This is a genomic window from Azospirillum oleiclasticum, from assembly GCF_013423485.1.
GTDB lineage: Bacteria > Pseudomonadota > Alphaproteobacteria > Azospirillales > Azospirillaceae > Azospirillum > Azospirillum oleiclasticum.
The window spans coordinates 56,422-110,911 of record NZ_JABFFR010000014.1; the positions used below are offsets into that span (position 1 = coordinate 56,422).

Consider the following 54,490-nt stretch of genomic DNA (forward strand, 5'->3'; position numbering starts at 1 on the left):
GGTGTGTCAAGCGTCTTTCAGTTTGGACCGTAGTTCGCCAAGCACTTCGATCAATATATCGAGTTGCTCTTTGTTGTTTGCCATTGGATATCCCGCAATATGCGACCGCAGAATATCGTGATGATCTACATAAAGCATATGGTTTGATACATAGTGCCTATATTCTTCCGGATTCATCTGGTCCATTCCGCGAATATCAGCGGACTCTATTTCAACCGATGTCTTGAACATTTTCTGCATCGCCGTACTCCTTCATCGCTGATAGACAGAAAACCGCAAAGGTCAACTTACTCTGCGCTGGCACTTGGTAGGTAGCCACGTTCAATCAGCCACGCCTTCAAGATCCGCTCTACCAGCGACGATACCGAGCGGTCATCGTCCTTCGCGGCTCGGGCCAGCGCGTCTTTGATTTGCGGATCAAGCCGCATGCTTGTCGGTGGATGGGTGGCCATTGCGCTACCTTGTAATACAAACCCATTGACGGGCGGTTTTGGTAGTGCGATTGTAATACCTATGCGCTACATGCGCAAGCGGCCGAATCGAGTGTAGCGAGCACTCGGTTCGGCCTGACCACAACCGACCTGAATAGGAGATCGGATCATGGCTGATTCCGAACATAGCACGACTCTGCCTGTGTCCCGCCGCCACCTGCTGGCCGGCGCCTGTGCTCTGGCCGTCACCGCGCCTGCTGTGGCGAGCGGGCTGCCGGTCACCGCTGGTGCCGCTGCCGCCGAAGTCCCGCCCGTCGTCGCGCTCTGCGGCGCCGCGTGGGAGAAGGAGTGGTTGGCGGAGCACGACCCGCAGGTGCGTGAGTTCATCGAACTGATGTGCGAGCTGAAGCACCGCCTACCGTCCGACGAATACGACGAAGCCCGCAACAGCATCTACGGCCGAATCCGGGAAGCCCGAGACACCGAAGCCGCGGGGGAGGACATCGGTGACCAGCTTCCGCCGGCCGACCTGCTGACCTTCCAAGGAACGTTCGACATGGTGGCGGAGACCATCGGCGACATTCCGCCGGATCGGGCGCTCACCATCTCCATCAATGCGATGCGCGCGGCCCGCGGCCGGTGGGGCAAGGACCAGTTCGCCAACGCCAACATGAACGCGCTGATGATCGCCCACGCCTACACGGGATTGATGCTCACCAGCCTGGGGCACCCCGACTTCTTGACCGAAGAAGAACGAGCGGCCCAAGAGGCAGCCTGAACCTGGGGGGGCCGGTTCCGCCGGCCCCTTTCGCATATCCTCTGGCTGCCCCGGAAAACAATTCGACGAATTGCTATTGAAATCCCATTCGTTGAATGGTATCTCTGGTCCGAAAGTGAGGACCAGATGACCAAGCGACCCTATCCACCCGAACTGAAGGCCAACATCGAAGCCCTGTTGGCAGCCGCTGAGGAAGCCAAACAGAAGGGTATGGCCGACTTCACCGAGCCGCGCTTCACGTTGGCGGCAATCACCGCCGGTCTTGGCATCCCCGAAGCGACAGTGCGCAACTGGCTCACCCGGAACCAGATCGACCTGGGGGCTTCGGAGGGGCGCCAGCGCGGAAAGTGGCGGTTGTTCTCGACCCGCGACGTGCTGGTAATCGCGACTTGCTACCACCTGAGCCGCCTGGGCGTACCGGTCTCCGTATTCTCCATGGTCTACAGCAAGGTTGTCGGACTCGCCCGAATGTATTTCTCCGGCCCGGTCGGCATGGTCCAGCACCCGATTGGACTGCTCTACAACGATGGCGAGTGGCGCCTTGAGCGGACCTTCGACAGCGGCCCAATGCGTGTGACCGACGGAACGTCGCCGCCGATCTGCATCATGATCGACTTCGAGAAGATCATCCTTTCGACGCTGAACAGCCTGGGACTGAACGTCGGGTTTGTTCGTGCCTCCGATGTGGTTGGTGAAGGCGGTAGGGACGGCAACGATGCTTCTATCTGAGCGGTACACAGATAGGCGTTGCCACCCCCTTCTATCGGTGCTATGGTCCGATAGAAGCAAGGAGGTTCGCAATGGCTCTGGTGAGTGATTTGGTGGAGGCTATCGCGGCGGTTGAGGATTTGCCTCTGCCCACAGTGCAGATGGTCGCTCGGCACCTTCGTGAAGCAGGTTTGCTTTCAACGGGTGCGCGTGGTCGAAACGCACCAGCTGCCACCGTGACCGACGCAGCAAATCTGCTGATCGCGGTCAACGCCAACGGCTGCATCGTGAAGGACGCGCCGACCACGGTCCTGGAGTATAGGGGGCTTATGCTGCACGTGTCCGATGGACCGCTCCTGTACCGGTGGAAGGCCGAAGGGAACATGCAGACGCGGGTTGATGCAGAGTTCGAAGCCGTTGGTTTCTTGCGCGAAATAAACCTTCCCTTCGGGGCCGCTCTCGAAAGCATCGTTGAAGGCTTCGTGAACAGCGAAGTCCCCGACCTCTTCAACTGGCTGGCACATGATCTGTGGGAAAAGCCATTCAGGGAGCGTGCTGTCGAGCAATTCGGCGACGACGAAGAGAAGATCGCCCAATGGGTTGCCAATGCCTGCAAATCCTATATCGGTGACGTGCTTGGGCTGAGATTGGAGTTCTTCCGGCCGCGGCAGAACGTCATGTTGAAGATCGAATATAACGACGCTGGAAACCAAAAGACCTTGATGGAAGCGCGGTTCATCCAGAACGTGAACCGCTCCATGGAAGGACATTACCGGCAATCCTCTGGCGACCGGTATGAACAGACGACGATTGGTTACAAGACTCTGCTGAAGATCGGTGAAGTCCTGAAATCCTAGTTACGGAGTTCTAAAGATGACGACCCTGAACGGGCGGCCGGGGAACACCCCTCGGCCGCAAACACCCCCGGCTTGCCTGGACTCCGCCGCTGGCACCACGCGCCAGAAGAGCAAGGCCACCGACACCAGCCGCATCACCAAGGCCGGCTATTCGGTCCCGGAGTTCTGCTACGGGGCCGGCATCGGCCGCAGCAAGGCTTATGAGCTGATGACCGCCGGCCTGATCCGGTTCGTCACGGTTGGCCGCCGCCGCATCATCACCGACTCGCCCGCCGACTTCCTGGGGCGTCTGGCCGGCAACGGGGAGGGCTGAGCCGATGCGCGATACCGCCCGCCTTGCTGCCATGGACCTGCCCGACGCCAACCCGCACTTCCGCCGGGGCTGGTCTTGGGACATTCCCGACCGTCTGCCGCACCAGCGGCCCCGCCGCCGCCCGGCCCGCTCCCTCGACCACTTGGCGGCCGAGATCGCGGCCGACCATCGCCGCGCCGCTCGCGCGAGGGCCTGACCATGCCGCCGGCCCGCCTCGACTTCGACGGAATCAACCGTGCTGCTCTTGCCGCTCTGCCGGCCCTGCTGGCGCGCTGGCTCCCGGATGGCAAGCGGGTAGGGCATGAGTTCGTCGCGCGAAACCCGCGCCGCGCCGACCATCGGCCCGGCTCCTTCTCGATCAACCTGACCAATGGTCGATGGGGCGACTTCGCTACCGGCGACGCTGGAGGCGATGTGGTGTCCCTGGCCGCCTACCTCGCCGGCATCTCTCAGGCCGATGCCGCGCGCAACCTTGCCGATATGCTTGGAATGAAGTGATGCCCGACGACACGTCCAAAATGTTCGCGCCGCTGTCCGCCGACGAACTGACCGCAGCGACCGCATCGGGCACCGTAGCCAAGGGGAACGGCAAGGTCCCGATCATCCCGGTTCCCCCGGGTGCCCCACCGTTGCAGTTCAAGCATCCGAAGTATGGCGAGCCGTCGCGGACGTGGCCCTACCACGATGCGGATGGCTGCCTCTTGGGCTATGCGGCCCGCTTCGACTTCACCGCCGACGACGGCACGCCCGACAAGGACGTGATGCCGCTCACCTTCTGCGACTTGGGCGACGGCCGGCGCGGCTGGCGCTCGAAGGCGCTTCCGTCGCCGCGTCCGCTCTACCGCCTGCCCGAGCTGCTGGCGCTGCCCGACGCGCTGGTGATCGTGGTGGAAGGCGAGAAGAAAGCCGACCGGGTGCCGGAACTCTTCCCCGGCTGTGTCGGCACCTGCACGGCTGGCGGTGCCAAGGCCGCGAAGCTGAGCGACCTGTCGGCGCTGGGCAGCCGGCGGGTGGTGATCTGGCCGGACCAAGACGCGGCCGGCGCCGTCTTTGCCGACGACGTGGCGCGGCTGGCGACCGAGGCGGGGGCCGCCAGCGTGGCCGTGGTTCAGGTGCCCGCCGACTGGCCAGTGTCCTGGGATATCGCCGACGAACCGCCGCCGGGTGTCACGGTGGACATGTTGCGCGCCATGATCGACGGCGCGGTGCCCTGGCAGCCGCCGGCCGACAACCCGCAGGATGCCGCGGACGTTGCCCGCGACTGGCCGTTCCGCATGGTTCCGGCCGGAGTGGAGAAGCGCATCGAACGCACCGACCGGGACACCGGGGATATCCGCGTCGAGTGGAAATGGTTCTGCTCACCGCTGGAAATCGCCGCCGACACCCGAGACACGGACGGCGAAGCCTGGGGCCGCCTCCTGCGCGTGACCGACCGCGACGGGCGCATAAAGGAATGGGCCATGCCCATGGCGATGTTGGCCGGCGACGGCACCGCCTATCGCGAACGGCTCCTGTCGCTGGGCTTGATCCTGTCGCCCGGCCGCTTCGCCCGCGATGCCCTGCACGAATACATCTCAACCGCCCGACCGGGTGACAAGGCGCGTTGCGTCCATCGGATCGGCTGGAAGTCGAAAGACTTCGTTCTCACCAACAACACCTTCGGAGACGAAAGCCATGGGTGAGCGCGTCATTTTGCAGACGGACGGACGCTTTGACTATGCCCTGCGGGAAGCCGGGACGCTGGAAGGCTGGCAAGAGCACGTCGCCGCGCTGGCCGTGGGGAACAGCCGCCTCGCCCTGTCCATCTCCGCCGCCTTCGCGGCGCCGCTGCTGTACCCGACCGGCTCCGAGTCCGGCGGCTTTCACCTGCGCGGCGCCAGCTCGACCGGCAAGAGCACCGCCCTGGTGGTGGCCGGATCGGTGTGGGGCGGTGGTGGCATCCGGGGGTACGTGCGGACGTGGCGGAGCACGGCGAACGGCCTGGAGGCGATGGCCGAAGGGCATTGCGACACGCTGCTGTGCCTGGACGAGCTGGGGCAGGTGGACCCGCGGGAAGCCGGGCAGATCGCCTACATGCTCGCCAACGGCTCCGGGAAGATCCGCGCCGGCCGCGACGGCGGTGCGCGGCGCGTGGCGGAATGGCGGCTGCTGTTCCTGTCGAGCGGCGAAATCAGCCTCGCCGACAAGATCGCCGAGGACGGCAGGGGACGGCGGGTTGCCGCCGGGCAGGAAGTCCGCATCGTGGACGTGGCGGCCGATGCTGGGGCGGGCCTGGGGCTGTTCGAGAACCTGCACGGCTTCCCCACCGCCGACGCCTTCGCCCGTCACCTGAAGATGAAGGCGGGCGAGTTCTACGGCACCGCCTGCCGCGCCTATCTGCGCTTCCTCGCCAAGCGGTTCGATGACATCGCGCCGACCGTGAAGGGCTTTGCCGACGAGTTCATGCGGGAGTCGGTGCCCGCCGGGGCGGATGGGCAGGTGAGCCGCGTTGCCGGCCGGTTCGCGCTGGTGGCCGCCGGGGGCGAGATGGCAACAGCCTATGGCGTGCTGCCCTGGCAGCCGGGCGAGGCGACGAACGCGGCGTCCCGGTGCTTTCGCGACTGGTTGGCCGCCCGCGGCGGATTGGAGCCGGCGGAGGAACGGGAAGCCATTGCGGCGGTTCGGCGCTTCATCGAGATGCACGGCACGTCGCGGTTCGAGCCGATGGGGGAGAGCGGCGAGGGCGAGAGTGTCGTGCGCACCGTCAACCGCGTCGGCTTCCGCCGGGCCGATGCTGCCGGCGGCACCGACTATTTCGTGCTGCCCGAGGCGTGGCGGACGGAGGTGTGCCCCGGTCTCGATCCCGTGACCGTGGCAAAGGCCCTGCTGAAGCGCGGCTTCCTGATCGGGAAGGACGGCAAGTTGCAGGACCAGAAGCGGCTTCCGGGCTTTGCGAAGCCGGTGCGCTGCTATCACGTCGCATCCGCCATTCTGAGCGATGGGGGCGACCATGCCTGACCTGTCGCGGTTCGCCGCGCTGGCCGCCAAGGCGGGCGCTTCGCCTGTACCACCTGTACCACCTGCCGTTCATGGCGGTGGTACAGCGGGCTTCGGCGGAAAGATCAAGCGTTATCAACGCATTGCCGACCCTGTACCACCTGTACCACCTGTACCACCGCGGGAAATCAATGCCCCGCATCATGCGGACCTGATGGACGCCTACGAAGAGCGGGCCGCCATCCTGGAATTCGACGCCCACCTGTCGCGCGCTGAAGCTGAGCGCATCGCCTGGAATGAGGTATTCGGGAACCATTCTCAGTATCCGTAGATCAAGTCTTGTGCGCACAGAGACAAACACGAACGAACGCCAGCGGACATAAGCGGACAATTTTCCTATTATCTTTGATTTATTACCGCAATTGCTGTAGAATAAGCCCGGATTTTCAAGCGGTACGGGCCTTTCGATGCTGCATCGGCTCAAGTCAATATTCGGTCTAGAGACCAAGGCGACCTCGACCTTTTCGGAGTTCGAGGCGCTTCTGTCTTCCCGCCGTCCGACCGCGGCCGGTGTGTCGGTCGGGCCGGAAGCGGCGATGCGCTGTTCCCCCGCCTTCGCCTGCATCCGCATCATCGGCGAAACCGTCGAACAGGTGCCGCTCCACCTTTACCGCAAGCTCCCGGACGGGGGGCGCGAGCGTGTCACCGATCACCCGGCCGCGCGGCTGCTGAAGGCCCCCAACGAGTTCACGACGGCGGGCGAGTTCAAGCTGTTGCTGGGCACCCACCTTGCCGCCTACGGCAACGCCTACGCCTGGACCGGGCGGGATGATGCCGGCAACCCGGTGGAGGCAATCCCGCTCGATCCGCGCCGGGTGTCGGTCAAGCCCGACTATCTGACCATGGCGCCGCAGTACACCGTCACCGCCGGCAACGGCACGCAGCGCACTTACAGCCGCGCCGACGTGCTCCACGTCCGCGGCCCCGGCCTGGACGTGTACCGCGGCACCGCCCCGGTGGAGCTGGCGCGCGAGGCCATCGGGCTTTCCCTCACCCTGGAGAGCCATTGCGGTTCGCTGTTCGGCCGTGGCGCCAAGCCGTCCGGTGTGCTGAAGGTGAAGGGCAAGAAGTCCCCGGAAGCACTCGCCCGCATCCGCGCCCTGTTCTCGCAGTTCTACGGCGGTGCGGACGCCGAACACCGCACGATGCTGCTGGACGAGGACACCGACTTCACGCAGGTGCAGTTGAACAGCGTGGACGCGCAAACGCTGGAGATGCGCCGGTTCCAGGTAGCGGAAATCTCCCGCTACTGGCGCATTCCGCTGTCCCTGCTGAACGACCTGGAAAGGGTGACGCATGCCAACGCCGAGTCGCTGGCGATGCAGTTCGTCCAGTTCACCATGCTCCCGGTGTTCCGCAGCATTTCGGACGCGCTGGCGCTGACCCTGCTGCGCCCGGAAGAGCGGGACGACCTCTTCTTCGATTGGGTGGTGGACGACTTCGTGCGCGCCGATCTGGCGACGCGGATGCAGGCATACGCCACCGGCATTTCGCATTCGATCCTGTCCCCGGACGAGGCGCGGCAGATGGAGAACCGGGGCCGCATCCCGGACGGCTCGGGCGCCACCTTCACCCGGCCGGTGAACGTCGGGGTGCAGCCGCCGGCCGGGGCCGCAGCCGCCCGCACAGAGGACACCGCCGATGCTTGAGGTGAAGGTCTCCCCCGAGGGCGAAGTGATCGGGTACGCCTCCCTTTGGGGCGGCCCTGCCGACGCGGTGAACGACATCGTGCAGCCGGGCGCCTATCGCAACAGCCTCTCCGCCGGCCTGCCGCTCATGCTGCGCGAGCACAAAGGCGCTCCTATCGGACAGTGGACCGACGCAACGGAAGACGACATCGGGCTGAAGGTCCGAGGGGTTGTCACCGATGCGGCGACGCTGGCCGACCTGCGCACCGGGCGCCTGGACGGCCTGTCCATCGGCTTCATCGCCACCAAGGCCCACCGCGACACCGCCGGCCGGCGGGTGCTCGACGAGATGGACCTACGCGAAATCAGCATCGTGAAGCGCCCTGCGTCCAGCCGGGCGCGGGTGCTGTCCGTGAAGAGTTTCCCCCCGGCCGCTGGCGCGGCCCCCAACAGCGAGAGCATGACCATGGAAGACCAGACCACGGCCGCGCCCGACACCGGTACGACCGAGACCACTGAGACGAAGGGCGTGGACATCACCGCGGCTGTCACCGCCGCCCTGGCGCCCGTCACCACCCGCCTGGAGACCGTCGAACGGATGCTCCGCCGTCCCGGCGGTGGCACGACGACCGAGACGAAGAGCGGCCCCGCGCCCGAGGTGAAGGCGTTCAGCGAGTATCTGCGCTACGGCACCGCCGGCCTGGACGCCGTGGAGGTGAAGGCGCTCCGCCTGTCCGACGACGAGTCCGGCGGCTACCTCGCCCCGCCGGAGTTCGTGGCGGAGATCGACAAGAACCTCGTCCAGTTCTCGCCCATCCGCGGCATCGCCACCGTGCGCAACACCGCCCGCTCGGAAGCGCAGGTGCCGCGCCGCACGGGCGCCCCCACCGCGCATTGGGTGGAGGAAGACGACGACCGGCCGGAGACCGAGACGAAGTACGGCCTGGGCCGCTACCCGGTGAAGGAGATCGCCTGTTACATCGACGTGCCGCTCGCCCTGCTGGAGGACGCGGGCGTTGACGTGTCCGCCGAGCTGGGGATGGACCTTGCCGAAGAGTTCGGCCGGGCGGAAGGCGAAGCGTTCGTCACCGGCTCGGGCGTGGGCCGCCCCTTCGGCTTCATGAACGATGCCGACATCGGCTTCGTGAAGTCCGGGCACGCCTCGCAGGTGACGGCGGATGGCCTGATCGACCTGTTCCACGCCGTCCCGACCTTCTACCGCACCAACGGGGTGTGGGTGCTGAACTCCGCCACGCTGGGCGTGGTGCGCAAGCTGAAGGACGGCACCACGGGGCAATACCTGCTGATGACGCAGGGCATCGGCAACACCCCTGTCACGACGCTGCTGGGCCGCCCGGTGATCGAGGCTCCCGACATGCCGGACGTGGCGGGCAACGCCTTCCCAATCGTCTTCGGCGACTTCGGGCAGGGATACCGGGTGTTCGACCGCATCGGCACCTCGATCCTGCGCGACGACCTCACCCAGCGCACCAAGGGCAAGGTGCGGTTCCACGCGCGCAAGCGGGTGGCTGGCGGTGTGCGCAAGGCCGAAGCCCTGAAGAAGCTGAAGATCGCGGCGTAAGGAGGACCAGACCATGCGCGACCTGCACCACAACATCGGCACCGTCACCGCCATCCTGCCGCAGACGGTCACCACGGCCGGCGGCGCCGTCAACTCGGGGAACCTTGACCTGCTGGGGTTCGAGTCGGCGGAGTTCGTCGTCAGCGTCGGCACCAGCGGCGACACCCTGTCCGGCACGAACAAGCTGTCGGTCAAGATCGAGCACGCGCCCGACGACGACGGTTCGCCCGGCACCTATGCGCCCGTCGCCACGGTCAACGTCCTGGGCGCCACGCCCGACGTGAACGGGGTGGTGCTGGTGGTGGACGATCCGGCCGAAGACGCGGTGACGCTCCGCTTCGGCTATGTCGGCTCCGGCCGGTTCCTGAAGCTGACCGTCACCCCGGCCGGCACCCACACCAACGGCACGCCCGTGTCGGCGGTGCTGGTGAAGGGCAACCCGCTCAAGGCGCCCGTGGCTTGAGGCCCGCCATGCTGACCGTCATCACCCCTGCCGCCTCGCATGACCTGACCACCGTCGCCGCGGTGAAGGCCGAGCTTGCGGTGTCCGGCTCGGGTGATGACGCTTGGCTGGCAGACACCATCACCCGCACCAGCGTCACCGTCCGGCGCTGGTGCAACCGGGTGTTCGCCGCGGAGACGGTGCGGGAGACCTATCGCCTCGCCCGGCCGGTGCCCGAGTTGCTGTTGTCCCGGCTCCCCGTCGTCACCATCGCCAGCGTCACCGTGGACGGGAGCACGCTCGCCTCGACCGAATACGAGGCCGACACCGATAAGGGCGTGCTCTACCACCTGGACAGCCGCCGCCGCTTCCTGTGCTGGTCCGCCGACGTGATCGAGGTGGAGTACACTGCGGGTTTCACCCTGCCCGGTGCTGTCGGTCGGACCCTGCCCGAGGATGTGGAGAAGGCCGCCATTGCCCTGGTGAAGGCTGCCTACTTCGCCCGCACCCGTGACCCGCTGGTGAAGTCCGAGAGCGTCGAAGGGGTGGGCTCAACGGCCTATTGGGTTGGCGATGCCATGCCGCCGGACATTGCCGGGTGGCTGTCCGGCTACTGCCTGTCGGCCCTGGAGTGATCCCATGCAGCCGGAACGCCTTGCCCTGGAGCGAACCTTGCGGATCGGGGAGACGGTGACGCTCCGCCGCCGCATCGGCACCAGTTCCACCTTCGTGGACGTGGCCTGCCGCGCGGTGGTGCGCGGCTACAATCCGCGGGAGCTGATCGGGGGGATAGCGCAGAAGGACAGCAAAGTGATCATCTCGCCCGCGGAGATCGAGGCTTCCGGCTGGCCGGGCGCGGCGGGTGGCATCACCACCCCGCGCAAGGGCGACTTCGTTGTGATCCAGGGCACGTCCCGCGCCGTCGAAGTCGTCGGCCCGATCTACGTCCGCGGCGAGCTGGTGCGCATCGAAATGCGCGTAATCGGGTGACGCCATGCCCTACGCCCCGCCCCGCCTGTGCCCCCGCCACGGCCCGTTCACCGGCTCCCGCTGCCCCGCCTGCTCCAAGATGGAGGATCGGGCGCGGGGCAGCCGGCACGTCCGTGGCTATGACGCCGAGTGGGTGAAGCTGCGGGCCGCCCACCTTGCCAAACACCCGGCCTGTGCGGTGTGCGGCACCACGGCGGGGGTGGACGTGGATCATGTGCAGTCCATCCGGGAAGCGCCGCACCGCCGGCTCGACCCGATGAACCTACGGACGCTGTGTCGCCTGCATCACAACCGGAAGACCCACGGCGGACGCCATACCCCATAGGGGACCTGGAGTTTCCCGGCCTGGGGGCGGGGACCGGACAGGGGTCTCGCTCCCGACAGAACCGAATTGAGCAAATCGAGGTGTGGAATGCGTGGACGGAAACCGGAACTGAAGGCCATCGAGGGCGGGTTGTCCCGCCTGCCGCCCGCGCCGTCCTGGCTGCCGAAGGAGGGTAAGGACGAGTGGCGCCGCGTGGTGCCCGCGCTGAAGGAGCGGCGGACGATCACCAAGGCCGACCTCCCCATGCTGGAGGCGTACTGCCTCGCCGCCGGCACGGTGCGGCGGGCGCAGATCACCATTGCCACCGAAGGCGACTACATCGCGACCGACAAGGGCGACAAGCGCCGGCACCCGGCCTTTCAGACGATGTTTCAGGCGCTCACCGAGTCCCGCCGGCTGGCCGCTGAACTCGGGTTGACGCCTGCCAGCCGGAACAAGGCGGCAGCGACGGAAACCGACGACGACCTTGCGGACCTGGACCTCTGACCATGGCGACCAGCACCTATCCCGAGTGGCTGTTCGACGGCAGCGACATCCCCGACCCGATGGGCCACGGGGAGCGGGCCGTTTCGTTCCTGCGCCGTTTGCGGCACCCGAAATCGACGCTGCCCGGCCGGCAATTCCAGCTCTATGACTTCCAAGAGCGGTTGGTGCGGCGCATCTACGGCCCGCGCCACCCGGACGGACGGCGGATCGTGCGCAACGTCGTCATGCTGCTGCCGCGCGGTGGGCGGAAAACCAGCTTGGGCGCTGGGCTGGGGCTGCTGCACACCATCGGCCCGGAGCGGGTGCCCGGCGGGCTGGCGCTGTTCGCCGCGTCGGATCGGGAACAGGCGCGCATCGGGTTCGAGGAAGCCGCCGGCATCTGCCGGGAGGATGGGCGGATCGCCGACAAGCTGCGCTTCATCGACTACCGGCACCGGATCGAGCATCCGAAGAGCGGGTGCAGCCTGCGCGCCATCTCGTGCGACGCGGCCCGCAGCCATGGCACCACCCCGACATTCGCCCTGGTGGACGAGCTGCACGCATGGCCCAAGCGCGACCTGTGGGACGTGATCCGCACCGGCTTGGTGAAGGTGCCCGGCTCCCTGTCCGTCGTCATCACCACCGCCGGGCGCGGGCAACAGAACGTCGCCCACGACATCGTGGATTATGCCCGCCGGGTGGCGCGCGGCGAGGTGGACGATCCCGGCACGCTCCCGGTGCTGTTCGAGACCGCAGCCGATGCGGAATGGCGCGACGAACGGGTGTGGTTCCGGGCCAACCCCGGCTTGGTCCACGGCTTCCCCGACCTGGAGGGGCTACGCCAGCTTGCGCGCGAGGCGGAGAACCGGCCGGCGGATCGGGAAGCCTTCCGGCAACTGCACCTGAACGTGTGGCTCGACCACTCCACCGACCCGTTCGTTGACATGGCGGTGTACGACGCGGGCGCCGCGCCGCTCGACCTGGACGACTTGGCGCACGCCCCCTGCTGGTTGGGCGTGGACCTGTCCAGCAACAGCGACCTGACGGTGGTGGTAGCGTGCTGGCGGGTGGGCGACGGCTATGTGGTGCTGCCGCACTTCTTCTGCCCGAAGGACAACCTGCGCGGCCGACAGGACCGGGACGGCGTGCCCTACGTCCGATGGGCCGAAGAGGGGCTGATCGAGCCGACGCCGGGCAACGTGGTGGATTTCCGGGCGGTGGAGGACTGCATCCGCGACCTGTGTGACCGCTTCGACGTGCAGTCCATCGGCCTGGACCCGCACCTTGCCCGCTCGACCATCAACAACCTGACCGACGACGGCTTGCCGGCGGTGGAGGTGCGCCAAGGGTGGGTGACGATGGCCCCCGCCATCAAGGATCTGGAGCGCGCCATCATCGGGCGCCAGTTCCAGCACGGCGGGCATGAGGTGCTGCGCTGGTGCTTCGACAACATCCAGGTGGAGACCGACCGCGCCGGCAACCGGCTGTTCAGCAAGGGCAAGGCGCGCGAGCGGATCGACGGCGCCGTGGCGTGCGCCATTGCCGTGTCGCTGGCGATGCATGGCGAGGGCGTGGGCGGCTCGATTTACGACCTCGACGTGCCCGACGAAGCCTTCTTCGTGTGATCCCCAACAGACAGGAATCCCCCTGGACGTGGCCGCCGGAGAGCCAAACGATAGCCGCTTTCCCGTCCGCGAACGTCCGCCAACAGCGGCGCCAATCCGCCGCGAAGTGTGGGGTGAATTGTGGGGGAGAGGGGTGCGCCGGAGCGGATTTCCCTATGAAATCAACGCTCTAGCGCGAAAAACTGGCGGACGGGGTGGGATTCGAACCCACGGTGGGCGTGAACCCACGGCGGTTTTCAAGACCGCTGCCTTAAACCGCTCGGCCACCCGTCCGGTACGTCCGCGGATATAGGAAAGGGGGGCGGCGGTCAACAGGCGGGTTGCAGGTGGGGGTCACGAGCGCACGGGGCGGGCCAGGTTGCGCAGGCGGCGCACCGGCTTGGGCGGCGATGGCTCGTCGGAGAAGTCGGGTAGGGCGGGGGCGCGGGCGCAGATGCGCTGGATGATCCCGGCGGTGGCGTCGAGGTCCTCCAGCACCGCCGGTGCCACCTTGTCGGCGTATTGCGGGCGGGAGAGCTTCAGCCGCATCTCCTCGATGATGCGCAGCTCGGGCTCGAACAGCTCGCGGGCGCCGATGGGCAGGATCTGGTCGTCGCGCATGCTGGCGAAGTAGCGGCGCGTGGCGTTGGCCAGCAGGCGGATCAGGAACAGGTCCATCTTCTCGAACTGTGCCCGCAGGTCGTCCACGCGGGTCTCAGACAGGCTCTGCAGACGGTCCTCGGTCAGGGTGGCGAGCGCGCGGGCCTCCTCCACCTTCTTGCGGAAATCGAGGTAGGAGGCGAACCGGTCGCCACCCATGTCGCGCTGGGCGCGCTCGCCGAGCGCGACGGCCTCCCGCGCCTGCCGCTCGATGGCGTCGATCAGGCCGCGGATCTCGTCCCGCCCCGCCGAATCCCGCTTCCACGCCATGATCGCCGCCGCTGCTCCCCTCACCATGCACCGCAGCACCAGCATGGCGGGGAAGGCGTTAACAAACTCCGATTGAATTCGATTGAAATGCAAACGAACGATCGGTCAGTCCATCAGTTCCACGATGACCGGCGTGTGGTCCGATGCCTTCTCCAGCCCACGCGGCCCGCGGTCGATGGTGCAGGCGGCCAATCGGTCGGCGGCCTGCGGCGACAGCAGGAAATGGTCGATGCGCAAGCCCTTGTCGCGCGGCCAGCAGCCGGCCTGATAATCCCAGAAGCTGTAGGCATGGTCGTCGTCGTGCAGCGCGCGGTAGGCCTCGGTCAGGCCGAGATTGACGAGGGCACGGAATTTCGCCCGCGACTCCGGCCGGAACAGCGCGTCGTTGGCGAAGGCCTTCGGGTCGAACACGTCGCGCGGCTCGGGGATGATGTTGTAGTCGCCGCCGAGCACGAAGGGCACCTCTTCCGCCAGCAGGCGGGCGGCGTGGGCGTACAGCCGGTCCATCCAGCGCAGCTTGTAGGCGAACTTTTCCGTATCGACCGGATTGCCGTTGGGCAGGTAGAGCGAGGCGATGCGCAGGCCGTTCATGTCGACCTCCACATAGCGGGCCTGCGTGTCCTCCTCCTCGCCCGGCAGGCGGGTCAGCACCACTTCGTGCGGCTTCTTCGACAGGAAGGCGACGCCGTTGTAGCTCTTCTGCCCGACCGCGGTGACGTGGTAGCCGAGATCCTCGAAGACGGCGGCGGGGAAAGCCGCGGTTTCGCACTTGATCTCCTGCAACAGCGCGACGTCCGGCGCGGCGCTGCGCAGCCACTCGGTGACGATGGGCAGCCGCGCCTTCGCCGAGTTCACGTTCCAGGTGGCGATCCGCAAGATCCGGCGCTCACACCGCGAAGGAATTGCCGCAACCGCAGGAGGCGGTCGCGTTGGGGTTCTTGATCTGGAAGGCGGCGCCCATCAGGTCCTCCACGAAATCGAGCGTGGAGCCGTTGAGAAGATCGAGCGAGCAGTCGTCGGTGACCACCTTGGTGCCGGCGTTCTCGAACACATGGTCGTCCTCGTTGACCGCGTCGTCGAAGTTGAAGCCGTACTGGAAGCCGGAGCAGCCGCCGCCGGACACGGTCAACCGCAGCATCAGCCCCGGCCGGTCTTCCTGCGCGATCAGGAAGGCGACGCGCCGGGCGGCGCTGTCGGAAATGGTGAGCACGCGGGTCTCGGCAGGCAGGGCGGTGTCGGGCATGGCGTTATGTCCTCAGCCGGGCAGGGGATGTCCGGTCATTGAATGTAAGCGTGGCGGGGGCGTTCGTCAAAGCTCCGTCCCGCGCCGGCCACGGGCCGCGGGCTCACCGGCTGCGCAGTGACGCGTAGAGCCCCGCCAGACTCTGCGCCAGATGGTCCTTCTCGATATCCAGCGCCTTGCGTCCGGGAGCGGTCGCGTCGAGCGCGGCCAGTTCGGTTTCGACCGCCTTCAGCCGCTGCTTCTCCGTTTCGATCCGGGCAGCGATCCGGGCGAACTGCTCGTCGGCGGCTTCCACAGCGGCGCGCTGCTGGTTGCCCGTCCGATCGGCCAGCAGTTTGGTGACCGCCGGTGATGCCGCGTCGGTGAAGAACTTCGCGACGCCGGCCCGCGTGGTGCCGATGGCGCCGATGTCCACCGATGGCAGTTGTAGGTCGCGGAAGAAAGTCTCCTCCTCCTCGGCCATGGCGGCTCGCGCGGTGGCCACGGCCGCCCGCATGTCGCTGCGCAGCTCCGCGGCCAGGGCGATCCGCGTGCCGGTGGTCGCGACCCGCTCCGGATCGGCCTGCCAGCGTGTGATCAAGCCCGCGTAGGTGGAGGAGATCTTCGACCTGGCGGTCCAGAACGCGGCGAAGCGGAAGCGCCGTCCGAAGGCGTCGCGCAGGATGCCCTGCGTCGCCGCGAACCCGGCGATCAGCGCGATCAATACCTCCGACAACGAGGTTCCAGCGCTGGCCGACGACGACAGGAGGACCGGGACCAGTCCGATTGCCATGGCGATGAACGGCATGCCGAGTGTGATGGCGAGCGCCGCCAGCAGGCCTCTCTGGTAGGCGCGCCTGCCCTCGTCGATCTTGTCCCCGTACCACGCGACGGCGAGCACCGTTTCTGTCATCAGCTCGACGATCTGGCGCTGATCTTCGGGAATGAAGTCCGTCAGCTTGGCGTCAACGCCGATCGCTTCGAGAAACACGGGAGCGGTCGCAACCGCATTCTCCGCCGAGCGGACGGAGCCCTTGCCGCCGCTGGCGGGAAACCCGGTACCGACGGCGGCCTTCAACACCGGCGGCCGGCCGGCTGGCGGCGCGCCGGTGGGATTGTCCTGACCGTCGGCGGGAAGCGGAGGGCAATCAAGGGTTGTGGTGGTGTCGGCGGCCACAGAGAACGGTCCTCCAAAAAGCACGCACTAGGAGTATGACAAGATAGCTATCGACCGTAAACTATGTCTCACTGGAATTTATATCGACTGGCGATCCACATGACTGCGCCCTGTGCCCGTTGAACGGCTGTGCGGGGCACGTGCGGTCCTGTTACGGGGTCCGGCCATCGGCTCGTTCCCCCGTCGTTCCCCCGCCTTCCCGGTTGCGCCGCACCCCGGCCCCGGCTAGGGTCCGGGCCATGACGGCGGACAGCTTCCATGGATGGCTGGCACCCTACGCCACGTCGCCCGCGGCCAGCCGCGGCCGGCTGGTGGGGGAGCCGGAGAGCCCGACGCGCTCGTGCTTCCAGCGCGACCGCGACCGCATCGTGCATTCCGGGGCCTTCCGCAAGCTCAAGCACAAGACCCAGGTGTTCGTGTACCACGAGGGCGATTATTACCGCACCCGGCTGACCCACAGCCTGGAGGTGGCGCAGATCGCCCGCTCCATCTCGCGCGCGTTGCGGCTGAACGAGGATCTGGCGGAGGCGGTGGCGCTGGCCCACGACCTCGGCCACACCCCCTTCGGCCATGCCGGCGAGGCGGCGCTGGACGACTGCATGAAGCCCTTCGGCGGCTTCTCGCACAACGATCAGTCGCTGCGCATCCTGACGCGGCTGGAGCGGCGCTACGCCGCCTTCGACGGGCTGAACCTGACCTGGGAGACGCTGGAGGGGGTGGTCAAGCACAACGGACCGCTGCTGCCGCTGCCGGCCGGGGCGGTGCTGCCGGTGACCATCCGCGCCTTCCAGACCGTCTGCGACCTGGATCTCGACACCAACCCGGGGCTGGAGGCGCAGGTCGCGGCGTTGGCCGACGACATCGCCTACAACAACCACGACATCGACGACGGTCTGCGCGCCGGCTTCTTCACGCTGGAGGAGATCGCCGAGCTGCCGTTGCTGGGCCCGATCATCGGCGACCTGCGCCGCCAATGGCCGGGGCTGGAGCAGCCGCGGCTGGTGCACGAGACGATCCGCTGCATGATCGACCGCATGGTCTCCGACCTTCTGGCCGAGACCGGCCGGCGCATCGCCGCGGCCGATCCCGGCGGCGTGGAGGAGGTGCGCCGGGCGCCGCGGGCGCTGGTCGCCTTCTCCGCCGGGATGGACGAGGTGCAGCGGCCGTTGCGCGCCTTCCTCAGGCAGCGCATGTACCGCCACTACCGCGTCAACCGCGAGATGAGCAAGTGCAAGCGGGTGGTGCGCGCCCTGTTCGAGCTGTTCATGGCCGAACCCAACACCCTGCCCACCTCCTGGCAGGTGGAGCTCCGTGACCACGGGGGCGACACCGATGACACGATGCGCGCCCGGCTGGTCGCGGACTATATTGCCGGGATGACCGACCGCTACGCCCTGTCCGAACACCGCCGCCTGTTCGACGTCGATACGAAGACCTGAAAACCATGAACATCTTCAAAGCGTTCGAGACCGACATCCGCACCCTGCTCGGTGAGCTGGCCGCCGAGGGCGCGCTGCCCGCCGGGCTGGACACGGCCCGCGTGACGGTGGAGCCGCCGCGCGAGGCGGCGCACGGCGACCTGTCCACCAACGCCGCCATGGTGCTGGCCAAACCCGCCGGCATGCCGCCGCGCAAGCTGGCCGAGATGCTGGTCGAGCGCCTGCGGCAACGCGCGGACGTGACGGCGGCGGAGATCGCCGGCCCCGGCTTCGTCAACCTGCGGCTCGACCCGGCGGTGTGGCGGGATCGGGTGCGCGACGTGCTGTCCGCCGGTCCCGCCTATGGCGACAGCGCGATGGGCGGCGGCCTGCCGGTCAATGTGGAGTATGTCTCGGCCAACCCCACCGGGCCGCTGCACGCCGCGCACGGGCGTGGCGCCGTGTTCGGCGACGCGCTGGCGGCGCTGCTGGCCAAGGCCGGCTACGCGGTGACGCGCGAGTACTACATCAACGACGCGGGCGCCCAGGTCGATGTGCTCGCCCGCTCGGCCTACCTGCGCTACCGCGAGGCGCTGGGTGAGGCGATCGGCGACATCCCGGCCGGCCTCTACCCCGGCGAGTATCTGAAGGATGTGGGCGAGGCGCTGGCGGGGCGCGACGGCGACCGCTGGCTGGCCGCGGAGGAGGCCGACTGGCTGCCGGCGGTGCGCGACTTCGCGATCGCCGAGATCCTGAAGACCATCAAGGCCGACCTCGACCTGCTGGGCGTGCGGATGGACGTCTACACCTCCGAGCGCGGGCTGGTCGCCTCCGGCGCCGTGGACACGGCGCTGGCGTCACTGGAGGAGCGCGGGCTGATCTATGTCGGCGTGCTGGAGCCGCCCAAGGGCAAGAAGCCCGAGGACTGGGAGCCGCGGCCGCAGACCCTGTTCGCCGCCACCCGCTTCGGCGACGACGTCGACCGGCCGCTGAAGAAGTCCGACGGCTCCAACACCTACTTCGCCAACGACATCGCCTACCATTTCGACAAGTTCCGGCGCGGCTTCGGCAGCCAGATCGACGTGTGGGGGGCCGACCATGGCGGCTACATCAAGCGCATGCAGGCGGCCACAACGGCGGTGACCGATGGCAAGGCGGCGCTGGACGTGAAGATCTGCCAGCTCGTCCACCTGCTCCAGGACGGCAAGCCGGTGAAGATGTCCAAGCGCGCCGGCACCTTCGTGACGCTGAGCGACGTCATCGGCGAGGTGGGCAAGGACGTCGTCCGCTTCATCATGCTGACCCGGCGCAACGACCAGACGCTGGACTTCGACTTCGCCAAGGTGACCGAGCAGTCCAAGGACAACCCGGTCTTCTACGTGCAGTACGCGCACGCCCGCTGCCGCTCCGTGCTGCGCCACGCCGGCGACCCCAAGCCGGCCGAGCTGGTGAACGTCGACCTGTCGCGGCTCGATGCGCCGGAGGAGATGGCGCTGGTGCGGCGCATGGCGACCTGGCCGCGGCAGGTGGAGTCGGCGGCCGAGGCGCACGAGCCACACCGCGTGGCGTTCTATCTCTATGACCTTGCCAGCGACTTCCACGCGCTGTGGAATCGGGGCAAGGACGACACCACCTTGCGATTCCTGGTCGACGGCGACGAGGCGCTGACGCGGGCACGGCTGGCGATGGTGTCGGCCGTCGCCACGGTCATCGCGTCCGGTCTGGCCGTGATGGGTGTGGAACCGGTGGAGGAGATGCGATCGTGAGTTTGGATCACGACGTCCATTATTCGACCGGCACCTACGGGCATGTGGCCCCCCCGCGGCGGCGCCGCGGGCTGTTGGGCTACGCGCTGCCGGTGGTCGGAATCCTGGCCTTCGCGGGGGCCGTGGTCGTCGTCTATGGCGGCGGGTCCGGTTCGGGCGGCATCGGCGGCGGGCCGCCGCTGATCGAGGCCGACGGCACCCCCACCAAGCTGCGCCCGCAGGAGCCGGGCGGCATGGAGGTGCCGCACCAGGACAAGCTCGTCTACGAACGGCTGCACAACGGCACGTCCAAGCCGTCGGTCGAGCGGCTGCTGCCGCCGCCGGAAACGCCGCTGCCGCGCCCGGTGGTGACGCCGCAGCTTCCGCCGCCGCTGCCGGTGCCGACGCCGCCCGGTCTGGCGCAGGTGATCCCCGCTCCGCCGCCGGCGGCGGAGCCGCCGGCCGTGTCGCCGGCAACGCCGGCTCCGGCCCCGGTCCCTGCGCAAACGGCCCAGGCGCCGCGCGCCACCGCGCCCTCCGCGGCGCCCGCCGCCACCCCGGCCCCCGCGCCACGTGTTCAGGCGGCCCCCCCGGCGACGGCCCCTGCGAAGCCGGCACCCACGCCAGCCCAGCCGCAGACCGCGGTCTTGCCGCCGCCGGCAGCGGCTCCGGCGAAGCCGGCGGGGGGCAGCGGCGCCTGGCGCGTCCAGCTCGCCTCCGTCCGCAGCGAGACGGAAGCGCAGGCGGAGTGGAAGCGGCTGCAATCCCGCTACGGCGACGCGCTCGGCGGCCTGTCCATGTCGATCGTCCGCGCCGATTTGGGCGACAAGGGCGTCTATTTCCGGGTGCAGGGCACCGGTGCCGACGAGGAGCGGGCGAAATCCGTCTGCAGCCAGTTGAAGGCCCAGAACGTGGGGTGCGTGGTTGTCCGTCCTTAAGCCGAGGCCGGCCCCGCGGCACCCGTGTGCCCTCATCGTCGGCTGCGCGGGCACCACGCTCGGTGCGGACGAGCGCGCCTTCCTCGCCGAGGCCGACCCGCTCGGCTTCATCCTGTTCCGCCGTAATTGCGAGAACCCGGTGCAGGTGCGCGCTCTGGTCGCCGACCTGCGCGCCGCGGTCGGCCGCGCCGACGCGCCGGTTCTGATCGACCAGGAGGGCGGACGCGTCGCCCGCCTGCGCCCGCCGCACTGGCCGACCAACCCGCCGGCCCGCCGCTTCGGCGAGCTGGCGGAACGCGACCGCGCCGCCGGCCGGCGCGCCGCCTGGATCAACGGGCGACTGCTGGCGCTGATGCTGCTGGACCTCGGCATCACCGTGGACTGCGCGCCGGTGTGCGATGTGCCGGTCGACGGGGCGCACGATGTGATCGGCGACCGCGCCTTCGCCAACGACCCCGCCCTGGTGGCCGAGCTGGCGCGCGCCACCTGCGAGGGGCTGATGGCGGGTGGCGTGCTGCCGGTGATCAAGCATCTGCCCGGCCACGGGCGCGCCTGCGCCGACAGCCATATGGAGCTGCCGGTGGTGGACACCGCGGCGCACGAGCTGGCCGCCACCGATTACGCCCCGTTCCGCGCGCTGGCCGACATGCCGCTGGGCATGATGGCGCATGTGGTCTTGCGGGCGGTGGACGCCGACCACCCCGCCAGCACCTCGCGCCGGGTGGTGGAGGAGATCGTGCGCGGCGCGCCGATCGGCTTCGACGGGCTGCTGTTCAGCGACGACCTGTCCATGGGGGCGCTGGCCGGCGGCATGGGCGAGCGCGCGGAGGCGGTGCTTGCCGCCGGCATCGACGTGGTGCTCCACTGCAACGGCGACCTGGACGAGATGCGCGCGGCCGCCGCGGCGGTCCCGCCGCTGGGCTACGCCGCGGCGCAGCGCTGGGTGCGGGCGCAGGCGGCGCGTGCCGTGCCCGGAGCTGTGGACGAGGCGGAACTGCGCGCCGAGCTGAACGGCCTGCTCGGGCTGCCGGCGGTCTGACGGAAGGGGATGGGCGTGGAAAGCTGGCTGTTCACCGCGACGGCGGTCGCCATCCCGGCGATCCTCGCCATCACCCTGCACGAGGCGGCGCACGGCTGGGCCGCCTGGAAGCTGGGCGACGACACGGCCAAGGTGCTGGGACGCGTCACCTTCAACCCGCTGCGCCACATCGACCCGTTCGGCACCGTCATCCTGCCGGCGCTGATGTATTTCACCACCGGCTTCGTGTTCGGCTGGGCCAAGCCGGTGCCGGTGAATTTCAACCGGCTGAACAACCCGCGCATGGACATGGTGAAGGTCGCCATCGCCGGACCGGCCATCAACTTCGTTCTGGCGCTGGTGTCGGCCTGGCTGTGGGGCTTCCTTCCCGCTGACGGTCTGGGCGGCGGCGGACCCACCGTCGGAACCTGGGCGAAGGCGGCGCTGGAGGTGTCGGTCTTCGTCAACGTCATCCTGATGGTCTTCAACCTGATCCCGCTGCCGCCGCTGGACGGCGGGCGGGTGGCGGTCGGGCTGCTGCCGGACGCTTTGGCGGTGCCGCTGGCGCGGATGGAGCGGGTGGGGCTGCTGCTGCTGATCGGCGTGCTGTTCCTTCTGCCCATGCTGGCGCGGGAGTTCGGCTACGACCTCAACCTGCTCGGCTGGATCCTCGGGCCGCCGGTGGACGCGGTGATCGAGGTGATCCGCGTGCTGACGGGGAACGACTGAGGCCATGGCGAAGGCCGATGGTATCAAGCCGGCGGAGCCGGAGGCCGCGGCGGCCGAGCCGCTGGTGCTGGTGCTCGACGGTTTCGAGGGGCCGCTGGACATGCTGCTGTCTCTGGCACGCGACCAGAAGGTGGACCTCGCGAAGCTGTCCATCCTCCAGCTCGCCGACCAGTATCTCGCCTTCATCGCGGAGGCGCGGCGGGTGCGGCTGGAGCTGGCGGCCGACTATCTGGTCATGGCGGCGTGGCTGGCTTTCCTGAAATCCCGCCTGCTGCTGCCCGAGCCGGACGAGGAGGAGCCGTCGGGCGCCGACATGGCGGCGGCGCTGGCCTTCCAGCTCCAGCGGTTGGAAGCGATGAAGGAGGCGGCGGCGCGCCTGATGGACCGGCCTCAGCTCGGCCGCGGCCGCTTCGTCCGCGGCGCGCCGGAGGACATCGGCGTGCTGCACACGCCCTTCTACGAGATCGGGCTGAACGACCTGCTGCGCGCCTACGCCGACCACCGGCGCCGCAAGGAGGGCGGCGTGCTCCACATGGAGCCGATGCGCCTCTACTCCATCGAGGACGCGGTGCGCCGCTTGTCGGACATGCTGGGCCATCTGCCGGACTGGGCGACGCTGGCGAGCTTCCTGCCGGCCGAGGAGGGGGAGCCGCTGATGGGGCGCTCGGCGCTGGCCGCCCATTTCGCGGCGACGCTGGAGCTGGCCAAGGCCGGACGGATCGAACTGCGGCAGGAGGGTGCCTTCGCGCCGATCTGGGTGCGCAGCGCGCGCGTGGGTGAGGAATGATCGAGGAAGTGACGGACGCCGGGGTGGTGGAGGAACGGATCGACAGGCTCCGCCTGCTGGAGGCGCTGCTCTTCGCGTCGGCCGAGCCGGTGCCGGAGGCGGCGCTGGCCGCCCGTTTCGGCGACGGGGTGGACGTTCCGGCCCTGCTGGAGGATCTGCGCCGCCACTACGCGCCGCGCGGGGTGGTGCTGGTGCGGGTCGGCGCCGCCTGGGCCTTCCGCACAGCACCGGACCTCGCCGACCGGCTGCGGGTGGAGGAGGAGGTCGCGCGCAAGCTGTCGCGGGCGGCGGTGGAGACGCTGGCGATCATCGCCTATCACCAGCCGGTGACGCGCGGCGAAATCGAGCAGATCCGCGGTGTCGCGACCAGCAAGGGCACGCTCGACCTGCTGATGGAGCAGAACTGGATCCGTCCCGGCAAGCGGCGGGAGAGCCCCGGCCGTCCGCTGACCTGGATCACCACCGAGCATTTCCTGGACCATTTCGGCCTGGAAAGCCTGAAGGAATTGCCGGGGGTGGAGGAACTGCGCGCCACCGGCCTGCTGGATTCCCGCCCGGTGCTCTACGGCGTGACCGCCGACGACAGCGCCGTGCCCGTAGCGGAGGCGGAGGACGGGGAGGAGTGACCGGCGTGGGGGTGGCTGCAAAACGCTTCCTCGGCCGAAATGCACTCCAGCAACCGGCGCTCGACCCTCAGCAGCACCTCACGGCACGCGATGCCGACATCGCCGTGGCTGAGATCCCGCACCAGATGCACCGCCCGGCAAACCGGTGATTGCGGCTGATACTTTAGCATGATGGCCACTCCGAAAGGCATAGCCAATCAAAACATACTCGCCTAGGGGCTTCAACGGCGTTCTTCCAACCGCGACAGAAATCGGCCAACGGCGACGAACCGTAACAAGCCAGAAAGCCGCACGTCGGCCGCAGTAGCCGTCAATAAGAACCATTTGCGCCTTCGCGGGCGGACGCGCTAGTAAGAGCGGTGGTGCCCCAAGAATCCCGCCGGTCCGGAGTCCTCCCGTCCATGGATCATCACGCCGCCGTAAGCGAAAGTCAGGGTTCCCGCCCGTCACGCCTGCGCGCCGCGCTGCGGGAACGGACGGCGGGCTGGTTCGGCCGGGGGGAGGAGCCGCCGGCCCCTTGCGGTGCAGCGCCTGTGACCCTGTCGGGCCGGCCGGCCATCGACGCGCTGGGGCCGCGCGAGCCTCGCGCCGCGGTGCCGCTGGAGGCGCTGGCGCTGGACGCCGTGACCCACCGGTTCGGTACGGTCACCGCGGTGGACGACGTGACCGTGACCGTCGGGGCGGGGGAGATCGTCTGCCTCTGTGGCCCCTCGGGCTGTGGCAAATCGACCTTGCTGCGCATCGCCGCCGGGCTGGAGACGTTGCAGCTGGGGGAAGTGCGCGTCGGCGGGCGGATGGTGGCGGGTGAGGCCGGTGCGGTGCCGCCGGAGCGGCGCGGCGTCGGGCTGGTGTTCCAGGACTACGCCCTGTTCCCGCATCTGTCGGTGCTCGACAACGTGCGCTTCGGCCTGTCCGCCCTGCCGGCGGACGAGCAGCGCCGGCGCGCGCTTGACGCGCTGCGTCAGGTGGGGATGGGCGATCACGCCGACCGCTTCCCGCACCACCTGTCGGGCGGGCAGCAGCAGCGCGTGGCGCTCGCCCGCGCGCTGGCGCCCAACCCGGCGGTCCTGCTGCTGGACGAACCCTTCTCAGGCCTCGACGCCCGGCTGCGCGAGCAGGTGCGCGACGAGACCCTGCATGTGCTGAAGCGCACCGGGGCCGCCACCATGCTGGTCACCCACGACCCGGAGGAAGCCATGTTCCTCGCCGACCGCATCGTGCTGATGCGCGACGGACGGGTGGAGCAGGTCGGCTGCCCGGTGGACCTCTACACCCGCCCCGCCACCGCCTACGCCGCGGCCTTCTTCGGGGAGGTCAACGCGCTGACGGGCGTGGTGCGTGGCGGCACGGTGGACACGCCGGTCGGACGGCTGGCGGTGGAGGGACATGCCTGCGGCTGCTGCGTGGCGGACGGCGCGTCCGTCGAAGTGCTGATCCGGCCGGAGGCACTGAAGCTGGCACCGCTGACCGACGGGGTGCCGGGGGCGCTGCCGACGATCGCGCGGGTCGCCGCCGCGCGCCTGCTCGGGCGCAGCAGCCTCGTGCACCTGAACCTGCCGGACGGGCGCGGTGGCACGGTGCACCTGCACGCCCGCATGCCCGGCCAGTTCCTGCCCGCCGAGGGCTCGCATCTTTCCGTGGAGCTCGACCGCACTCAGGCCTTCGTATTTCCGGCCAGCGTCACCAAGTGATCGGTGTTCGATCCATCAGGGCCCCGCGGCGTTGCGGGCACTTGGCCTTTCTGCCATAGTGCCGGCCCGACAGGGGGCGTACGCTCAGGACAAGGAAATCATGGGACTGACGAGCATCTGGCACTGGCTGATCGTGCTGCTGATCGTGCTGCTGCTGTTCGGCGCCGGCAAGCTGCCGAAGGTGATGGGCGATCTCGCCAAGGGCATCAAGAACTTCAAGGCCGGCCTGAAGGACGAGAGCGACGACGATCCCGCCTCGGCGGCGACACCGCTGCCGAACCAGGCCACGACCCCGCCGCCTCCGGTGAACCCGGCCCCGGTGCCTCCGACGACCGCCCAGCCGACGCCCGTGCAGCCCGCGGCGGCCCCGGCCGCCCACGGCACGCAGAACACCGGGACGACGACCCGCTCCTGACCGGGGCGGTCCCGTCCGACCACCGGCCGTAGCCTTGGAATCGAGAATCCATGTTCGACATCGGCTGGACCGAGATCATGGTCATCGCGGTGGTGGCCCTGGTGGTCATCGGCCCGAAGGACCTGCCCAAGGCCATCTACAGCATTGGCAAGTTCGTGCGGAAGGCGCGCGGCGTGGCGCGCGAGTTCCAGCACCACGTCGATGACATGATGCGCGAGGCGGAGCTGGACGAGCTGCGGCAGCAGGCGCTGAAGGCGCGCGACCTGAACCTGACCCGCATCGTCGAGGACACGGTGGATCCCAAGGGCACGCTGCGCGGCGCCTTCGAACCGCCGTCCCTCGATGGCTCCGGCCCGGCAACCGCCGCCGGTCCGGTGCCCGCGTCGGCCAGCCCGCCGGCTCCGCTGCCGGCGGCGGAGCCGCCGGCCGCCCCGCCGCCGGCTGCTGCCGAACCGGCGCCGGAGCCCGCGGCCCAACCCGCCGTCATGGCCGCCGCCCCGGCGTCCCCGCCGGCACCGCCCGCTGCCGTGCAACACCCTGACAAGACGGCCTGACCAACGTGGCGACTTCCCAGGAACCGCAGGATTCCCTCGACGACAGCAAGATGCCGCTGATCGATCACCTGATCGAGCTGCGCAACCGGCTGATGTGGGCGGTGCTCGCCATCATCGTGGCGTTCCTCGTCTGCTACGCGTTTTCCGACCGCATCTACAACTTCCTGGTCCAGCCGCTCGCCGACATCCTGGCGGGGCAGGGCCGACGGATGATCTACACCGGCCTGACCGAGGCGTTCTTCACCTACCTGAAGGTTGCCTTCTGGGCCGGCTGCTTCCTGTCCTTTCCCATCGTTGCCACCCAGATCTGGATGTTCGTGGCGCCCGGTCTCTACAAGCACGAACGCAAGGCCTTCCTGCCCTTCCTGGCGGCGACGCCGTTCCTGTTCTTCCTGGGCGGGGCGATGGTCTACTACTTCGTCATGCCGCTGGCCTGGCGCTTCTTCCTCGGCTTCGAATTCCACCCGCCGGGCCCCGGCGAGCTGCCGATCGAGTTCGAGGCGCGCGTCGGCGAATACCTGTCGCTGGTGATGGCGCTGATCTTCGCCTTCGGCGTCGCCTTCCAGCTTCCGATCCTTCTGACCCTGCTGGTGCGTGTCGGCATCATCGATACCGCCACGCTGGCCGCCAAGCGCCGCTATGCCATCGTCTTCGTGTTCGTGATCGCGGCCATCCTCACACCGCCGGACGTCATCAGCCAGGTGACGCTCGCCATTCCGCTCCTGCTGCTTTACGAAATCTCCATCTGGATCGGCCGTATGATCGAGAAGGACCGCGCGCGCAAGGAAGCGGAGGACGAAACGGCCGGGGAGTGATTCGGTGGTCGATGCGCTGATCGTCGTCGTTCTGGTGGGGCTGTCGGCGATCGTGATCGCCGTCGGTTGTGCTCTCTCCTGGCAGCGGCACCGGGATTTCCCGGCGCTGCGCGATTGGGCGGTCGGGTCGGCCCTCATCGCGCCCAGCATGTTCATCCTCGGCCTGCTGGATCAGGACGGCGCCAGCCACCTGCCGATGCTGGCCTACGTCGTGGTGGCGCTGATCTACGCCGTCTTCTGGTCGGGCGTCCGGCGGTTGACCGGCCGCGAACGGACCTGGGGGCCGCCGGTGATGGCCGGTGCGGTGTATCTGTCCGTGATGGCCTGGTTCATGTACCGCGACCCGGATTTCCTGGCGCGGGTGGCGACCACCTCGGTGCTGGGCATGCTGGCGGCGGCCTTGCTCGCCACCGAGCTGCTGTCCGACCGCCGCATGCGCGGGCACCGGCCGGGCCGTCTGATGATCGCGCTTCTGGTGCAGTTCGGCCTCTTCCACGCGGTGCGCGCCGGGGTGCTGCTGTTCGCGGACGTCACCGACACGCTGGTCCTCGACGTGCTGCGGCTGCTGACCTTCGTGGAGCTGGTGCTGTTCGTGGTCGGCGGCGGTCTGCTGGTCATCGCCATGGCGAACGAGCGCACCATGCACCGGCTGCGCCGGCTGGCCGATCGCGACGAGCTGACCGGCCTCTACAACCGCCGCGCCTTCATGCGCACCGCGGACGAGGCGCTCCGGCATGCGCAGGCCCGCGGTGGCGACCTCTCGCTCGTCCTGTTCGACCTCGACCACTTCAAGCGTGTCAACGATACCCATGGGCACCTCGTCGGTGACCAGGTGCTGCGGGTGGCGGCGGAGACGGTGATGGCGGCGCTGCGCGAGGCGGACGCCCCCGGCCGCTACGGCGGGGAGGAGTTCTGCGTGCTGCTGCCCGGCCTGGGCATCCCGGCGGCGCTGGAGGTGGCGGAGCGGATCCGCGGAAGCCTGGAGGATGTGCGCATCGACACGCCCACGGGACCCCTGCGCATCTCCGCCAGCCTGGGCGTGGCCGGGCTCGCCCATGGTGCGGCCTCGGTGCCCGAGCTGCTGGCCCTGGCCGACGCGGCGCTCTACCGCGCCAAGGCCGAGGGGCGCAACCGGGTCGTGCTGGCGGCCCCGGCCGGCGCCGCACCGGCCCCTGTGCAGCACGACCTCGCGGAATCGTAATATGCCCCGGCGCATGCCTGGATCCGGGGTGGCCCGCCCGACTATGATCGGAGCGCCGATCCTGCGGGAGTTCCCGTCCGCCATGCACATCCCCGGAACCATTCGCACCTGCCGTCGGGCCGGGACTGCTACCACACTCGCGCGCCCACCGCTGCTGTCCGTCCCGGTCCCCGTCTGGACCGGCCGCCGCGTCGCCGACGAACCGGCGCGGGGCGGGGCGGACGGCCGGGCGGCGGACTGACGGGACGACGGTGCTCGACACCCTCACCGTCGCGCTCCTCGTGGTGCTGTCGGCGGCGATGGTCGCGGTCGGTTGTGCGGTGTCGTGGCTGTACCATCGGAGCTTTCTGCCCCTGCGGGACTGGGCGGTGTCCAGCACGCTTGCCCCGGTGGCGATGCTGCTGCTGGCGTTCCACGAGGCGGATTCGGCGGCTCCGGTTGCCTTGGCCGCGCACATCATCGTGTTCATGGCCTTCGCGACCTCCTGGTCGGCGGTCAGCCGCCTCGTCGGGCGGCCCCCGCCGGTGACGGCCTGCGCCGTGGCGGCAGCGCTGTACCTTCCGGCCATCACGGTGGCCATCGTCGTGATCCCGGATTTCGAGAAGCAGATGGCGGTGACATCCTTCCTGGCCGTGGCCATGGCTGGCGGGATGGGCGGCGATCTGCTGCTCGACCCGCAGCTGCGGCGTCGCCGGTCGGGACAGGCGATGATCCTGCTGTTCGGGCAGTTCGCCGTATTCTCGCTGGTGCGCGGTCTGCTGCTGATGGTCGAGGAAGGGCGTCCGCTCGCGATGGGCGTCCTGCGCCCGCTCGCCTTTGTCGAGGTGATGATCTTCGTGCTCGGCGGCGGCCTCTACATGATCGTGATGGCGCACGAGCGGACGGTGAGCCGGCTGCGCCGCTTGGCCGACCGCGACGAACTCACCGGGCTGCTGAACCGGCGGGCCTTTCTGCACGCCGCGGAAGGCGCGGCGGAACGGGCGCGTCATGGCGGCGACCAGCTGGCGCTGGTGTTGCTCGACCTTGATCATTTCAAGCGGATCAACGACGAGCACGGCCACCTGACGGGCGACCGCGCGTTGCGGCTGGCGGCGGACACCGTGACCGCGGCGCTGCGGACGGCCGACGCGGTCGGGCGCTACGGTGGCGAGGAGTTCTGTCTGCTCCTGCCTGGCGCCGATGCCCGGACCGCCGAGACCATCGCCGAGCGGATCCGCTGCAGCATCGCCGCGGTGCGGATCGACACCTCGGGCGGCCCCCTCCACCTGACCGCCAGCTTCGGGGTGGCCGCCCTGGGGCCGGACGTGTCGACGGTGCATGAGCTCCTCGTGCAGGCCGACGCGGCCCTCTACGCCGCCAAGGAGCAGGGGCGGGACCGGGTGGTGGTGGCACCCGCTGGCAACACTGGTGCGGCGTTGACGCAACAGTTGGTCACCGAACCCTGAACCCCTGGGTGGCGTGCCTGGACCTGGGATCGGGGAAAGGACTATAAACGGCTTCCCGATCATCCAAAGTTCGTAGTCCGCCATGCATGACCTCCGCGCCATCCGTGACTACCCCGAAGGCTTCGACGCCGCCCTGGGACGCCGGGGGTTGGAGCCGGTGTCCGGCGCGATCCTCGACCTCGATGCCCGCCGCCGCACCGTGCAGACCCGTCTGCAGGAGATGCAGGCCCGCCGCAACGAGGTCTCCAAGGAGGTCGGCGCCGCCAAGAAGCAGGGCCGCGACGCGCAGCCCCTGCTCGACGAGATGGCGGTCCTGAAGGACACCATGCCGACGGTGGAGGAGGAGGACCGTGCGCTGGGCGCCGAGCTCGACAACCTCCTCGCCGGCATCCCGAACCTTCCCGCCCCCGAGGTGCCCGACGGTGGCGGCGAGGCCGACAACGTCGAGATCCGCCGGTGGGGCACCCCGCGGGAGATCGCCAACCCAAAGCAGCATTTCGACCTGGGCGAGTCGCTGGGGCTGATGGATTTCGAGGCCGCCGCCCGCATGTCGGGCGCCCGCTTCACGGTGCTGAAGGGCAAGCTGGCGCGCATGGAACGCGCGCTCGCCCAGTTCATGCTCGACCTGCACACCACCGAACATGGCTACACCGAGGTGTCGCCGCCGCTGATGGTCAAGGACAACGCGCTCTACGGCACCGGGCAGTTGCCGAAATTCGCCGAGGACCTGTTCCAGACCCAGCCCACCGGCCATTACCTGATCCCGACGTCCGAGGTGCCGCTGACCAATCTGGTCAACGACCAGATCGTGCCGCTGGAGGAGCTCCCCTACCGCTTCACGGCGCTGACGCCGTGCTTCCGGGCCGAGGCGGGGGCGGCCGGGCGCGACACCCGCGGCATGATCCGGCAGCACCAGTTCTGGAAGGTGGAGATGGTCAGCATCACCGCCCCCGACCAGTCGGAGGCGGAGCACGAGCGCATGACCCGCTGCGCCGAGACGGTGCTGGAGCGTCTGGGGCTCCCCTACCGCACCATCGTACTGTGCACCGGCGACATGGGCTTCGGCTCGCGCAAGACCTACGATGTCGAGGTGTGGTTGCCGGGGCAGGGCGCCTACCGCGAGATTTCGAGCTGCTCCAACTGCGGGGACTTCCAGGCCCGGCGCATGAAGGCGCGCACCCGTGCCAAGGGCGAGAAGAACACCCAGTTCGTGCACACGCTCAACGGGTCGGGCGTGGCCGTCGGGCGCTGCCTGATCGCGGTGATGGAGAACTACCAGCAGCCCGACGGCTCCATCCTGGTTCCCGAAGCGCTCCGCCCCTACATGGGCGGGGTGGAGAGGATTGAGGTCTGATGTTCGAACTTCCGCTCGACCTCTCGAAGGCGCGGATCCTCGTCACCAATGACGACGGCATCCACGCCGACGGCATCCAGGTCCTGGAGCGCATCGCCCGCAGCCTGTCCGACGACGTGTGGGTCGTGGCCCCGGAGGCGGAGCAGTCCGCCGCCAGCCACTCGCTCACCATCCACCGGCCGCTGCGCCTGCGCCAATACGCGGAGAAGCGCTATTCGGTGGACGGCACGCCGACCGACTGCGTGCTGCTGGCGGTCAACAAGATCATGGCCGAGAGCAAGCCGACGCTGGTGCTGTCCGGGGTCAACCAGGGCTCCAACATCGGCGAGGACGTGACCTACTCCGGCACCATCGCCGCGGCGATGGAGGCGACCCTGCTGGGCGTGCCGGCCATCGCGCTCAGCCAGCATTACGAGCGGGCGGACGGGCCGCCCAACTGGGCGACGGCCGAGCGCTGGGGGCCGGAGGTGGTGCGCAAGGCGGTGACCGTGGCGTGGCCGCGCAACGTGCTGCTCAACGTCAATTTCCCGGCCTGCGACCCGGCCGCCGTCACCGGCATCCAGGTGGTGCGCCATGGCAAGCGCAAGATCGGTGACGAGCTGGTGGAGCGCACCGACCCCCGCGGCCGCCCCTATGTCTGGATCGGCACGCTGCGCGGCGAGGCGGACGTCAGTCCGGACACCGACATCCATGTCGTGCTGTCCGGCGGCATCCCGGTCACCCCGCTGTTCCTCGACCTCACCCACGTCCCGACACTCCAGACCCTGAAACAGGCCTTCGCGTGAGCATCGACGCACGCAAGATCCGCCTGATCATGTCGTTGCGCCGGCACGGCGTGACCGACACGCGGGTCCTTGCGGCGATCGAGCGCATCCCGCGCGACCAGTTCGTTCCCCAGACCTTCCAGGACCAGGCGTGGGAGGACACCGCACTGCCGATCGACCAGGGCCAGACCATCAGCCAGCCGCTGGTCGTCGCCCTGATGACCCAGGCGCTCGACGTGCACGAGCGCCACAAGGTGCTGGAGATCGGCACCGGCTCCGGCTATCAGGCCGCCGTGCTCTCCCGGTTGTGCCGGCGGGTCTACACGCTCGAACGGCTGCGCCCCCTGCTGCTTGATGCCGAGCGGCGGTTCCACGCCCTGCGACTCCACAACATCACGACGCGACATGGCGACGGAACAAGGGGTTGGCCCGAACAGGCCCCCTTCGAACGCATCATGGTCACGGCCGGCGGTGGACGGGAGCCGCCAAAAGACTTGACGGATCAGCTCGCGGTTGGTGGTGTCATGGTCATCCCGCTGGAGGGGGACTGGCGCGAACACCGCATCGTCCGAATCCGGCGCACCGAAACCGGTCTTGATCGGGAGGAGCTGTGGCCCGTCCGTTTCGTTCCGTTGCTGCCGGATGTGCCGGCGGTCGCGGACGAGCGCGTCCGCACCGCGTGACGGCGGCGCGCGCGCTCGCCCTCGCGCTTCTGCTGCCGCTCGCCGTCGCCTGCGAGCGCACGGGTCCGCTTGCCCCCGTCACCTCGGTGGGCGACGCACCGTTGTCCGCCGGTGGCGCCATCATCGTGGTCAAGGGCGATTCGCTCTACAGCCTGTCGCGCAAGTACAACGTGCCGCTCCGCGATCTGGCGGAGGCGAACCGGCTGTCGCCGCCCTACACGCTGGACATCGGACAGCGGCTGGTGCTGCCCGCCTCGCGCCAATACATCGTGCAGCGGGGGGACACGCTCTACGGCATCTCCCGCATGTTCGGTGTCGATGTCAGCGAGCTGACGCGCGTCAACAACCTGTCCGCTCCCTTCGCCGTGCAGGCCGGCCAGCCGCTGCGCCTGCCGGGAGCCGGCGGCACCACCGCCACGGCGGAAGCGCCCAAGCCCGCGACGCGCGGTTCGGTCCAGGTCAGCGAACTGTCCCCGCCGCCCGGCAACGCCGCCGCCGCCAAGCCGGTCACCGTGACGCCCGCTCCGGCGTCACCGGCACCTGCCGCGGGCGCTCCCGCCGCCGCGGCGGTCACGCCGCCGGCCGCCAGCGGCACCGCCGCCGCAACCGGCTTTGAGCCGGGACGCGAGCCCAAGCCGCTGCGCCCGCCGTCCAAGCCGGCCACCGCGACCGAATCCGCCCCGGCCGTCGCGGCCGGCGCCCCCGTCCAGCTCAAGCCACCGACTCCGCCCACGGCGGCCGAGGGCGCGCGCCCCGCCGAGCCGGAGGTCGCCGCCGCCCCCGCCGCCCCGCCCAAGGAGGTCGGCAAGCCGCCGCCGCGCGCCGGCACGCGCTTCCTGTGGCCGGTCAAGGGCAAGCTGGTGTCGGGATATGGCCCCAAGCCGGACGGCATGCACAACGACGGCATCAACATCGCGGCCGCCAAGGGCACGCCGGTGGTGGCCGCCGACAATGGCGTCGTCGCCTATTCCGGCAACGAGCTGCGCGGCTTCGGCAACCTGCTGCTGGTCCGCCATTCGGACGGCTTCATCACCGCCTACGCCCACCTCGATACGATGAAGGTGGAGCGCGGGGCGACGGTGAAACGGGGGCAGGTGATCGGCACCGTGGGCCAGACGGGGGCCGTCAGCTCACCGCAGCTCCATTTCGAACTGCGCAAGGGCAGCCAGGCGGTGGACCCCGACGGGCATCTCGATCCCGCCGGGGGCAAGGTCACCGGAGCGGCGTTCCCAGACGGCCAGCCAGGTCCTGGATGAACTGCCACGCCACGCGGCCGGAGCGGCTGCCGCGCGTGACCGACCATTCCACGGCCTCCGCGTGCAGCCGCTCGCGCCCGACCGTCAGGCCGAAGGCGTCGGCGTAGCCCTCCACCATGGCGAAGAAGGTGGGCTGGTCGCAGTTGTGGAAGCCCAGCCATAGGCCGAAGCGGTCGGAGAGGGAGACCTTCTCCTCCACCGCCTCGGCCGGGTTGATGGCGGTCGACCGCTCGTTCTCGATCATGTCGCGCGGCATCAGGTGGCGGCGGTTGGACGTGGCGTAGAACAGCACATTGTCCGGCCGCCCCTCGACACCGCCCTCCAGCACCGCCTTCAGCGACTTGTAGTGGGTGTCGTCGGTGGTGAAGGACAGGTCGTCGCAGAACAGCACGAAGCGCTTCTCCCGCCCGCGCAGCAGCGCCAGCAGCCGGGGCAGGGAGGGGATGTCCTCCCGATGGATCTCCACCAGCGCCAGCGTGCCCGGACGCTCCGCGATCACGGCGGCGTGGACCGACTTGACCAGCGAGCTCTTGCCCATGCCGCGGGCACCCCACAGCAGCGCGTTGTTCGCCGGCAGGCCGGCGGCGAACCGCCGGGTGTTGTCGAGCAGCAGGTCGCGCTGCCGCTCCACCCCCTGGAGCAGGGCGATGTCCACCCGGTTCACCGAGGGCACCGGCTCCAGCCGGTCGGGGTCGGCGTGCCAGACGAAGGCGTCGGCGGCCGACAGGTCAACCGGCGGCGGCGGGGGGGGCGTCTGGCGCTCCAGCGCGTCGGCGATGCGGGTGAGGACGGCGAGAAGGGCGGCGGCGGAAGAATCGGACACGGTTCTGCCCTGCTTGTGAAATGGCTGGAAAGTGAAGGAACGTGCCGCCATCTGTCGGCTGCAAGGGACCACCCTAGTCACAGCCGACCGCACCGGCAACCCGCGCACCCCCGCACGCCATGCACAGGGCCGTTGCATCGGGGGCACGGGCGGCTATAGTCGCGTCGTCCCGACGCGCGGCGGTCGCAGGACCCAACAACGAGGAGCACCAGGATGTTCGTTTCGACGGCCTTCGCCCAGACCGCGGCCCCGGCGGCGGGCGGAACCGACATGATCATGTCGTTCTTGCCGCTGATTCTGATCTTCGTCGTCTTCTATTTCCTCCTGATCCGCCCGCAGCAGAAGCGGATGAAGGAGCACAAGGCGATGCTGGAGGCGGTGCGCCGTGGTGACCGCGTGGTGACCGGTGGCGGCATCGTCGGCACGGTGACCAAGGTCGGCACCGACGACGAGGTGCAGGTGGAGATCGCCGAGGGCGTGCGGGTGAAGGTGCTGCGCTCCACCATCAGCGCCGTGCTGTCGCGCAGCGAGCCGGTCAAGGGCGGCGAGGGCGGCGCCCCGGCCGCGACCCCCGCCGCGGCGGAGGAGAAGGGCGGCCTCGCGAAGATGTTCGGGCGCAAGTAACCGTCCACCATCCGGCACCGGGGGCCGCCCGCGCGGCCCCCATGAGCATTTCACGGAACGGGTCAGTCGACGGGCGTCATGGTCCATATCGCCAAGTGGAAGGTCATCCTCGTCATCGCGCTGTGCGCGTTGGGGATCGTTTACGCCGCACCCAACCTGCTCGGGCGGCAGACGGTGGAGCATCTGCAGGCCAGCCTGCCGTCCTGGGCGCCGACCAAGACGATCAACCTCGGACTCGACCTGCAGGGTGGCTCGCATCTGCTGCTCGAGGTCGACGTGCGCAGCGTCGTGCAGGAGCGGGTCAACGGCCTGCTCGACACCGCCCGCACGGAGCTGCGGCAGGCGCAGATCGGCTACACCGACCTGTCGGCCGACGCCACCGGCATCGGCTTCACGGTGCGCGACGCGGCGCAGGTGGACCGCGCCCGCGACCTCGTCCGCCGCACCGCCGCGCAGGATCTGGAGACCAGCGTCTCCGACGGCAGCCGCGTGCGCGTGGCCTACACCGATCAGGCGATCCAGACCTGGACGCGGCAGGCGGTGGACCAGTCGATCGAGATCGTGCGCCGCCGCATCGACGAGACCGGCACCAAGGAGCCGGCGATCCAGCGCCAGGGCCAGGACCGCATCCTCGTCCAGCTTCCCGGCGTGGACGATCCGGAGCGGGTGAAGCGCCTGCTCGGCCAGACCGCCAAGCTGACCTTCCAGATGGTCAACACCGAGGTGGGACCGGCCGAGCTGATGGCCGGCCGCGTGCCGCCCGGCTCCGTCCGCCTGCCGATGGCGGAAAGTCCGGGCCAGTATCTGGCCGTGCAGCGCCGGGTCATGGTGTCGGGCGACACGCTGACCGACGCGCAGCCGACCTTCCAGGACAATCAGGCGGTGGTGTCCTTCCGCTTCGACTCGGTCGGCGCGCGCCGTTTCGCCGACGCCACCAAGGAGAATGTCGGGCGGCCGTTCGCGATCGTGCTCGACAACAAGATCATCTCCGCCCCGGTGATCCGGGAACCGATCCTGGGCGGGGCCGGCGTCATCTCCGGCAGCTTCACCGTGCAGACGGCCAACGACCTCGCCCTGTTGCTGCGCGCTGGCGCCCTGCCGGCTCCACTCAACGTGATCGAGGAGCGCACCGTCGGCCCCGGACTCGGCGCCGACAGCATCGAGGCGGGTCGCATCGCCAGCATTGTCGGCTTCGTCGCGGTGATGGCGCTGATGATCGCCTGCTACGGCCTGTTCGGGCTGTTCGCGGTGGCGGCGCTGGTCATCAACGTGGTGCTGATCTTTGCCCTGCTGTCGATCCTGCAGGCCACCCTGACCCTGCCGGGCATCGCCGGCATCGTGCTGACCATGGGCATGGCGGTGGACGCCAACGTGCTCATCTATGAGCGCATCCGCGAGGAGCAGCGGGCCGGCCGCTCGGTCATCTCCGCGCTGGACGCCGGCTACAGCCGGGCGATCACCACCATCTGGGACTCCAACCTCACCACGCTGATCGCCGCCGCCCTGCTGTTCATCCTGGGATCGGGGCCGGTGCGCGGCTTCGCGGTGACGCTGACGATCGGCATCATCACCTCGATGTTCACCGCGATCATGGTCACCCGCCTGATGGTGCTGGCCTGGATGCGGCGGACCAAGCCGAAGCTGGTGCCGATCTGATCCGGCGGGGCGCCCGTCCGCCCCGGCCGGTGCATGCCGAAAGGACCGAGAGCCGATGGACATCACGCCGCTCATCCCCGCCGACCGGCAGGTCATCGACGGCTACGCCCCCGGCCGGTTCTGCGTGGCCGGCTCCTGGCGCGATGGCGGGGTCATCGTGTTGCCGGACCGGACACTGGAATGGCCGGAGACCGAGTTCGCCGCCCTGACGGTGGAAAGCTTCCGCCCGGTGATCGCGGCGCTGCCATCGGTGGAACTGCTGCTGCTGGGCAGCGGTGCCCGCATGCAGCTCATGCCCAAGGCGCTGCGGATCAGCCTGCGCGAGGCGGGGCTGGTGGTGGAGGTGATGGATTCCGGTGCGGCCTGCCGCACCTACAACGTGCTGCTCGCCGAGGAACGGCGGGTCGCGGCGGCCCTGCTGCCGATGTGAGAAACCCTCTCCCCGCGTCGGGGGAGAGGGTTTCCTTCGCAGGACTTACTTCTCCTGCAGGCGGACCGCCACCGTCTCCCAGTTGACCAGCTGGTCGAGGAAGGCGTTCAGGTAGTCCGGGCGGCGGTTCTGGTAGTCCAGGTAATAGCTGTGCTCCCAGACGTCGCAGCCGAGCAGGGCGTGCTTGCCGTGCGCCAGCGGGTTCTCGGCGTTCGGGGTCTTCATGATGGACAGCTTGCCGCCGTCCTCGACCAGCCACACCCAGCCGCTGCCGAACTGCGCGACGCCACCGGCGGTGAACTCCTTCTTGAAGTTGTCCACGCTGCCGAAGTCGGCGACCAGACGCTTCTCCAACTCCGACGGGATGGCTCGGCTGCCCTGCGGCGCCATCCACTCCCAGAACAGGATGTGGTTCCAGTGCTGGCCGGCGTTGTTGAAGACCCCCTGCTTCTCGGCCTTGCCGAAGCTGGCCTTCACGACCTCCTCCAGGCTCTTGCCTTCCAGCTCGGAGCCGGCGACCAGCTCGTTCAGCTTGGTCACATAGGCCTGGTGGTGCTTGTCGTGGTGGAACTGCAGCGTCTGCGCCGACATGTAGGGCTGGAGAGCGCTGTAGTCGTAGGGGAGCGGGGGAAGTTCGAACGCCATAGTTCCCTCTTCTTGCCGATGTCGTTGGTTGCTCGCCCCGGCCGGACGGCCGGGGGTTCCAACGGCTCAGATATGTCGCCCGCCGGGCAAAGCCAAGGCCGGAATGGACAATCGCGCCATAATCCGTGACCGGAGCGGTGCCAGGACCGCCCGCGCGGCCCGCTCGCCGGAGCGCACGGCCCCCTCCAGCGTCGCCGGAAGCCCGGTGTCGGTCCAGTCCCCGGCCAGGAACAGGTTTCCCGTGGCCGGAACGCGGGTGCCGGGACGGCGGGCGGCGCTGGCGGGGGTCTGGTCGAAGGTGGCGCGCTTCTCCTTCACCACCCGCACCGGCGGAACCGCCGAATCGAGGCCAAGCGCCGCCGCGCAGTCCCGCCACAGCCGCTCCGCCACCGACTCGGGCGGCAGGGCGGCCAGGGCGTCGGCGTCGCTGACCGTGACCGACAGCACGTCACCGCGCAGGAACAGCCATTCCGCGGTGCCGCCGACCAGCCCCAGGAAGGGCAGCCCGCCGGGCAGCGTCGCCGGCCGGTCCAGGCGGAAATGCGCGTTGACGATGGCGGCCCCGGCCGGCGGCGCCTCCAGCCCCGGCACCAGCCGCGCCGTCGCCCAGGGGGGTACGGCCAGCACCACCGCCTCCGCCGGTGCCAGCGGCACCGCGGCTCCCGCCACTGACAGCCCGGTCACCCGCCCGCCGTCGATGGTGAGCCCGTCCACCCGTGTGCCCAGCCGAACCTCCGCCCCCAGCCGCTCCAGATGGCGCAGCGCCGGCTCCACGAAGGCCTCCGCCAGCCCGTGGGCGGCAACCACCGGCCGGCAGGCGGCCTCGCCGCGCAGCAGCGTCTCGCGCAGCACGGCGCCGAACAGGCGGGCCGACACGCGGTCGGGGGCGCCGTTCATCGCCGACACGATCAGCGTGCCCCACAGCCGGTCGAACAGCGGCGTGCCGGCCGGCAGCACATCCGTCGTCACCGCCCGCGGCCCGGCGACCACCGCGCGCAGGGCCGCCAGATAGTCCGCGGCTGTCGTGCCGGGCACGCGCCGCGCCGGGTCGAACAGCCACAGCCCGCCGGGTTTCAGCGTCCACCGCTGCCCGTCGCGCAGGTCGAGGAAGGGAAAGGCGGCCGGCGTCACGACGTCGAGCGCGCGGGCACCGCCGGTGCGGCGCGCGTAGTCGAGCAGCGTCCGGTTGCCGCTCAGCACCATGTGGCTGCCGTTGTCGACACGGCGGTCGAGCGTCGAATCATGGAAGGAGCGGCAGCGCCCGCCGGCCTGCGGTGCGGATTCGTACACGGTGACGTGCCGCCCGGCCTCGGCGAGGCGGACGGCGCAGGCGAGGCCGGCGAGGCCGGCCCCGACGATGTGGATGGCGCTGCTCACGGCCGCGCACCCTAGCGGAGACGGCCGTTCCACGCCACGGGGAAGCGGCCCCGCTACCGGGCGGCGAAGCAGCGGCTACCGGGCGGCGAAGCCGCGCGCCACCCCGCGCATGGTGGCGGCGACACGCTGGTGGGCGCCCAGCGCGACGCGGCCGGCCATCGGGTCGCGGTTGCGCAGTCGGCGTGACAGCGCCTCGGTCTGCGCCAGCAGAACCGATGTCTCGATGCGCAGGCCGCGATGGGCGATCTGGCCGGGCAGGGTGGCGGCGCGCTCCAGCAGCCGGTCGGTGTGGTCCAGCAGCTTGTCGAACAGGCCGCGCAGCTTGGGGTCGGTCTCGGCCTCCACCATGCGCTCGACGCTGATGCCGGCCTCGTCGAACCAGGTCAGCGGCAGGTGGCAGCGCCCCAGCACCACCCAGTCGTCGCGCCCGCTCTGCAGGTGCTTCAGGATCTGCACGGCGGAACACAGCGCGTCGGCCGCCGGTCCGGCCCCGGCACCCTCGCCATGCAGCTCCAGCAGGTAGCGGCCGACCGGGTTGGCGGCGAAGCGGCAATAGAGCAGCAGGTCGCTCCAGCTGTGGCACCGCGCGCCCACGGCGTTGCGGCGGAACGCGCGCAGCACCTGCCGGGCGTGGCGGTCCTGCACCCCGGTGGCCTGGAGGCTGAGCCGCAGATCGACGGCCGGCTTCAGGTAGGCGTGCTTGGCCTGACCCGACGTCAGCGCGCGTTCCAGCGCGTCGAGATAGGCCAGCTTGGTCTCCGGCTCCATCTCGGCGTCATCGGCGATGTCGTTGCCGAGTCTCAGGAAGCGGTGGAAGGCAAGCACATGCGGCCGGAGATGCTTGGGCAGCAGGCGCGACGAGGTGGCGAGCGGCTGCGAGCCCGGATCGCGGCGGGCGATCGTGGCTGGCTTGGCGGGGATCGTCGGGACCACGTTGAAATCGGTCATGTCGGGGGGCCTGCTTGCGCGTTGGGCTGGCGGGTGACCTGTGAGAGACAATATATTCCGTTGCCCGGCTTTGACTTGGGCTCTTCGCGCCAACACCCCCATTTTTCCGGAATCACACCCGATGGCGAACCGAAACGCCGACCTGTCCTATTGCGGACAGGAGGTGCGTAAGCACGACAACGACCGGTTTCTCGTCGGCCTATTCGTCCCGGCCGAGCGGCGGGAGGCGGTTTTCGCGCTGTGCGCCTTCAACATCGAGGTTGCCAAGACGCGCGAGGTGGTGACCGAGCCGATGATCGGCCAGATGCGCCTGCAATGGTGGCGCGACGCGGTGGAGGCCGTGTACGAGGGCGGGGCTGCGCCCAACCACGCCGTCGCCCGCCCGCTCGCCGACGCGGTGGCGGCGCACGGGCTGGACCGCTCCCAGTTCGATCGGCTGATCGACGCGCGCGAGGCCGACCTGGACGACGAGTCGCCGGCCGACCTGCCGGCGCTGGAGGCCTACGCCGAGGCCACCGCCGCTCCGTTGGTCCTGCTGACGCTGGAGACGCTGGGCGTGCGCGACGCTGCCGCGATGGAGGCCGGGCGCCATGTCGGCACCGCCTACGCCCTGGCCGGGCTGCTGCGCGCCGTGCCCTTCCACGCCGCCCGCGGCCGGGTGATGCTGCCGGCCGACCGGCTGGCCGCGCATGGCGGCCGTTCACGCGAGATCCTGGACGGAAAGCCGGGTCCTGCCGTCCGCGCCTCCGTGCGCGAGGTGGCCGAATCGGCGCGCCGCCATTTGGAGCAGGCTCGGGCGCTGCGCCGCTCGCTGCCGAAGGCGGCGTTGCCGGCCCTGCTGCCCGCCACCCTCGCCACCCTGCATCTGGATGTGCTCGCCCGCGAGGAGTTCGACCCCTTCGCCGCGCGTGTCCAGATGCCGAATCCGTTTCGGCAGTTGCGGCTGGGCTGGGCGGCGCTGCGGCAGCGGTATTGACGAGGCCGACCCGTCGCAGCTGCCGCGCGCTGCCGAAGCGGATAGGACTAACCAAGGGTTGTCAGGCAGTGATTATCGCTGCAGGGTGCTCCCAATTGGCTACGGCGGACGGAGCGGGCGATGGACTTCCTGGTCGGGCTTTGGTCGGTTCCCACCCATTCGACGCCGTTCTCCAGGGCGACGCTCGCCTCCCGCTGCACCACCCTGGAAAACGCGGTGCAGCAGTTTGCCGGCAAGCTCGGCAATTACGCCATACCCGGCGGCCAGAAGATCCGCGGGATCTTCGTGGCTCCGGAGTATTTTCTGTCGCACCGCTTTGGGGATCACTTCAATCCGACCAACAACACGGTCATCGAGCGCACCATCTCCTACGACGAGAAGGAGGCGTTCGTGCAGACCCTGCGTGGTGTCAGCCGCGACAACCCCGGCGTCCTGCTGATCCCCGGCACCATCGCCTGGAAGAAGACTTTCGAGCGCCAGGATTCACAGAACTTCAAGCGCGACCCGCGCACGCACCAGCGCACGCTCGTGCCCAAGGATTCGCTGACCGACCGCCGGGTACGGCTTGGCAACGAACTCGACTACTTCATCAACCTCGACGGCGGGCACCAGTTCATGCGTCAGGCGCGCGAGCGCTTCGAGGACCGCAGCCGGCCGGTGACCGGCGGGGGAACCTCCTCGACGGTCGGCATGCATGTGCCGAGCGTGGCCGCCAAGCGCGACCTCGTGTCGGGCAAGACCACCGTTCTGGTCACTGATCCGTCCACCGGCACGCTGCGCGGCATCGTGGCGCCGCAGCCGGTGCCCTACTACATGCGCAACACCGCGTACGTCTTCCTCGACAACGAGGTGCTGTACAAATACCACAAGAAGGGCGACTTCTTCGAATCGATCAACACCACCGACCATGTCTTCGTGCCGAGCATGAAAAGCCCGGTGGTGCCGATCGCCGTGGACAACACCAACAACCTGCGCTTCGGCTTCGAGATCTGCCTCGATCACAACATCGGGATGCTCGGCGGCTTCATCAGCAAGCAGGCGCTGAACACGCCGCATGTGCACGTCGTCTGCTCGGCGGCGGTGCAGAACAACACCGCCAAGATGCACACCGTGGACGGCGGCTTCTTCATCCACGCCAGCTCCTACCAGCCCTATACGGTCGTGTACGGCAAGCGCGGCGGCACGATGGTGCAGATGACGGCGCTGGAGACGATCAAGGTCGGCGGTTGGGATCTGGGTATCTGGCGGATCCGCTACATCCTGCCGGAGGAGGCGACCTTCCTCACCAACGTCCGCAACGCGCTCGACCGCTACAACCGTGAGAAGACGATCGCCGCGAGCAAGGAGAGCAAGAACGCCCTGGCCGTGCTCCGGCGCCTTGTGAACGACGAGGACGTGAACGGCCTGCGCGCGCACCTCAACTGGTATCTGGGCCGCGTCGGCGCCCTCCAGCCGGTGGGGGCGGGGGCCAAGATCCCCGCCGGCAAACGGTTCGCCACACTGCTCACCGCGGCCTATCCCTGACCGCCCTCGGCCGGGCGCCTATGCGCCCGGGTTGAGATTCGCCGCGTGGGCCTTGAACGCGATGGCCACCCATTTCAGGAAGGTGGTCTCGTCGTTCAGGTAGGCTCCTCCCAGATCCTCGGCAGCCGCGTGCATGTTGGTCAGGGCCATGGCGATGAGCTCGGCGCGGATGGACCCGTAGCTCTGTCGTCCCATCATTTTCGGATCGAGGTTGCCGCTGAAACCGGTTTCGAGGTCGGTCGGTTCGACGCCGATGGCGATGCCCGGATGCCGGCCGATGGTCATGCCGGGGACTGGATCGGCGAATTTGAATGTGGCGGCTTTGCCTTGCAGGTCGGCGACGAGGTTGTCGCGCTGTGACAGGCTGACGTAGATGACGATCTTGTCCTTGCGCGTGTGGAACGCCAGTGGACCGGCTATTTTGAACGAATGGATGGCCCGGCGTTTCGCGTTCGCCATAAGGAACATGAGGATTTTGGGCGCGGAGTCGGCCGGAAAATTCAAGTAGATGCGCCACAACTGCTGACCAGGGTGTTCGCGGTGTGTCGAATAGTAGATGAAATCGGTACCCTGGTCGTGGTTCGACGCGATTGTACCGGCACTGCCGGCCGGCACGAAGGTTTTGGTGTGCTGCAACGACAAGCCGAACCCGGCGCCCTTCTTGTAGATCCTCGGCAGCTTCATCGCCCACAGGGCGGGATCGGCGATCTTTGGCTCGATGTGGCCGTTGTAAAGGCGGTAGATCGCATTGGCCAAGCTGGCATAGGGTCGAGCGCTGACTTTGTGGTCGGGGAAGTGGGTGTTGCGATCGGCCCCTGTCGCACGATCGAGCAGGTTGAACAGGGGTGCCCTGTTGAGCCAGACTTGGCGCATGAAATCGAGATCAAGGGGGCCAAGGACGTTTTCGGGTTGGATGGTGCGGAGCTGATCCTCAAGATCGAGGATGATGCCCCCCTTGGTGTAGGGTTGGACAGCGGTCAGAGTGGCTTCAAGGCTGCGCCGCTTGTCCCCATCAGGGTATGCACGCCGCAGATTGCACAGGCCGTTGTATGCCTGCCACCGCAACCCGCCACCGAACCGCGCGTCGAACGCCGCCTTGAAGACCGAGACGATCGGATCCTTGAACATCGTGTCGTTGGTCACGGACTGTGCGTGTTCGCCGCTTCCCTTGTTGCCGAAGGTGCGCTTGACGAAGTTGCCGGCCACCTTGAACAAGCCGCTGTTGCGGTCGTATTCCAGCTTGAAGCTGCCGGTTCGCGCCCGCAGCCCGGCAAAGAAACGGATGTTGTCCTCGTACTTGTCGGCGGCGGTCGGCATAGGGCGTGCTCCTCATCCATGAGGCGGCGATCCGTCCACCGCCCTGTGCTGGGACGGGTGGAATCATTCGAACGCACGCAATGTTGAGGAGGCAATCCGGATAAGACAACCCCCGCGTTGAAACACGCATCCAACTTCGCGCATCGTGGTCGCCGCCTATCCTTCACCGCCCTCCGCCAGCCACACCGCCAGATCCGCAAGCGCGCGGACCGTGTAGGCGCGTTTGCGCTCGCGACCGCGGATGCGGTCGTCGACCGGCGGGAACAGGCCGAAATTGACGTTCATCGGCTGGAAGGTCTCGGCGTCCGCCCCGCCGGTGATGTGGGCCAGCAGCGCCCCCAGCGCCGTGGTCGGCGGAGGGCGGCGCGGCTCCTCGCCACGCCGCTCGGCGGCGGCGAACCGCCCGGCCAGCAGCCCGACGGCGGCGCTCTCCACATAGCCCTCGCAGCCCGTGACCTGCCCGGCGAAGCGCAGGCGCGGCATCGCCTTCATCCGCAGCACCCCATCCAGCAGCCGCGGGCTGTTCAGGAAGGTGTTGCGGTGCAGGCCGCCCAGCCGCGCGAACTCGGCGTTCTCCAGGCCGGGGATCATGCGGAAGACGCGCGACTGCTCACCGTGGCGCAGCTTGGTCTGGAAGCCCACGAGGTTGTAGAGCGTGCCCAGCGCGTTGTCCTGACGAAGCTGGACCACCGCATAGGGCCGCCGGCCGCTGTGCGGGTCGGTCAGCCCGACCGGCTTCATGGGGCCGTAGCGCAGCGTGTCCACCCCGCGTTCCGCCATCACCTCGATGGGCAGGCAGCCTTCGAAGTAAGGGGTGCTCTTCTCCCACTCCTTGAAATCGACCTTCTCCGCGCTGCGCAGCGCCTCGATGAAGGCGAGATAGCCCGGCTTGTCGAAGGCGCAGTTGATGTAGTCCTTGCCCGTGCCGCCCGGCCCCTCCTTGTCGTAGCGTGACTGGAACCACGCCTTCGACAGGTCGATGCTGTCGCGGTGCACGATCGGGGCGATGGCGTCGAAGAAGGCCAGCGACTCCTCGCCCGACAGATCCCGCACCGCCTCGGCCAATGCGGGGGAGGTGAGGGGGCCGGTCGCGATGATCACGCTGTCCCATTCGGCGGGCGGCAGGCCGGCAACCTCGCCGCGCTCCACCGTCACCAGCGGGTGCCCGGCCACCGCCTCCGTGACCGCACCCGCGAAAAGGTCGCGGTCGACGGCCAGGGCGCCGCCCGCGGGGACCTTTTGGGCGTCGGCGCAGGCCAGGATCAGCGAGCCGCAGCGCCGCATCTCCTCGTGCAGCAGCCCGACGGCGTTGTACTCCGCATCGTCGGAGCGGAAGGAGTTGGAGCAGACAAGCTCCGCCAGCCGATCGGTGTGGTGGGCGTCGGTGCCGCGGTCGGGGCGCATCTCGTGCAACACCACGGCGATGCCGCGGTTGGCGAGCTGCCACGCCGCCTCGCTGCCGGCGAGGCCGCCGCCGATGACGTGCACGGGGGTGGGGGTATCGGTCATGTCGCTGGATACGGTCCGTTGGAACTCCGGTCGGCTAACGTGGCCCCGCCGGCCGGCCGCGTCCACCATTTCCGGCACCGGTCGGCCCTGCGGCATTCTTGGCACGGGCAAGTTTTCGTGTGGAGCACGGGCGACGAACAGGGTATCGGTTATGACGGGATCAGAACGCGAACCCGCAACCGCCCGCGACGTGGCGGCCGGGCCGCGGCACCAGGGCCGGAGTGTGGGCATGAGTGTGCGCTGGCGTGGCGTGGCCGCCGTGGCGGCGGCCTTTCTCTTGGTCGGGGCCACTGATGGCGCCCGCGGCGCGGACCCGTTGGTGGCCTCGCTGCCGCCGTCCACCGCGGTCGCCGCGGCGCCCGCCTGGATGCCCGACCCGTTGCCGGGAGGCGGGCCGGCGCGGCTGGCCGTCGTGCTGAATTCCGAATCCGACAGCGTCAGCGTCATCAACGGGACGACGATGACCGTCTCCGCCACCGTTCCAGTGGGGAAGGAGCCGCATCATTGGATGGTCTCGCCGGACGGCCGGCTGATCGTCGCCAACACCCGCGGCGACGACCTCGTCTACATCGACCGCGAAAGCGGCCGAATCCAGGAACGGCGCGGCAACATCGTAAACCCTTACCTCGCCGGCTACAGCCCCGACCAGCGCTGGCTGGTAGTGAACGGGCTGCGGCTCGGCCACCTCGACATCTACCGGGCGGGCGACCTGTCGCTGGTCAAGCGCATCGTGGTGGGCGGCATGCCGAGCCACCTCGCCTTCGACGCGGATTCGCGGAAGGTCTTCGTCACCCTCCAGGGGCATGACGAACTGGCGCAGGTCGATCTGGAGACCCAGGCCATCGACTGGCGCATCAAGGTGGGCGACACGCCGGCCGGCGTGCTGCTGACGCCGGACGGCAACCATCTGCTGGTCGGCGTGATGGGCCAGTCCGACGTGGCGGTGGTGGAGTGGCGCAAGGCCGCCATCGTCGGGCGAATCCCCACCGGCAAGGGTTCGCACAACATCCTCCAGGTGCCGGGCAAGCCCTTCGCGCTGGTCTCCAACCGCAGCGTCAACACCATCTCGGTGATCGACCAGCGCAGCTTCACGGTGGTGGACACCATCGGCATCCCCGGCGGGCCGGACTGCATGATGTTCTCCCCCGACGGGCGGCAGCTCTGGGTCACCGCGCGCTGGCGCGGCAAGGTGCATGTCTACGACCCGGTGGAGCGGCGGGTGGTTATGTCGATCCCGGTCGGCCGCTCGCCGCACGGCGTCTATGTGGAGTAGCCTGCGCCGCGCGGCGGCAGGCGCGCTGGCCGCCCTGGCCGGTCTCTCCGCGGCGACGGCCGGCGCCGCCGACTGCAAGGGCACGCTGCGCCTCACGCTCGACACCGGCAGCATGATCGCGGCGGAGCGCATCGCCGGCATCCTCAAGGCGCGCTCGATCCGCGCCACCTTCTTCATCGCGGCGGAGCCGACCTACGACGGCGGCACGCCGCTCGACGCGCGCTGGACCGGCTACTGGAAGGCCCGGGTGGCGGAGGGGCACGCCTTCGGCAGCCACACCGTCAACCACTGGTACCTGCGGGAGGACCGGCCGGACGGCATCCTCTACCGCTCCGCCGAGGGGCGCAGCCGCGTGCTCGACCGCGCCGCTTTCTGCCACGAGCTGGCCGACGTCGGCGACCGCTTCCGCACGATGACCGGCCGCGGCTTCGATCCGATCTGGCGGGCCCCCGGTGGACGCACCACCAGGAACAGCCTGGACTGGGCGCCGGGCTGCGGCTTTGCGCAGCATGTCGGCTGGTCGAAGGCGGGCTTCCTGGGCGACGAGCTGCCGTCCGACCGCCACCCCAATGCCGAGCTGCTGCGCAAGGCGCTGGCCAACATCCGCGACGGCGACATCCTGATGATGCATCTCGGCATCCGCTCGCGGAAGGAGCCGTTCGTCGATGTGCTGGAACCGCTGCTCGACGGGCTGACCGCCCGCGGCTTCTGCTTCGCGACCATGATGGACAGGACGGGGTGACGGCGATGGGCGACGCGCTCGTCGATGGCTTCCTCTGGCTCCAGGACCGGGCCTGGGAGCTGGTGGTGCAGCCGCTGGTCTACGCCCTGGGCTTCGCCGCCTACATCGAGGACGCCTACACGGCGACCGGCATCATGCTGATGGGGGCCATCGGCGTGGTCGCCATGGTGGCGCTGCTGGCGCCGCTGGAGCGGCTGCGCGCGGTGGAGGCGCCGGGGCCGTGGCGGGCGGTGGCGGCGGATGTCGCCTACACGCTGATCCACCGGCTTGGCCTGTTCGGGCTGATCGCCTTCGCGTTCACCGATCCGGTGGAAATCGCCTTCACACATCTTCTGATGGCGTTCGGGTTGCCGCGCGGCTCGCTGCTCGACGCTTTGCCGCCGCTGCGGGACTGGCCGGGGCTGGAACTGGCGGTCTATGTGCTGGTGCTGGATTTCGTCATGTACTGGGTGCACCGCGGGCAGCATGGGCTGACAGCCTGGTGGGCTTTGCACGCGCTGCACCACAGCCAGCGGCACATGACGCTGTGGTCCAACGACCGCAACCACCTGCTGGACGACGCATTGATCGCCCTGATCATGGTTGTGGTCGGCACGTTGGTCGGGCTGCCGCCGGCCGCTTACGCCTGGGTCGCGGTGGTTCTGGGGCTGGTGGAGAGCCTGTCGCACGCCAACGCGCGGCTTGATTTCGGCCCGGTGGGGGAGCGGCTGCTGGTCAGCCCGCGTTATCACCGGGCACACCACGCCATCGGCGATTACACCAACGCGGAGATGCGCTCCTGCAACTTCGCAGTGCTCTTCCCGGTGTGGGACATGCTGTTCGGTACGGCGGATTTCCGCCGTGACGTCTATCCCGCCACCGGCATCATCGACGATGATTTCGGCGACGGCCTGCTGCGCCAGCAGGTGGCCGGCCTGCGCCGTCTCGCCCGCCTGCTGCCGGGAGGCACGGCGCGGCGGGCGTGACGGCGCTGGACCGGCGGTATCGGCGTCAGTCGTCCACCGTGGTGGTGGTGCGGCGCTCGGTCGTGCTGCTGCCGGTGGCGGGCGGGAGCACAGTCGTCGTGCTGCTGCCGGCACTGGGCATGGTGGAGGTGGTGGTGCTGGTGGTCGTCGTCGAACGCGTGGTGTCCGACCCGCAAGCGGCGAGCAGCAGGGCGGCCCCGCCCGCAACCACCACACCGCGCAGAACAGTCGCCATCATGGGTGCGTATCCTTTCCGGATGGAAGCGATGGCGTTGCAACGCGCGGCGCGGCGGAAGGTTGCGCGCCAGCGCCCCCGCCGGGCGGGTTACCGCGAGTTGCCGGAAGGGTTGCGCTCCGGCGAGTAGGGCGGCGACACGCCTTGGTTCGCAGCCGGATCGGCGTAATCGGGGATGTTGGAGGACCCGGTCGCCGGGTTCGATCCCGGCGAGCTTCCGGTGCCGTAGGTCGACCCCGCCGCCGGCCTGGTCGTCGATCCGGAGGTCCCGGCGGACCGGTCGCTGCCAGTCGTGTCGCAGGCTGCCAGCGACAGCGCCGCGACCCCCGCGGCGAGCAGGGGAATCAGGGTGCGTGGCATCGGTCGTGCTCCGTTCGGTTGTTGCCGTCGGTGGCTCAACCGGGCACGCCCCGTGTGGTTCCGGGTGGATTGGTGCGCGGCGATCACCCGCTCCGTGCGGCGGCCAGCTTCAGGTCGGCCAGGAACGTCGGCTGCTCGGCGAGCTGGCCGCGCAGGATGTAGCTGGGGTGGAAGGTCGGCACCACCACCGCCCCGGCCAGCAGGCGGCAGGGCAGCACCGTGCCGCGCAGCTGCATGATGCCGTTCTGCCCGGTCAGCGCCCAGGTGGGCGTGCGCCCCAGCGCCACGATGGCGGTGGGGGCGAAGGATTCCAGCGCCTGCCGGAGGTGGTCCAGTTCGCCGGAGAAGTCGGCGAGCACCCAGTCCGACGTGCCGAACGGCCCCCAGCGCTCGTCGATGGCGCGCCCCTCCTTCTTCGCGCGCGTGCGGGACGCGAAGAACAGCCCGACCTTGTTTCCGGGCGGCTGGTAGCGGAAGACGTTGCCGACCAGACAGCGGGCGCGGTCGATGCCGGCGGCGGCCAGGGTCTCGTCCAGCAGCCTGCCGCTGCGCCCGACGAAGGGGCGGCCCTGACGCGCCTCCTCCGCCCCCGGCGCCTCGCCGATGATGGCGAGCCGGAGGCCGGCCGGCGGATCGGCGGGGATCTGGAACTCGACAAAGGGCCAGCCGGTGGTGGCGGTCATGGGCGGGTGCTCTCCTGGCGAAGCGTGACGGGACAACAGCCCCGGCGGTGGGGCGGTCTCGCCGGCCGCGTATATCCCGCCCCGCGCGCCGCCACAACCGCCGCCGGCACCTTGCCGGAACCGCGGCGCGCCACCAGGATTGAAGACGCCAGGAGTGAAGGCGATGAAACACACCCGAGGAGGAGAGGGGACATGACGGCCGAAGCAACCGATCTGGCGGCGAAGACCTGCGAACCGTGCCGGGGCGGAATCCCGCCGATGGACCGGGAGATGGCCGAAACCTATCTGGTCCAGGTCCCCGGCTGGTCGCTGGGCAGCGACCCGGACCATCTCGTGCGCACGTTCAAATTCGGCGACTTCGCGGCGGCGCAGGATTTCGCCGTGCGCGTCGGCGGCGTGTGCGAGGCGGAGGGGCACCACGCCGACATCAATTACGGCTGGGGCTATTGCACGGTGAAGTTCTGGACGCACAAAATCCGCGGCCTGCACGAGAACGACTTCGTGATGGCCGCGAAGGTCAACGGGCTGGCCGACACTCCCTACATGCCGGCGTTGGCGTCGGAGGGCGATGTGTCGCCAACGGCGCGCAAGGGCTGACGCCGCGTGACGCCGGGGGCGTGCGTCCCCGGCGCCGTCGGGCGACTCAGTGCCTGCGCGCGCCGCGTCCCGACAACGGGATGGCGTTGTTCACGTCGGTCAGGTTCTTGAACTCGTCCAGGCTGCCGCCGATCCGCTGCACGGTGGCGGCGGCGTAGGCGGCGTAGTGCTGCATCAGCACGATGCGGGCGATGGTGATGTCGCGACCTGACAGTTGATCGCGCTGAAGGCGCTTCTCGAGGCCGACGATGGCCTCGTGGTGACGGTCGGTGTCGGTACCCAAGGTGTGGAGCACGGTGGACCCTCCCGGAGTGCGGCGTTGGCGCCTGCCGAACTTTTTAGCAATTGCTATCGGGAGCGGCAATTCAGACCAAATACGGACCCGGTACTAGGACCCATCTGTTCGTTCGATGAAGAGGGCATGCCGGGTCGGGGTACCGCAAAAGAAAGACCCCGCCGGCCGGAGTGGCGGGCGGGGTCGGTGCGCGGAATCTTGCGGGCGCCGTGACGGCGCCGCCGGTCAGGGCAGCGGCGCCGGGCTGTCGGCCAACGAGCGCAGATAGGCGATGACGTTGGCGCGGTCCTTGTCGGACTTGATGCCGGCAAAGCTCATCTTGGTGCCGGGAACATAGCCCTTGGGGTTGGCGAGGAACTTGTTCAGACCCTCGTAATCCCACGGGCCCTGGATGCCCTTGAGCGCCGCCGAATACGCGAAACCATCGACATGGCCGTGCGCCGCGCCGACGACGCCGTACAGGTTCGGGCCAACCTTGTTGGCGCCGCCCTTCTCGAAGGTGTGGCAGGCGGCGCAGGCCTTGGTCGCTGCCTTGCCGGCCTCGGGGTCGGCGGACGCCAGCAGCGGAGCGATCGGCGCCGGGCCGGCCGGCTGTTCCTGCGCGGGTTGGCCGGTGCCGCTGCCTTCGGGCATGGCGACCATGTAGGCGGGTTCATGGAGCTTGTGGGGGTGCACCAGAACCTCGGCGATGAAGCCGCTCATCATCGCGATGAGCCCGGCGAGGAGGACCGCGCCGAAAACCTTGTTCCACTCCATGCTCGACATTGCGTCTCGATCCCTCTTTGCGACAGCATGCGCTCTTGCGGCGGCGGCACCATAGCGCGGCGAATGCGGCTTGTCACCCGCACCCTGGACCGACCGGCGACGTTGTTGCGCGGTGTTGGGGGCGGCAGCTTGACGGCGGTGCCGATCCATGCTTCACCCGCGCTCGCGCGTGGCTACGCGCGCGAGAAGGTTCAGGCTGAGGAGGCCACCGCCATGACCATTGTTCCCGCCGCCGCTCGGGTCAAGGCCCCGGCCAACCCGATCGTGGTCGTTCCGGCCCGCATGGCCTCCTCGCGCCTGCCCGGCAAGCCGTTGGCGGACATCCACGGCGTGCCGATGATCGTGCATGTCTGGCGCCGCGCGATGGAGGCGGGTATCGGCCCGGTGGTGGTCGCGGTGGGCGAGCCGGAGATCGCCGTGGCGGTGGAGGCCGCCGGTGGTCGCGCCGTGCTGACCCGGCCGGACCACCCCTCCGGTTCCGACCGCATCTTCGAGGCGGTGAACCTGATCGACCCCGACCGCGCGCACGACGCGGTGGTGAACGTGCAGGGCGACCTGCCCACCATCGACCCGGCGCTGGTGCGCGTCGCCTTCGACACGCTGGCCGACCCCCTGGTGGACCTGTCCACCCTCGTCGTTCCCATCACGCGGGAGGGGGAGCGTACCGATCCCAACGTCGTCAAGGCGGTGGTCGAGCTGGCCCCCGGCGCCACGCGGGGGCGCGCGCTCTACTTCACCCGTGCCACCGCGCCCTGGGGCGACGGGCCGCTGTTCCACCATGTCGGGCTCTACGCCTACCGCCGCGACGCGCTGGAGCGTTTCGTGTCGCTGCCGCCGGCGGCGCTGGAGCAGCGCGAACGGCTGGAGCAGCTCCGTGCGCTCGCCAACGGCATGCGCATCGACGCGGCCGTCGTTGACGCGGTTCCGCTCGGCGTCGATACTCCGGCCGACCTTGAACGTGCCCGGATCGCCCTGGCGCCGTCCCCTTCCGCAGCCTGAAGAGACCCCGGCCGCCATGTCCGCCAACACCATCGCCTTCCAGGGCCTGCCCGGGGCCTATTCCGACCTGTCCTGCCGCAGCGTCTTGCCAGAGATGACGACTCTGCCCTGCGCCTCCTTCGAGGACGCCTTCGCCGCGGTGCACGAGGGGCGGGCGCGGCTCGCCATGATCCCGGTGGAGAATTCGGTCGCCGGCCGCGTCGCCGACATCCACCACCTGCTGCCCGAAGGCGGGCTGCACATCGTGGGCGAGCATTTCCAGCGCGTGAACCACCAGCTCCTGGCGCCCAAGGGGGCGACGCTGGCGGGGCTGGAGACGGTGCGCAGCCACATCCAGGCGCTCAGTCAGTGCCGCAACGCCATACGCGCGCTGGGCATCCGCGCCATCACCCACGCCGACACCGCGGGTGCGGCAGCCGAGATCGCGAAGCTGGGTGACCCGCGGCACGCCGCCATCGCCTCCTCGCTGGCCGCGGAGATCTACGGGCTCGACATCCTCAAGGCCGACGTCGAGGACGCCCAGCACAACACCACCCGCTTCGTGATCCTGGCGCGCGAGCCGAAGGTGCCGCCCGCCGGCTCCGGCCCGGTGGTGACCAGCTTCGTGTTCCGGGTGCGCAGCGTGCCGGCGGCGCTTTACAAGGCGCTGGGCGGCTTCGCCACCAACGGCGTCAACATGACGAAGCTGGAGAGCTACATGCTCGGCGGCCGGTTCACCGCCGTGCAGTTCTACGCCGACGTGGAAGGCCACCCCGACGAGCGGCCCCTGCGGCTGGCGCTTGAGGAGCTGGATTTCTTCGCCCGCGACGTGAAGATCCTCGGCGTCTACCCCGCCAATCCCTTCCGCTTCAAGGAAGGCCAGATGGGTGGGGAGGACTAGGACGTCTCCGCCGTCCGGGGGGCGTATACCTCTTATTCCCTAGGCCATGGACCGTCGGCTTCACGAACAATTAACGCGATCGGCCCACCATCGGGGGCAGTCGCGTTGATCCGTACGCGTTGATCCGTAAGAGCGTTCCATGACCGAGAAACCTGTGTGGACGCAGCAGACGTCCAAGCATTTCATCCTGCAGCGCGGTGACCGGAAGGTCTCGCTCCATTACGAGGATGCCGGGTTCCAGAGCTTCTGGGCCGTCTATGACGGCGACCGTCTGGTCGACCGGGTTCCGGAATTCATGCAGGCCCGCGGCGTCGCCCTGCAGGCCACCGGGGCGCGGGCGTAAGCCACGCCGGCCCACACGGTGGCGGCGGGCATCACCGACCCGCCCCACGCCGCCGGCCGGCTCAGGCGTGGCCGGCCTCCGCCGACAACATGGAGACGCTGACGCCCAGCTTGGCGATCGAGCGCTCCCACTTGCCGTCGAGCTCGGTGTCGAACAGCAGCCCTTCGTCGCAGGGCACGTTCAGCCAGCCGTTCGCCTGGATCTCGGCGTCGAGCTGACCCGGACCCCATCCGGCATAACCCAGCAGCAGGATGCAGTTCTTCGGGCCGCGCTCCTCCGCGATCGCCCGCAGGATGTCGATGGTCGCGGTCAGCGCCACGCCATCATCCACCACCAGCGTGCCGTCGCGCACGTAATCGGTGGTATGCAGGACGAACCCTCGCCCCGATTCCACGGGACCGCCATATTGCACCGGCATGTTGGTGGTGGCCGGCGGCATTTCCGTGCCGAGCTGGTCGAGCAGATCCTGGAAGGTGATTTGACCGAACAGCTTGTTGACCACCAATCCCATGGCGCCATCCTCATTATGAGCGCACATATAGATGACCGTGCGCTGAAAGCGCGGGTCGAGCAGGCTCGGCATGGCGATGAGGAGTT

At 69.1% G+C, this 54,490-nt stretch carries 63 protein-coding genes and 1 tRNA gene (1 of these 64 cut by a window edge); 46 read left to right on the forward strand and 18 right to left on the reverse strand.

Features of this window, described 5'->3' with window-relative positions; translation table 11 throughout:
* Window positions 1-6: 6 nt before the first annotated feature.
* Window positions 7-240, reverse strand: coding sequence for a hypothetical protein (locus HL658_RS16860; protein WP_180283488.1), 234 nt, complete (start codon window positions 238-240; stop codon window positions 7-9).
* 360 nt (window positions 241-600) lie between these two features.
* On the opposite strand from HL658_RS16860, the gene HL658_RS16865 reads away from it, so the two are divergent.
* From HL658_RS16865 to HL658_RS16940, 16 genes are all read left to right on the forward strand, one after another.
* Window positions 601-1,209, forward strand: a complete 609-nt coding sequence (locus HL658_RS16865) for a hypothetical protein (RefSeq protein WP_180283489.1) — start codon at window positions 601-603, stop codon at window positions 1,207-1,209.
* Between the two features lie 126 nt (window positions 1,210-1,335).
* Complete coding sequence (locus HL658_RS16870; protein ID WP_180283490.1) at window positions 1,336-1,938, forward strand: hypothetical protein; 603 nt, start codon at window positions 1,336-1,338, stop codon at window positions 1,936-1,938.
* A gap of 71 nt (window positions 1,939-2,009) precedes the next feature.
* Window positions 2,010-2,774 (forward strand): hypothetical protein, encoded by a 765-nt coding sequence (locus HL658_RS16875; RefSeq protein ID WP_180283491.1) that lies wholly within the window; start codon window positions 2,010-2,012, stop codon window positions 2,772-2,774.
* Window positions 2,775-2,790: 16 nt separating this feature from the next.
* Window positions 2,791-3,087, forward strand: coding sequence for a hypothetical protein (locus HL658_RS16880; protein ID WP_180283492.1), 297 nt, complete (start codon window positions 2,791-2,793; stop codon window positions 3,085-3,087).
* Between the two features lie 198 nt (window positions 3,088-3,285).
* Complete coding sequence (locus HL658_RS16885; protein WP_180283493.1) at window positions 3,286-3,585, forward strand: hypothetical protein; 300 nt, start codon at window positions 3,286-3,288, stop codon at window positions 3,583-3,585.
* Window positions 3,585-4,769, forward strand: a complete 1,185-nt coding sequence (locus HL658_RS37785; RefSeq protein ID WP_180283494.1) for a DUF927 domain-containing protein — start codon at window positions 3,585-3,587, stop codon at window positions 4,767-4,769. Before HL658_RS16885 ends, HL658_RS37785 begins: the two co-directional genes overlap by 1 nt.
* A complete protein-coding gene (locus HL658_RS16895) occupies window positions 4,762-6,084 on the forward strand; it encodes a DUF927 domain-containing protein (protein ID WP_180283495.1) in 1,323 nt (440 codons plus the stop codon). The genes HL658_RS37785 and HL658_RS16895 overlap by 8 nt, the downstream gene beginning before the upstream one ends.
* Window positions 6,077-6,394, forward strand: a complete 318-nt coding sequence (locus HL658_RS16900) for a hypothetical protein (protein ID WP_180283496.1) — start codon at window positions 6,077-6,079, stop codon at window positions 6,392-6,394. Before HL658_RS16895 ends, HL658_RS16900 begins: the two co-directional genes overlap by 8 nt.
* Before the next feature lie 136 nt (window positions 6,395-6,530).
* Entirely contained in the window at window positions 6,531-7,772 is a 1,242-nt protein-coding gene (locus HL658_RS16905; RefSeq protein WP_180283497.1) for a phage portal protein, read from the forward strand.
* Window positions 7,765-9,333, forward strand: coding sequence for a phage major capsid protein (locus tag HL658_RS16910; protein ID WP_180283498.1), 1,569 nt, complete (start codon window positions 7,765-7,767; stop codon window positions 9,331-9,333). Before HL658_RS16905 ends, HL658_RS16910 begins: the two co-directional genes overlap by 8 nt.
* A gap of 13 nt (window positions 9,334-9,346) precedes the next feature.
* Window positions 9,347-9,796: a hypothetical protein gene (locus tag HL658_RS16915; RefSeq protein ID WP_180283499.1), complete on the forward strand. Its 450-nt coding sequence runs from the start codon at window positions 9,347-9,349 to the stop codon at window positions 9,794-9,796.
* An 8-nt stretch (window positions 9,797-9,804) separates the two neighbouring features.
* Entirely contained in the window at window positions 9,805-10,410 is a 606-nt protein-coding gene (locus HL658_RS16920; protein WP_180283500.1) for a head-tail connector protein, read from the forward strand.
* 4 nt (window positions 10,411-10,414) lie between these two features.
* Window positions 10,415-10,765, forward strand: coding sequence for a hypothetical protein (locus tag HL658_RS16925; protein WP_180283501.1), 351 nt, complete (start codon window positions 10,415-10,417; stop codon window positions 10,763-10,765).
* Window positions 10,766-10,769: 4 nt separating this feature from the next.
* Window positions 10,770-11,090 (forward strand): HNH endonuclease, encoded by a 321-nt coding sequence (locus HL658_RS16930; RefSeq protein ID WP_246337654.1) that lies wholly within the window; start codon window positions 10,770-10,772, stop codon window positions 11,088-11,090.
* A gap of 87 nt (window positions 11,091-11,177) precedes the next feature.
* On the forward strand, window positions 11,178-11,576 hold the full coding sequence (locus tag HL658_RS16935; protein WP_180283502.1) for a phage terminase small subunit P27 family: 399 nt from the start codon (window positions 11,178-11,180) through the stop codon (window positions 11,574-11,576).
* A gap of 2 nt (window positions 11,577-11,578) precedes the next feature.
* On the forward strand, window positions 11,579-13,180 hold the full coding sequence (locus tag HL658_RS16940; RefSeq protein WP_180283503.1) for a terminase large subunit: 1,602 nt from the start codon (window positions 11,579-11,581) through the stop codon (window positions 13,178-13,180).
* 183 nt (window positions 13,181-13,363) lie between these two features.
* Here HL658_RS16940 and HL658_RS16945 read toward each other — a convergent pair.
* The 5 genes from HL658_RS16945 to HL658_RS16965 form a co-directional block, all read right to left on the reverse strand.
* Window positions 13,364-13,453, reverse strand: a tRNA-Ser gene (locus HL658_RS16945).
* Window positions 13,454-13,513: 60 nt separating this feature from the next.
* The gene (locus HL658_RS16950; RefSeq protein ID WP_246337655.1) at window positions 13,514-14,116 is read right to left on the reverse strand and encodes a hypothetical protein; all 603 of its coding nucleotides are present in this window, start codon (window positions 14,114-14,116) and stop codon (window positions 13,514-13,516) included.
* A gap of 78 nt (window positions 14,117-14,194) precedes the next feature.
* The gene (xth, locus tag HL658_RS16955; protein ID WP_180283504.1) at window positions 14,195-14,965 is read right to left on the reverse strand and encodes an exodeoxyribonuclease III; all 771 of its coding nucleotides are present in this window, start codon (window positions 14,963-14,965) and stop codon (window positions 14,195-14,197) included.
* 10 nt (window positions 14,966-14,975) lie between these two features.
* Window positions 14,976-15,332, reverse strand: a complete 357-nt coding sequence (erpA, locus tag HL658_RS16960) for an iron-sulfur cluster insertion protein ErpA (RefSeq protein ID WP_180283505.1) — start codon at window positions 15,330-15,332, stop codon at window positions 14,976-14,978.
* Between the two features lie 103 nt (window positions 15,333-15,435).
* The gene (locus HL658_RS16965; RefSeq protein ID WP_180283506.1) at window positions 15,436-16,488 is read right to left on the reverse strand and encodes a hypothetical protein; all 1,053 of its coding nucleotides are present in this window, start codon (window positions 16,486-16,488) and stop codon (window positions 15,436-15,438) included.
* Window positions 16,489-16,727: 239 nt separating this feature from the next.
* Between HL658_RS16965 and HL658_RS16970 the strand changes: the two genes are divergently transcribed.
* The 18 genes from HL658_RS16970 (at window position 16,728) to HL658_RS17055 (ending at window position 33,927) form a co-directional block, all read left to right on the forward strand.
* Window positions 16,728-17,927: a deoxyguanosinetriphosphate triphosphohydrolase gene (locus HL658_RS16970; RefSeq protein WP_180283507.1), complete on the forward strand. Its 1,200-nt coding sequence runs from the start codon at window positions 16,728-16,730 to the stop codon at window positions 17,925-17,927.
* A gap of 5 nt (window positions 17,928-17,932) precedes the next feature.
* Window positions 17,933-19,672, forward strand: coding sequence for an arginine--tRNA ligase (gene argS, locus HL658_RS16975; RefSeq protein WP_180283508.1), 1,740 nt, complete (start codon window positions 17,933-17,935; stop codon window positions 19,670-19,672).
* Window positions 19,669-20,589: an SPOR domain-containing protein gene (locus HL658_RS16980; protein ID WP_180283509.1), complete on the forward strand. Its 921-nt coding sequence runs from the start codon at window positions 19,669-19,671 to the stop codon at window positions 20,587-20,589. Before argS ends, HL658_RS16980 begins: the two co-directional genes overlap by 4 nt.
* Window positions 20,576-21,628, forward strand: a complete 1,053-nt coding sequence (gene nagZ / locus HL658_RS16985) for a beta-N-acetylhexosaminidase (RefSeq protein ID WP_180283510.1) — start codon at window positions 20,576-20,578, stop codon at window positions 21,626-21,628. The genes HL658_RS16980 and nagZ overlap by 14 nt, the downstream gene beginning before the upstream one ends.
* A gap of 9 nt (window positions 21,629-21,637) precedes the next feature.
* Window positions 21,638-22,336, forward strand: coding sequence for a site-2 protease family protein (locus HL658_RS16990; protein WP_180283511.1), 699 nt, complete (start codon window positions 21,638-21,640; stop codon window positions 22,334-22,336).
* Between the two features lie 4 nt (window positions 22,337-22,340).
* A complete protein-coding gene (locus HL658_RS16995) occupies window positions 22,341-23,123 on the forward strand; it encodes a segregation and condensation protein A (RefSeq protein ID WP_180283512.1) in 783 nt (260 codons plus the stop codon).
* Window positions 23,120-23,749: an SMC-Scp complex subunit ScpB gene (scpB, locus tag HL658_RS17000; protein WP_180283513.1), complete on the forward strand. Its 630-nt coding sequence runs from the start codon at window positions 23,120-23,122 to the stop codon at window positions 23,747-23,749. The genes HL658_RS16995 and scpB overlap by 4 nt, the downstream gene beginning before the upstream one ends.
* Window positions 23,746-23,898 carry a hypothetical protein gene (locus tag HL658_RS17005; RefSeq protein ID WP_180283514.1) on the forward strand — a complete coding sequence of 51 codons (153 nt, stop codon included), beginning with the start codon at window positions 23,746-23,748 and terminating at the stop codon, window positions 23,896-23,898. Before scpB ends, HL658_RS17005 begins: the two co-directional genes overlap by 4 nt.
* 252 nt (window positions 23,899-24,150) lie before the next feature.
* Window positions 24,151-25,440: an ABC transporter ATP-binding protein gene (locus tag HL658_RS17010; protein ID WP_180283515.1), complete on the forward strand. Its 1,290-nt coding sequence runs from the start codon at window positions 24,151-24,153 to the stop codon at window positions 25,438-25,440.
* 100 nt (window positions 25,441-25,540) lie between these two features.
* On the forward strand, window positions 25,541-25,855 hold the full coding sequence (locus HL658_RS17015; protein WP_180283516.1) for a twin-arginine translocase TatA/TatE family subunit: 315 nt from the start codon (window positions 25,541-25,543) through the stop codon (window positions 25,853-25,855).
* Between the two features lie 50 nt (window positions 25,856-25,905).
* Window positions 25,906-26,409, forward strand: a complete 504-nt coding sequence (gene tatB, locus HL658_RS17020; RefSeq protein WP_180283517.1) for a Sec-independent protein translocase protein TatB — start codon at window positions 25,906-25,908, stop codon at window positions 26,407-26,409.
* Window positions 26,410-26,414: 5 nt separating this feature from the next.
* Complete coding sequence (tatC, locus tag HL658_RS17025; RefSeq protein WP_425485344.1) at window positions 26,415-27,224, forward strand: twin-arginine translocase subunit TatC; 810 nt, start codon at window positions 26,415-26,417, stop codon at window positions 27,222-27,224.
* A gap of 4 nt (window positions 27,225-27,228) precedes the next feature.
* Complete coding sequence (locus tag HL658_RS38025; RefSeq protein ID WP_180283518.1) at window positions 27,229-28,425, forward strand: diguanylate cyclase; 1,197 nt, start codon at window positions 27,229-27,231, stop codon at window positions 28,423-28,425.
* Window positions 28,426-28,676: 251 nt separating this feature from the next.
* Entirely contained in the window at window positions 28,677-29,870 is a 1,194-nt protein-coding gene (locus HL658_RS38030; RefSeq protein ID WP_180283519.1) for a diguanylate cyclase, read from the forward strand.
* Window positions 29,871-29,952: 82 nt separating this feature from the next.
* Complete coding sequence (gene serS, locus HL658_RS17040; RefSeq protein WP_180283520.1) at window positions 29,953-31,224, forward strand: serine--tRNA ligase; 1,272 nt, start codon at window positions 29,953-29,955, stop codon at window positions 31,222-31,224.
* Window positions 31,224-32,009 carry a 5'/3'-nucleotidase SurE gene (gene surE / locus HL658_RS17045; RefSeq protein WP_180283521.1) on the forward strand — a complete coding sequence of 262 codons (786 nt, stop codon included), beginning with the start codon at window positions 31,224-31,226 and terminating at the stop codon, window positions 32,007-32,009. Before serS ends, surE begins: the two co-directional genes overlap by 1 nt.
* A complete protein-coding gene (locus HL658_RS17050) occupies window positions 32,006-32,671 on the forward strand; it encodes a protein-L-isoaspartate(D-aspartate) O-methyltransferase (protein WP_180283522.1) in 666 nt (221 codons plus the stop codon). Before surE ends, HL658_RS17050 begins: the two co-directional genes overlap by 4 nt.
* On the forward strand, window positions 32,668-33,927 hold the full coding sequence (locus HL658_RS17055; RefSeq protein ID WP_180283523.1) for a peptidoglycan DD-metalloendopeptidase family protein: 1,260 nt from the start codon (window positions 32,668-32,670) through the stop codon (window positions 33,925-33,927). Before HL658_RS17050 ends, HL658_RS17055 begins: the two co-directional genes overlap by 4 nt.
* Here the strand turns inward: HL658_RS17055 and HL658_RS17060 are convergent.
* Window positions 33,884-34,750 (reverse strand): ATP-binding protein, encoded by an 867-nt coding sequence (locus HL658_RS17060; RefSeq protein ID WP_343055162.1) that lies wholly within the window; start codon window positions 34,748-34,750, stop codon window positions 33,884-33,886. The genes HL658_RS17055 and HL658_RS17060 overlap by 44 nt on opposite strands.
* Window positions 34,751-34,963: 213 nt before the next feature.
* Between HL658_RS17060 and yajC the strand changes: the two genes are divergently transcribed.
* The 3 genes from yajC (at window position 34,964) to HL658_RS17075 (ending at window position 37,460) form a co-directional block, all read left to right on the forward strand.
* The gene (gene yajC, locus HL658_RS17065) at window positions 34,964-35,374 is read left to right on the forward strand and encodes a preprotein translocase subunit YajC (RefSeq protein ID WP_180283525.1); all 411 of its coding nucleotides are present in this window, start codon (window positions 34,964-34,966) and stop codon (window positions 35,372-35,374) included.
* Between the two features lie 78 nt (window positions 35,375-35,452).
* Window positions 35,453-37,030, forward strand: coding sequence for a protein translocase subunit SecD (gene secD, locus HL658_RS17070; protein WP_180283526.1), 1,578 nt, complete (start codon window positions 35,453-35,455; stop codon window positions 37,028-37,030).
* 55 nt (window positions 37,031-37,085) lie between these two features.
* Window positions 37,086-37,460, forward strand: a complete 375-nt coding sequence (locus HL658_RS17075; RefSeq protein WP_180283527.1) for an Mth938-like domain-containing protein — start codon at window positions 37,086-37,088, stop codon at window positions 37,458-37,460.
* 45 nt (window positions 37,461-37,505) lie between these two features.
* Here the strand turns inward: HL658_RS17075 and HL658_RS17080 are convergent, their stop codons facing one another.
* The 3 genes from HL658_RS17080 to HL658_RS17090 all read right to left on the reverse strand — a co-directional run bounded on the left by HL658_RS17080 (window position 37,506) and on the right by HL658_RS17090 (window position 40,430).
* A complete protein-coding gene (locus HL658_RS17080; RefSeq protein ID WP_180283528.1) occupies window positions 37,506-38,105 on the reverse strand; it encodes a superoxide dismutase in 600 nt (199 codons plus the stop codon).
* A 66-nt stretch (window positions 38,106-38,171) separates the two neighbouring features.
* Complete coding sequence (gene hpnE / locus HL658_RS17085) at window positions 38,172-39,482, reverse strand: hydroxysqualene dehydroxylase HpnE (RefSeq protein ID WP_180283529.1); 1,311 nt, start codon at window positions 39,480-39,482, stop codon at window positions 38,172-38,174.
* Window positions 39,483-39,557: 75 nt separating this feature from the next.
* Entirely contained in the window at window positions 39,558-40,430 is an 873-nt protein-coding gene (locus HL658_RS17090; RefSeq protein ID WP_180283530.1) for a squalene/phytoene synthase family protein, read from the reverse strand.
* Between the two features lie 121 nt (window positions 40,431-40,551).
* On the opposite strand from HL658_RS17090, the gene HL658_RS17095 reads away from it, so the two are divergent.
* Both HL658_RS17095 and HL658_RS17100 read left to right on the forward strand, forming a co-directional pair.
* A complete protein-coding gene (locus tag HL658_RS17095) occupies window positions 40,552-41,406 on the forward strand; it encodes a phytoene/squalene synthase family protein (protein WP_180283531.1) in 855 nt (284 codons plus the stop codon).
* 120 nt (window positions 41,407-41,526) lie between these two features.
* The gene (locus HL658_RS17100) at window positions 41,527-42,930 is read left to right on the forward strand and encodes a hypothetical protein (protein ID WP_180283532.1); all 1,404 of its coding nucleotides are present in this window, start codon (window positions 41,527-41,529) and stop codon (window positions 42,928-42,930) included.
* An 18-nt stretch (window positions 42,931-42,948) separates the two neighbouring features.
* Here HL658_RS17100 and HL658_RS17105 read toward each other — a convergent pair whose 3' ends face one another.
* Together HL658_RS17105 and trmFO are read right to left on the reverse strand one after the other, a co-directional pair.
* Complete coding sequence (locus tag HL658_RS17105; RefSeq protein WP_180283533.1) at window positions 42,949-44,247, reverse strand: T3SS effector HopA1 family protein; 1,299 nt, start codon at window positions 44,245-44,247, stop codon at window positions 42,949-42,951.
* A gap of 156 nt (window positions 44,248-44,403) precedes the next feature.
* Entirely contained in the window at window positions 44,404-45,756 is a 1,353-nt protein-coding gene (gene trmFO, locus HL658_RS17110; protein WP_180283534.1) for a methylenetetrahydrofolate--tRNA-(uracil(54)-C(5))-methyltransferase (FADH(2)-oxidizing) TrmFO, read from the reverse strand.
* Between the two features lie 229 nt (window positions 45,757-45,985).
* Between trmFO and HL658_RS17115 the strand changes: the two genes are divergently transcribed.
* Genes HL658_RS17115 through HL658_RS17125 form a run of 3 tightly spaced genes read left to right on the forward strand, consistent with a single transcriptional unit; the run spans window position 45,986 to window position 48,736 of the window.
* The gene (locus tag HL658_RS17115; RefSeq protein ID WP_211109768.1) at window positions 45,986-47,029 is read left to right on the forward strand and encodes a YncE family protein; all 1,044 of its coding nucleotides are present in this window, start codon (window positions 45,986-45,988) and stop codon (window positions 47,027-47,029) included.
* Window positions 47,019-47,771 (forward strand): polysaccharide deacetylase family protein, encoded by a 753-nt coding sequence (locus tag HL658_RS17120; protein ID WP_180283535.1) that lies wholly within the window; start codon window positions 47,019-47,021, stop codon window positions 47,769-47,771. Before HL658_RS17115 ends, HL658_RS17120 begins: the two co-directional genes overlap by 11 nt.
* Before the next feature lie 5 nt (window positions 47,772-47,776).
* On the forward strand, window positions 47,777-48,736 hold the full coding sequence (locus tag HL658_RS17125) for a sterol desaturase family protein (protein WP_180283536.1): 960 nt from the start codon (window positions 47,777-47,779) through the stop codon (window positions 48,734-48,736).
* A gap of 25 nt (window positions 48,737-48,761) precedes the next feature.
* Here HL658_RS17125 and HL658_RS17130 read toward each other — a convergent pair whose 3' ends face one another.
* From HL658_RS17130 to HL658_RS17140, 3 genes are all read right to left on the reverse strand, one after another.
* Window positions 48,762-48,974 (reverse strand): hypothetical protein, encoded by a 213-nt coding sequence (locus tag HL658_RS17130; protein ID WP_246337656.1) that lies wholly within the window; start codon window positions 48,972-48,974, stop codon window positions 48,762-48,764.
* A gap of 87 nt (window positions 48,975-49,061) precedes the next feature.
* Complete coding sequence (locus HL658_RS17135) at window positions 49,062-49,331, reverse strand: hypothetical protein (RefSeq protein ID WP_180283537.1); 270 nt, start codon at window positions 49,329-49,331, stop codon at window positions 49,062-49,064.
* A gap of 83 nt (window positions 49,332-49,414) precedes the next feature.
* Window positions 49,415-50,014: a uracil-DNA glycosylase gene (locus HL658_RS17140; protein WP_180283538.1), complete on the reverse strand. Its 600-nt coding sequence runs from the start codon at window positions 50,012-50,014 to the stop codon at window positions 49,415-49,417.
* 192 nt (window positions 50,015-50,206) lie between these two features.
* On the opposite strand from HL658_RS17140, the gene HL658_RS17145 reads away from it, so the two are divergent.
* A complete protein-coding gene (locus HL658_RS17145) occupies window positions 50,207-50,611 on the forward strand; it encodes a 4a-hydroxytetrahydrobiopterin dehydratase (protein WP_180283539.1) in 405 nt (134 codons plus the stop codon).
* Between the two features lie 46 nt (window positions 50,612-50,657).
* Here HL658_RS17145 and HL658_RS17150 read toward each other — a convergent pair whose 3' ends face one another.
* Window positions 50,658-50,906, reverse strand: a complete 249-nt coding sequence (locus HL658_RS17150) for a hypothetical protein (protein ID WP_180283540.1) — start codon at window positions 50,904-50,906, stop codon at window positions 50,658-50,660.
* 225 nt (window positions 50,907-51,131) lie between these two features.
* A complete protein-coding gene (locus HL658_RS17155) occupies window positions 51,132-51,671 on the reverse strand; it encodes a c-type cytochrome (RefSeq protein WP_180283541.1) in 540 nt (179 codons plus the stop codon).
* A 213-nt stretch (window positions 51,672-51,884) separates the two neighbouring features.
* Between HL658_RS17155 and HL658_RS17160 the strand changes: the two genes are divergently transcribed.
* From HL658_RS17160 to HL658_RS17170, 3 genes are all read left to right on the forward strand, one after another.
* Window positions 51,885-52,670: a 3-deoxy-manno-octulosonate cytidylyltransferase gene (locus tag HL658_RS17160; protein ID WP_180283542.1), complete on the forward strand. Its 786-nt coding sequence runs from the start codon at window positions 51,885-51,887 to the stop codon at window positions 52,668-52,670.
* 16 nt (window positions 52,671-52,686) lie between these two features.
* On the forward strand, window positions 52,687-53,550 hold the full coding sequence (locus HL658_RS17165) for a prephenate dehydratase (RefSeq protein ID WP_180283543.1): 864 nt from the start codon (window positions 52,687-52,689) through the stop codon (window positions 53,548-53,550).
* Between the two features lie 139 nt (window positions 53,551-53,689).
* On the forward strand, window positions 53,690-53,893 hold the full coding sequence (locus tag HL658_RS17170; protein WP_180283544.1) for a hypothetical protein: 204 nt from the start codon (window positions 53,690-53,692) through the stop codon (window positions 53,891-53,893).
* A gap of 61 nt (window positions 53,894-53,954) precedes the next feature.
* Here HL658_RS17170 and HL658_RS17175 read toward each other — a convergent pair whose 3' ends face one another.
* A protein-coding gene (locus HL658_RS17175; protein WP_180283545.1) for a YqgE/AlgH family protein crosses the window boundary here: on the reverse strand, window positions 53,955-54,490 show its 3' portion. Its footprint extends 40 nt past the window's final position; the window shows 536 of its 576 coding nt (coding positions 41-576); its start codon lies beyond the right edge, outside the window; it ends in the stop codon at window positions 53,955-53,957.

Excerpts from the sequence above, each read along its gene's own strand:
- HL658_RS16995 (WP_180283512.1), top strand. The coding sequence starts at position 22,341 with ATGGCGAAGGCCGATGGTATCAAGCCGGCGGAGCCGGAGGCCGCGGCG.
- HL658_RS16910 (WP_180283498.1), top strand. The coding sequence starts at position 7,765 with ATGCTTGAGGTGAAGGTCTCCCCCGAGGGCGAAGTGATCGGGTACGCC.
- HL658_RS17135 (WP_180283537.1), bottom strand. The coding sequence starts at position 49,331 with ATGCCACGCACCCTGATTCCCCTGCTCGCCGCGGGGGTCGCGGCGCTG.
- HL658_RS17160 (WP_180283542.1), top strand. The coding sequence starts at position 51,885 with ATGACCATTGTTCCCGCCGCCGCTCGGGTCAAGGCCCCGGCCAACCCG.
- HL658_RS17105 (WP_180283533.1), bottom strand. The coding sequence starts at position 44,247 with ATGCCGACCGCCGCCGACAAGTACGAGGACAACATCCGTTTCTTTGCC.
- HL658_RS16915 (WP_180283499.1), top strand. The coding sequence starts at position 9,347 with ATGCGCGACCTGCACCACAACATCGGCACCGTCACCGCCATCCTGCCG.
- HL658_RS16895 (WP_180283495.1), top strand. The coding sequence starts at position 4,762 with ATGGGTGAGCGCGTCATTTTGCAGACGGACGGACGCTTTGACTATGCC.
- HL658_RS16865 (WP_180283489.1), top strand. The coding sequence starts at position 601 with ATGGCTGATTCCGAACATAGCACGACTCTGCCTGTGTCCCGCCGCCAC.
- HL658_RS16930 (WP_246337654.1), top strand. The coding sequence starts at position 10,770 with ATGCCCTACGCCCCGCCCCGCCTGTGCCCCCGCCACGGCCCGTTCACC.
- secD (WP_180283526.1), top strand. The coding sequence starts at position 35,453 with ATGGTCCATATCGCCAAGTGGAAGGTCATCCTCGTCATCGCGCTGTGC.
- HL658_RS17115 (WP_211109768.1), top strand. The coding sequence starts at position 45,986 with ATGAGTGTGCGCTGGCGTGGCGTGGCCGCCGTGGCGGCGGCCTTTCTC.
- HL658_RS17170 (WP_180283544.1), top strand. The coding sequence starts at position 53,690 with ATGACCGAGAAACCTGTGTGGACGCAGCAGACGTCCAAGCATTTCATC.
- serS (WP_180283520.1), top strand. The coding sequence starts at position 29,953 with ATGCATGACCTCCGCGCCATCCGTGACTACCCCGAAGGCTTCGACGCC.
- trmFO (WP_180283534.1), bottom strand. The coding sequence starts at position 45,756 with ATGACCGATACCCCCACCCCCGTGCACGTCATCGGCGGCGGCCTCGCC.
- HL658_RS16990 (WP_180283511.1), top strand. The coding sequence starts at position 21,638 with ATGGGCGTGGAAAGCTGGCTGTTCACCGCGACGGCGGTCGCCATCCCG.
- HL658_RS17010 (WP_180283515.1), top strand. The coding sequence starts at position 24,151 with ATGGATCATCACGCCGCCGTAAGCGAAAGTCAGGGTTCCCGCCCGTCA.
- HL658_RS16920 (WP_180283500.1), top strand. The coding sequence starts at position 9,805 with ATGCTGACCGTCATCACCCCTGCCGCCTCGCATGACCTGACCACCGTC.
- HL658_RS16875 (WP_180283491.1), top strand. The coding sequence starts at position 2,010 with ATGGCTCTGGTGAGTGATTTGGTGGAGGCTATCGCGGCGGTTGAGGAT.
- scpB (WP_180283513.1), top strand. The coding sequence starts at position 23,120 with ATGATCGAGGAAGTGACGGACGCCGGGGTGGTGGAGGAACGGATCGAC.
- HL658_RS17155 (WP_180283541.1), bottom strand. The coding sequence starts at position 51,671 with ATGTCGAGCATGGAGTGGAACAAGGTTTTCGGCGCGGTCCTCCTCGCC.
- HL658_RS16880 (WP_180283492.1), top strand. The coding sequence starts at position 2,791 with ATGACGACCCTGAACGGGCGGCCGGGGAACACCCCTCGGCCGCAAACA.
- yajC (WP_180283525.1), top strand. The coding sequence starts at position 34,964 with ATGTTCGTTTCGACGGCCTTCGCCCAGACCGCGGCCCCGGCGGCGGGC.
- HL658_RS17100 (WP_180283532.1), top strand. The coding sequence starts at position 41,527 with ATGGACTTCCTGGTCGGGCTTTGGTCGGTTCCCACCCATTCGACGCCG.
- HL658_RS16885 (WP_180283493.1), top strand. The coding sequence starts at position 3,286 with ATGCCGCCGGCCCGCCTCGACTTCGACGGAATCAACCGTGCTGCTCTT.
- erpA (WP_180283505.1), bottom strand. The coding sequence starts at position 15,332 with ATGCCCGACACCGCCCTGCCTGCCGAGACCCGCGTGCTCACCATTTCC.
- HL658_RS17130 (WP_246337656.1), bottom strand. The coding sequence starts at position 48,974 with ATGATGGCGACTGTTCTGCGCGGTGTGGTGGTTGCGGGCGGGGCCGCC.
- HL658_RS17125 (WP_180283536.1), top strand. The coding sequence starts at position 47,777 with ATGGGCGACGCGCTCGTCGATGGCTTCCTCTGGCTCCAGGACCGGGCC.
- argS (WP_180283508.1), top strand. The coding sequence starts at position 17,933 with ATGAACATCTTCAAAGCGTTCGAGACCGACATCCGCACCCTGCTCGGT.
- HL658_RS16900 (WP_180283496.1), top strand. The coding sequence starts at position 6,077 with ATGCCTGACCTGTCGCGGTTCGCCGCGCTGGCCGCCAAGGCGGGCGCT.
- HL658_RS17075 (WP_180283527.1), top strand. The coding sequence starts at position 37,086 with ATGGACATCACGCCGCTCATCCCCGCCGACCGGCAGGTCATCGACGGC.
- HL658_RS17120 (WP_180283535.1), top strand. The coding sequence starts at position 47,019 with ATGTGGAGTAGCCTGCGCCGCGCGGCGGCAGGCGCGCTGGCCGCCCTG.
- HL658_RS17165 (WP_180283543.1), top strand. The coding sequence starts at position 52,687 with ATGTCCGCCAACACCATCGCCTTCCAGGGCCTGCCCGGGGCCTATTCC.
- HL658_RS37785 (WP_180283494.1), top strand. The coding sequence starts at position 3,585 with ATGCCCGACGACACGTCCAAAATGTTCGCGCCGCTGTCCGCCGACGAA.
- HL658_RS16935 (WP_180283502.1), top strand. The coding sequence starts at position 11,178 with ATGCGTGGACGGAAACCGGAACTGAAGGCCATCGAGGGCGGGTTGTCC.
- HL658_RS16950 (WP_246337655.1), bottom strand. The coding sequence starts at position 14,116 with ATGGTGAGGGGAGCAGCGGCGGCGATCATGGCGTGGAAGCGGGATTCG.
- HL658_RS17090 (WP_180283530.1), bottom strand. The coding sequence starts at position 40,430 with ATGACCGATTTCAACGTGGTCCCGACGATCCCCGCCAAGCCAGCCACG.
- HL658_RS17015 (WP_180283516.1), top strand. The coding sequence starts at position 25,541 with ATGGGACTGACGAGCATCTGGCACTGGCTGATCGTGCTGCTGATCGTG.
- surE (WP_180283521.1), top strand. The coding sequence starts at position 31,224 with ATGTTCGAACTTCCGCTCGACCTCTCGAAGGCGCGGATCCTCGTCACC.
- HL658_RS16925 (WP_180283501.1), top strand. The coding sequence starts at position 10,415 with ATGCAGCCGGAACGCCTTGCCCTGGAGCGAACCTTGCGGATCGGGGAG.
- HL658_RS16905 (WP_180283497.1), top strand. The coding sequence starts at position 6,531 with ATGCTGCATCGGCTCAAGTCAATATTCGGTCTAGAGACCAAGGCGACC.
- HL658_RS16870 (WP_180283490.1), top strand. The coding sequence starts at position 1,336 with ATGACCAAGCGACCCTATCCACCCGAACTGAAGGCCAACATCGAAGCC.
- HL658_RS17095 (WP_180283531.1), top strand. The coding sequence starts at position 40,552 with ATGGCGAACCGAAACGCCGACCTGTCCTATTGCGGACAGGAGGTGCGT.
- HL658_RS17145 (WP_180283539.1), top strand. The coding sequence starts at position 50,207 with ATGACGGCCGAAGCAACCGATCTGGCGGCGAAGACCTGCGAACCGTGC.
- HL658_RS16860 (WP_180283488.1), bottom strand. The coding sequence starts at position 240 with ATGCAGAAAATGTTCAAGACATCGGTTGAAATAGAGTCCGCTGATATT.
- HL658_RS16970 (WP_180283507.1), top strand. The coding sequence starts at position 16,728 with ATGACGGCGGACAGCTTCCATGGATGGCTGGCACCCTACGCCACGTCG.
- tatB (WP_180283517.1), top strand. The coding sequence starts at position 25,906 with ATGTTCGACATCGGCTGGACCGAGATCATGGTCATCGCGGTGGTGGCC.
- HL658_RS17140 (WP_180283538.1), bottom strand. The coding sequence starts at position 50,014 with ATGACCGCCACCACCGGCTGGCCCTTTGTCGAGTTCCAGATCCCCGCC.
- HL658_RS17080 (WP_180283528.1), bottom strand. The coding sequence starts at position 38,105 with ATGGCGTTCGAACTTCCCCCGCTCCCCTACGACTACAGCGCTCTCCAG.
- HL658_RS16940 (WP_180283503.1), top strand. The coding sequence starts at position 11,579 with ATGGCGACCAGCACCTATCCCGAGTGGCTGTTCGACGGCAGCGACATC.